The organism is Bradyrhizobium sp. UFLA06-24, assembly GCF_054967145.1.
This window is the reverse complement of sequence record NZ_JADFUE010000001.1, coordinates 1-56,309: the sequence shown is the minus strand read 5'-3', so window position 1 is coordinate 56,309 and position 56,309 is coordinate 1. Positions and strand designations below refer to the sequence as shown.

The 56,309-nt window shown below is 61.8% G+C and carries 56 protein-coding genes, 1 pseudogene and 1 riboswitch; of the genes and pseudogenes, 32 read left to right on the top strand and 25 right to left on the bottom strand.

What is annotated here, in order from left to right:
* Window positions 1-276: 276 nt before the first annotated feature.
* The gene (locus IF809_RS00285; protein WP_462836498.1) at window positions 277-1,179 is read right to left on the bottom strand and encodes an ArdC family protein; all 903 of its coding nucleotides are present in this window, start codon (window positions 1,177-1,179) and stop codon (window positions 277-279) included.
* A 673-nt stretch (window positions 1,180-1,852) separates the two neighbouring features.
* On the opposite strand from IF809_RS00285, the gene IF809_RS00280 reads away from it, so the two are divergent.
* Window positions 1,853-2,032, top strand: a complete 180-nt coding sequence (locus IF809_RS00280; protein WP_462836497.1) for a hypothetical protein — start codon at window positions 1,853-1,855, stop codon at window positions 2,030-2,032.
* Between the two features lie 127 nt (window positions 2,033-2,159).
* On the opposite strand, the gene IF809_RS00275 is transcribed toward IF809_RS00280, so the two are convergent.
* The 3 genes from IF809_RS00275 to ligD all read right to left on the bottom strand — a co-directional run bounded on the left by IF809_RS00275 (window position 2,160) and on the right by ligD (window position 4,000).
* Complete coding sequence (locus IF809_RS00275; protein WP_462836496.1) at window positions 2,160-2,636, bottom strand: hypothetical protein; 477 nt, start codon at window positions 2,634-2,636, stop codon at window positions 2,160-2,162.
* 229 nt (window positions 2,637-2,865) lie between these two features.
* Entirely contained in the window at window positions 2,866-3,054 is a 189-nt protein-coding gene (locus IF809_RS00270) for a hypothetical protein (protein ID WP_462836495.1), read from the bottom strand.
* Window positions 3,055-3,121: 67 nt separating this feature from the next.
* Window positions 3,122-4,000, bottom strand: a complete 879-nt coding sequence (gene ligD, locus IF809_RS00265) for a non-homologous end-joining DNA ligase (RefSeq protein WP_462836494.1) — start codon at window positions 3,998-4,000, stop codon at window positions 3,122-3,124.
* 361 nt (window positions 4,001-4,361) lie between these two features.
* On the opposite strand from ligD, the gene IF809_RS00260 reads away from it, so the two are divergent.
* From IF809_RS00260 to IF809_RS00240, 5 genes are all read left to right on the top strand, one after another.
* On the top strand, window positions 4,362-4,592 hold the full coding sequence (locus IF809_RS00260) for a hypothetical protein (RefSeq protein ID WP_462836493.1): 231 nt from the start codon (window positions 4,362-4,364) through the stop codon (window positions 4,590-4,592).
* A gap of 134 nt (window positions 4,593-4,726) precedes the next feature.
* Entirely contained in the window at window positions 4,727-4,894 is a 168-nt protein-coding gene (locus IF809_RS00255) for a hypothetical protein (RefSeq protein ID WP_462836492.1), read from the top strand.
* A complete protein-coding gene (locus IF809_RS00250) occupies window positions 4,879-5,103 on the top strand; it encodes a hypothetical protein (RefSeq protein ID WP_462836491.1) in 225 nt (74 codons plus the stop codon). The genes IF809_RS00255 and IF809_RS00250 overlap by 16 nt, the downstream gene beginning before the upstream one ends.
* A 351-nt stretch (window positions 5,104-5,454) precedes the next feature.
* The gene (locus tag IF809_RS00245; protein WP_462836490.1) at window positions 5,455-5,715 is read left to right on the top strand and encodes a DNA-binding protein; all 261 of its coding nucleotides are present in this window, start codon (window positions 5,455-5,457) and stop codon (window positions 5,713-5,715) included.
* Between the two features lie 105 nt (window positions 5,716-5,820).
* Window positions 5,821-6,723: a hypothetical protein gene (locus IF809_RS00240; protein WP_462836489.1), complete on the top strand. Its 903-nt coding sequence runs from the start codon at window positions 5,821-5,823 to the stop codon at window positions 6,721-6,723.
* Window positions 6,724-6,874: 151 nt separating this feature from the next.
* Here the strand turns inward: IF809_RS00240 and IF809_RS00235 are convergent, their stop codons facing one another.
* Both IF809_RS00235 and IF809_RS00230 read right to left on the bottom strand, forming a co-directional pair.
* Window positions 6,875-7,096 (bottom strand): DUF6894 family protein, encoded by a 222-nt coding sequence (locus IF809_RS00235; RefSeq protein WP_462836488.1) that lies wholly within the window; start codon window positions 7,094-7,096, stop codon window positions 6,875-6,877.
* Between the two features lie 25 nt (window positions 7,097-7,121).
* Window positions 7,122-7,268 carry a hypothetical protein gene (locus tag IF809_RS00230; RefSeq protein WP_462836487.1) on the bottom strand — a complete coding sequence of 49 codons (147 nt, stop codon included), beginning with the start codon at window positions 7,266-7,268 and terminating at the stop codon, window positions 7,122-7,124.
* 257 nt (window positions 7,269-7,525) lie between these two features.
* Between IF809_RS00230 and IF809_RS00225 the strand changes: the two genes are divergently transcribed.
* From IF809_RS00225 to IF809_RS00215, 3 genes are read left to right on the top strand one after another with little or no spacing between them, the layout of a single operon-like run.
* Complete coding sequence (locus tag IF809_RS00225) at window positions 7,526-8,215, top strand: ImuA family protein (RefSeq protein WP_462836486.1); 690 nt, start codon at window positions 7,526-7,528, stop codon at window positions 8,213-8,215.
* Window positions 8,133-9,641 (top strand): DUF6504 family protein, encoded by a 1,509-nt coding sequence (locus IF809_RS00220; RefSeq protein ID WP_462836485.1) that lies wholly within the window; start codon window positions 8,133-8,135, stop codon window positions 9,639-9,641. The genes IF809_RS00225 and IF809_RS00220 overlap by 83 nt, the downstream gene beginning before the upstream one ends.
* Complete coding sequence (locus IF809_RS00215; RefSeq protein ID WP_462836484.1) at window positions 9,638-12,889, top strand: error-prone DNA polymerase; 3,252 nt, start codon at window positions 9,638-9,640, stop codon at window positions 12,887-12,889. Before IF809_RS00220 ends, IF809_RS00215 begins: the two co-directional genes overlap by 4 nt.
* An 18-nt stretch (window positions 12,890-12,907) precedes the next feature.
* On the opposite strand, the gene IF809_RS00210 is transcribed toward IF809_RS00215, so the two are convergent.
* The 6 genes from IF809_RS00210 to dcm all read right to left on the bottom strand — a co-directional run bounded on the left by IF809_RS00210 (window position 12,908) and on the right by dcm (window position 19,579).
* Window positions 12,908-13,756 carry an HNH endonuclease gene (locus IF809_RS00210; RefSeq protein ID WP_462836483.1) on the bottom strand — a complete coding sequence of 283 codons (849 nt, stop codon included), beginning with the start codon at window positions 13,754-13,756 and terminating at the stop codon, window positions 12,908-12,910.
* The gene (locus IF809_RS00205; RefSeq protein WP_462836482.1) at window positions 13,746-15,362 is read right to left on the bottom strand and encodes an ATP-binding protein; all 1,617 of its coding nucleotides are present in this window, start codon (window positions 15,360-15,362) and stop codon (window positions 13,746-13,748) included. Before IF809_RS00205 ends, IF809_RS00210 begins: the two co-directional genes overlap by 11 nt.
* Before the next feature lies 1 nt (window position 15,363).
* Window positions 15,364-15,789, bottom strand: a complete 426-nt coding sequence (locus IF809_RS00200; RefSeq protein ID WP_462836481.1) for an EcoRII N-terminal effector-binding domain-containing protein — start codon at window positions 15,787-15,789, stop codon at window positions 15,364-15,366.
* Complete coding sequence (locus IF809_RS00195; protein ID WP_462836480.1) at window positions 15,786-17,693, bottom strand: DEAD/DEAH box helicase; 1,908 nt, start codon at window positions 17,691-17,693, stop codon at window positions 15,786-15,788. Before IF809_RS00195 ends, IF809_RS00200 begins: the two co-directional genes overlap by 4 nt.
* A gap of 64 nt (window positions 17,694-17,757) precedes the next feature.
* The gene (locus IF809_RS00190) at window positions 17,758-18,216 is read right to left on the bottom strand and encodes a very short patch repair endonuclease (RefSeq protein ID WP_462836479.1); all 459 of its coding nucleotides are present in this window, start codon (window positions 18,214-18,216) and stop codon (window positions 17,758-17,760) included.
* Window positions 18,209-19,579: a DNA (cytosine-5-)-methyltransferase gene (dcm, locus tag IF809_RS00185; protein WP_462836478.1), complete on the bottom strand. Its 1,371-nt coding sequence runs from the start codon at window positions 19,577-19,579 to the stop codon at window positions 18,209-18,211. Before dcm ends, IF809_RS00190 begins: the two co-directional genes overlap by 8 nt.
* A 127-nt stretch (window positions 19,580-19,706) precedes the next feature.
* On the opposite strand from dcm, the gene IF809_RS00180 reads away from it, so the two are divergent.
* The 3 genes from IF809_RS00180 to IF809_RS00170 all read left to right on the top strand — a co-directional run bounded on the left by IF809_RS00180 (window position 19,707) and on the right by IF809_RS00170 (window position 24,972).
* Window positions 19,707-20,759: an SIR2 family protein gene (locus IF809_RS00180; protein WP_462836477.1), complete on the top strand. Its 1,053-nt coding sequence runs from the start codon at window positions 19,707-19,709 to the stop codon at window positions 20,757-20,759.
* A 67-nt stretch (window positions 20,760-20,826) separates the two neighbouring features.
* On the top strand, window positions 20,827-22,581 hold the full coding sequence (locus IF809_RS00175) for an ATP-binding protein (RefSeq protein ID WP_462836476.1): 1,755 nt from the start codon (window positions 20,827-20,829) through the stop codon (window positions 22,579-22,581).
* Between the two features lie 612 nt (window positions 22,582-23,193).
* Complete coding sequence (locus tag IF809_RS00170) at window positions 23,194-24,972, top strand: acyl-CoA dehydrogenase (RefSeq protein ID WP_462836475.1); 1,779 nt, start codon at window positions 23,194-23,196, stop codon at window positions 24,970-24,972.
* A gap of 154 nt (window positions 24,973-25,126) precedes the next feature.
* On the opposite strand, the gene IF809_RS00165 is transcribed toward IF809_RS00170, so the two are convergent.
* Window positions 25,127-26,377: an MFS transporter gene (locus IF809_RS00165; protein WP_462836474.1), complete on the bottom strand. Its 1,251-nt coding sequence runs from the start codon at window positions 26,375-26,377 to the stop codon at window positions 25,127-25,129.
* Window positions 26,378-26,676: 299 nt separating this feature from the next.
* Between IF809_RS00165 and IF809_RS00160 the strand changes: the two genes are divergently transcribed.
* From IF809_RS00160 to IF809_RS00125, 8 genes are all read left to right on the top strand, one after another.
* Window positions 26,677-27,435 carry an enoyl-CoA hydratase-related protein gene (locus IF809_RS00160; protein WP_462836473.1) on the top strand — a complete coding sequence of 253 codons (759 nt, stop codon included), beginning with the start codon at window positions 26,677-26,679 and terminating at the stop codon, window positions 27,433-27,435.
* 199 nt (window positions 27,436-27,634) lie between these two features.
* Window positions 27,635-29,293 carry a bifunctional metallophosphatase/5'-nucleotidase gene (locus IF809_RS00155; RefSeq protein ID WP_462836472.1) on the top strand — a complete coding sequence of 553 codons (1,659 nt, stop codon included), beginning with the start codon at window positions 27,635-27,637 and terminating at the stop codon, window positions 29,291-29,293.
* 134 nt (window positions 29,294-29,427) lie between these two features.
* Window positions 29,428-30,357, top strand: a complete 930-nt coding sequence (locus IF809_RS00150; protein WP_128967683.1) for a histone deacetylase family protein — start codon at window positions 29,428-29,430, stop codon at window positions 30,355-30,357.
* Between the two features lie 73 nt (window positions 30,358-30,430).
* Entirely contained in the window at window positions 30,431-30,682 is a 252-nt protein-coding gene (locus tag IF809_RS00145) for an exodeoxyribonuclease VII small subunit (protein ID WP_128967684.1), read from the top strand.
* 592 nt (window positions 30,683-31,274) lie between these two features.
* A complete protein-coding gene (gene dxs / locus IF809_RS00140; protein WP_462836471.1) occupies window positions 31,275-33,203 on the top strand; it encodes a 1-deoxy-D-xylulose-5-phosphate synthase in 1,929 nt (642 codons plus the stop codon).
* Window positions 33,204-33,281: 78 nt separating this feature from the next.
* Complete coding sequence (locus IF809_RS00135; protein ID WP_462836470.1) at window positions 33,282-33,836, top strand: nucleoside 2-deoxyribosyltransferase; 555 nt, start codon at window positions 33,282-33,284, stop codon at window positions 33,834-33,836.
* Window positions 33,837-33,862: 26 nt separating this feature from the next.
* Window positions 33,863-34,597 carry a TlyA family RNA methyltransferase gene (locus IF809_RS00130; protein ID WP_128967687.1) on the top strand — a complete coding sequence of 245 codons (735 nt, stop codon included), beginning with the start codon at window positions 33,863-33,865 and terminating at the stop codon, window positions 34,595-34,597.
* Window positions 34,590-35,837 carry a class I SAM-dependent RNA methyltransferase gene (locus IF809_RS00125; protein ID WP_462836469.1) on the top strand — a complete coding sequence of 416 codons (1,248 nt, stop codon included), beginning with the start codon at window positions 34,590-34,592 and terminating at the stop codon, window positions 35,835-35,837. The genes IF809_RS00130 and IF809_RS00125 overlap by 8 nt, the downstream gene beginning before the upstream one ends.
* Window positions 35,838-35,841: 4 nt before the next feature.
* On the opposite strand, the gene IF809_RS00120 is transcribed toward IF809_RS00125, so the two are convergent.
* From IF809_RS00120 to IF809_RS00110, 3 genes are all read right to left on the bottom strand, one after another.
* The gene (locus IF809_RS00120; protein WP_462836468.1) at window positions 35,842-36,432 is read right to left on the bottom strand and encodes an outer membrane beta-barrel protein; all 591 of its coding nucleotides are present in this window, start codon (window positions 36,430-36,432) and stop codon (window positions 35,842-35,844) included.
* Between the two features lie 204 nt (window positions 36,433-36,636).
* Complete coding sequence (locus tag IF809_RS00115; RefSeq protein WP_128967690.1) at window positions 36,637-37,272, bottom strand: hypothetical protein; 636 nt, start codon at window positions 37,270-37,272, stop codon at window positions 36,637-36,639.
* 172 nt (window positions 37,273-37,444) lie between these two features.
* On the bottom strand, window positions 37,445-38,320 hold the full coding sequence (locus IF809_RS00110; RefSeq protein WP_128967691.1) for a DUF1194 domain-containing protein: 876 nt from the start codon (window positions 38,318-38,320) through the stop codon (window positions 37,445-37,447).
* A gap of 253 nt (window positions 38,321-38,573) precedes the next feature.
* Window positions 38,574-38,652, top strand: a riboswitch (Fluoride riboswitch).
* Window positions 38,653-38,739: 87 nt separating this feature from the next.
* Here IF809_RS00110 and IF809_RS00105 point away from each other — a divergent pair.
* Genes IF809_RS00105 through clpS form a run of 5 tightly spaced genes read left to right on the top strand, consistent with a single transcriptional unit; the run spans window position 38,740 to window position 41,479 of the window.
* On the top strand, window positions 38,740-39,948 hold the full coding sequence (locus IF809_RS00105) for an MFS transporter (RefSeq protein WP_462836467.1): 1,209 nt from the start codon (window positions 38,740-38,742) through the stop codon (window positions 39,946-39,948).
* Window positions 39,949-39,964: 16 nt separating this feature from the next.
* Window positions 39,965-40,354 (top strand): fluoride efflux transporter CrcB, encoded by a 390-nt coding sequence (gene crcB, locus IF809_RS00100; RefSeq protein ID WP_128967693.1) that lies wholly within the window; start codon window positions 39,965-39,967, stop codon window positions 40,352-40,354.
* 6 nt (window positions 40,355-40,360) lie between these two features.
* On the top strand, window positions 40,361-40,786 hold the full coding sequence (crcB, locus tag IF809_RS00095) for a fluoride efflux transporter CrcB (protein WP_128967694.1): 426 nt from the start codon (window positions 40,361-40,363) through the stop codon (window positions 40,784-40,786).
* A gap of 2 nt (window positions 40,787-40,788) precedes the next feature.
* Window positions 40,789-41,130: a DUF190 domain-containing protein gene (locus IF809_RS00090; protein WP_128967695.1), complete on the top strand. Its 342-nt coding sequence runs from the start codon at window positions 40,789-40,791 to the stop codon at window positions 41,128-41,130.
* Window positions 41,131-41,173: 43 nt separating this feature from the next.
* Complete coding sequence (gene clpS / locus IF809_RS00085; protein ID WP_128967696.1) at window positions 41,174-41,479, top strand: ATP-dependent Clp protease adapter ClpS; 306 nt, start codon at window positions 41,174-41,176, stop codon at window positions 41,477-41,479.
* Between the two features lie 4 nt (window positions 41,480-41,483).
* Here the strand turns inward: clpS and IF809_RS00080 are convergent, their stop codons facing one another.
* Window positions 41,484-42,437 (bottom strand): LysR family transcriptional regulator, encoded by a 954-nt coding sequence (locus tag IF809_RS00080; protein ID WP_462836466.1) that lies wholly within the window; start codon window positions 42,435-42,437, stop codon window positions 41,484-41,486.
* A gap of 110 nt (window positions 42,438-42,547) precedes the next feature.
* Between IF809_RS00080 and leuC the strand changes: the two genes are divergently transcribed.
* The 3 genes from leuC to IF809_RS00065 are packed head-to-tail and all read left to right on the top strand — an operon-like array spanning window position 42,548 to window position 45,932.
* Window positions 42,548-43,972, top strand: coding sequence for a 3-isopropylmalate dehydratase large subunit (gene leuC / locus IF809_RS00075; RefSeq protein WP_462836465.1), 1,425 nt, complete (start codon window positions 42,548-42,550; stop codon window positions 43,970-43,972).
* Window positions 43,969-44,571: a 3-isopropylmalate dehydratase small subunit gene (leuD, locus tag IF809_RS00070; RefSeq protein ID WP_462836464.1), complete on the top strand. Its 603-nt coding sequence runs from the start codon at window positions 43,969-43,971 to the stop codon at window positions 44,569-44,571. Before leuC ends, leuD begins: the two co-directional genes overlap by 4 nt.
* 47 nt (window positions 44,572-44,618) lie before the next feature.
* The gene (locus IF809_RS00065) at window positions 44,619-45,932 is read left to right on the top strand and encodes a 2-hydroxycarboxylate transporter family protein (protein WP_462836463.1); all 1,314 of its coding nucleotides are present in this window, start codon (window positions 44,619-44,621) and stop codon (window positions 45,930-45,932) included.
* Between the two features lie 41 nt (window positions 45,933-45,973).
* Here IF809_RS00065 and IF809_RS00060 read toward each other — a convergent pair whose 3' ends face one another.
* The 4 genes and pseudogenes from IF809_RS00060 to fabI form a co-directional block, all read right to left on the bottom strand.
* A complete protein-coding gene (locus IF809_RS00060; protein ID WP_462836462.1) occupies window positions 45,974-47,164 on the bottom strand; it encodes an adenylate/guanylate cyclase domain-containing protein in 1,191 nt (396 codons plus the stop codon).
* Between the two features lie 123 nt (window positions 47,165-47,287).
* Window positions 47,288-48,376 carry a chorismate synthase gene (gene aroC / locus IF809_RS00055; RefSeq protein WP_128967701.1) on the bottom strand — a complete coding sequence of 363 codons (1,089 nt, stop codon included), beginning with the start codon at window positions 48,374-48,376 and terminating at the stop codon, window positions 47,288-47,290.
* A gap of 146 nt (window positions 48,377-48,522) precedes the next feature.
* Window positions 48,523-49,122 (bottom strand): annotated as a pseudogene (locus tag IF809_RS00050) (histidine phosphatase family protein).
* A gap of 12 nt (window positions 49,123-49,134) precedes the next feature.
* Window positions 49,135-49,953, bottom strand: a complete 819-nt coding sequence (fabI, locus tag IF809_RS00045; RefSeq protein WP_128967703.1) for an enoyl-ACP reductase FabI — start codon at window positions 49,951-49,953, stop codon at window positions 49,135-49,137.
* Window positions 49,954-50,125: 172 nt separating this feature from the next.
* On the opposite strand from fabI, the gene IF809_RS00040 reads away from it, so the two are divergent.
* Window positions 50,126-50,614, top strand: coding sequence for a sigma-70 family RNA polymerase sigma factor (locus tag IF809_RS00040; RefSeq protein ID WP_128967704.1), 489 nt, complete (start codon window positions 50,126-50,128; stop codon window positions 50,612-50,614).
* A 106-nt stretch (window positions 50,615-50,720) separates the two neighbouring features.
* A complete protein-coding gene (locus IF809_RS00035) occupies window positions 50,721-51,494 on the top strand; it encodes an anti-sigma factor family protein (protein ID WP_453992397.1) in 774 nt (257 codons plus the stop codon).
* A gap of 319 nt (window positions 51,495-51,813) precedes the next feature.
* On the opposite strand, the gene IF809_RS00030 is transcribed toward IF809_RS00035, so the two are convergent.
* Together IF809_RS00030 and IF809_RS00025 are read right to left on the bottom strand one after the other, a co-directional pair.
* Window positions 51,814-52,776, bottom strand: coding sequence for a DnaJ C-terminal domain-containing protein (locus IF809_RS00030; RefSeq protein WP_462836461.1), 963 nt, complete (start codon window positions 52,774-52,776; stop codon window positions 51,814-51,816).
* A 109-nt stretch (window positions 52,777-52,885) separates the two neighbouring features.
* Complete coding sequence (locus IF809_RS00025) at window positions 52,886-53,314, bottom strand: RT0821/Lpp0805 family surface protein (RefSeq protein WP_244659271.1); 429 nt, start codon at window positions 53,312-53,314, stop codon at window positions 52,886-52,888.
* A 92-nt stretch (window positions 53,315-53,406) separates the two neighbouring features.
* Here IF809_RS00025 and pdxH point away from each other — a divergent pair, with 92 nt between their 5' ends.
* The gene (gene pdxH, locus IF809_RS00020) at window positions 53,407-54,048 is read left to right on the top strand and encodes a pyridoxamine 5'-phosphate oxidase (RefSeq protein ID WP_128967708.1); all 642 of its coding nucleotides are present in this window, start codon (window positions 53,407-53,409) and stop codon (window positions 54,046-54,048) included.
* Between the two features lie 38 nt (window positions 54,049-54,086).
* Entirely contained in the window at window positions 54,087-54,839 is a 753-nt protein-coding gene (locus IF809_RS00015) for an SDR family NAD(P)-dependent oxidoreductase (RefSeq protein WP_462836460.1), read from the top strand.
* Between the two features lie 244 nt (window positions 54,840-55,083).
* Here IF809_RS00015 and IF809_RS00010 read toward each other — a convergent pair whose 3' ends face one another.
* Both IF809_RS00010 and IF809_RS00005 read right to left on the bottom strand, forming a co-directional pair.
* On the bottom strand, window positions 55,084-55,317 hold the full coding sequence (locus IF809_RS00010) for a hypothetical protein (RefSeq protein ID WP_128967710.1): 234 nt from the start codon (window positions 55,315-55,317) through the stop codon (window positions 55,084-55,086).
* A 207-nt stretch (window positions 55,318-55,524) separates the two neighbouring features.
* A partial coding sequence (locus IF809_RS00005; RefSeq protein WP_462836459.1) for a magnesium transporter CorA family protein occupies window positions 55,525-56,309 on the bottom strand: 785 nt, incomplete at its 5' end.

The following is a 56,309-nucleotide window of genomic DNA, read 5'->3' as shown; positions in this document are numbered from 1 at the left end:
CGGCAGGCCATTTCGAACCATCTTTGGCCGTCGAAATGCTCGATGGCGCCGCCCCCGCCGTTGGAAAAGCAGGCCCACGCTTCGGCCCGCTCCCGCTCGATACGCTGATGCGCAGATGGCCCGTGCAGAGGCTCGCCGGTAGCCGTGAGAGGTACCCACATTGGACACTCCAGCATTCAGGAAGAAGCAGAACCCACACATTAGGTGGGTTCTCGAAAACCGCCAGTCGTGATGCATGAGAATGTTTGGTATAGCTCTAGCGCATTGTTCGCCACGTTACGCAGCGCGATCTTCATCGTGAGCAGGGGCCTGCAAGCCGTGCAGAAAGTCGGCCGCGCGTTGCGCATGGGCAGCGGCGGTGAATATCGCCCGGCAGTCATTCTCCAGTGCCTCGATCCACGAAGCGATATAGGCGGCGTGGTCGTCGCGGATGGCGGGCGTCAGGTCGAGGTCGGCGCAGAGGAAGGCGGCGCCGAGTTCGGCAACCAATTCCTCGGCGGCGTAACCGGCATCACCGAATCTTTTGCGCCCGAAATCGCGATCAAGGCGCGAGGGATGGCGCGTCCAGTGCGTGCATTCGTGCGCCAGTGTGCTGTAGTAGCTCTCGGCGTCACGGAAGCACTCAAAAGGCGGCATCTGGATGGTATCCGTGCTCGGGCTGTAGCAAGCCATGGCACCGCCATGCCGGATGACCGCGTTCGTTGCAGCAAAGAAGGCGTCCGCATGGCCGATACGCTTGACAGGATCCAGTCGCGGTGCTGCGGGCGCATAAAAATGCGGCGGCAGTCCGTCGATCTGCTCGACCGAGAACACGGTATAGGACCTGAGGAAGGGAATGGCATATTCTTCCTGCTCGCCTGAGGTTTCATTGGTCGCGGTGCGGATGATCCTGTCGGCATAGACGACCGGCGCGCCGTGCTCGCCTTTGCGGACGGAGGCGTTAAGCGCCCTTGCCTGTTTGAAGGTCATCCAGATCGGTGCGCTGTAGCCTTTTTCAACAGCGGCAGACCACAATATCAGAACGTTAATTCCGCTATACGGGATGCCGTTGGCGCGCAGGGGGCGCGTGATCCTGCCGGCGGCATGCTCGGCGCTCCATGGTTGCGCCCAGGGCCTGACGCCAGCCGCGAGGCTTGCAACAATGTTGTCGGTAATTTTTTGATAGAGGTCGGATTTCATGGCTTGTCCTTGAAAGGCCGGTTGCGCATGCAACCGGACTAGGCCCGCGCCAATGAGCGGGGTAAGGCCGTCAAGGGCGCCGCCTGCGGCGCTCGTCTTGCCCTTGACGGACGTGGGGTCGCAGACCCCTTCATTCTTCGAGAGTTGCTCGCGCTTCGTCACGTCCGCCCGGGTCAGCGCTTGCCAGGAAACGCGTGCGCGCAGCGCATCGCCGGATGAAATGGCACCCGGGCCGCGTGAGCATAGCGACGGCGAAGCCGGCACGCGGGACGAGTGCAGCGACGAGACCGGTTAAAAGGGCACCCGTCTGACGCGGCAGTGATAACGACGGCGGCTTGCCGCCGGGCCGCTTCAGCGAGTGCCCCCGGCGAGGAGCACATCAGATCTTGCGCGAGGGATCGTGACCCGCATGGGCCGGGGCGAAGACCCGGCAGGCGCAGCCTGTAGAGCCCGGTCCGCATCAGCGGACGCGCCCGGCCAGACCATTATCATTTCCGTAATCGTGGGCCGCGCCACGGCCCTTCACTGCGGCACCTTCGCACCGGCCTCGGCATGGCCCAAACGCGTTGCGCTCGTCCGCTTCGCTCCCGCCCGAGGTGTGCCCTGCCTCCTCCGTTGCGAGGGCCTCCGTCAGAAGGCCGCGATTGGCGCGGTCCAGACGATGGAGGAAACGATGCTGCTCTGGACGATCACTGAACTGATGCACAGGACGCGCGAAGAGCTCTGCGGGCTCGATGAAAACCTGCGGCATGCTCTTGGCCGGTTCGAACCCGGCACGGCGCAACGACACGAACTGCTCACGTCGCTCGGGAACATCCGCCGGGTCATGTACATGCGTGGTTTGCACTTCTGACAGCGGCAATCAGCACCATCGCGACCGCGCAAAATGTTGCCGCGGCTCGCTGTGTCCTCATGCGCAAAGAAAAAGCCCTGCCGGTTGATGCCGACAGGGCTTCGTCTTCGTCAATCATTCTGATGCACTAACTCTGGAATCCTTCCATGCGGCGGGACCCGTTGCGGCCACGAGCCGGGCGTCGCGCTTTGGGAGACGCCGCCGGCCTTGTCGTAACCTTGGTCTTCAGAAGGTCCTGGATGACCGATTGCGGGTCCGTCAGCAGGAGCTTGCTCTGTTCAGCTCCCATGAGGTCGCGCCATTTGAGCCGGGTTTTGTAAGGCTTCGCAGGATTGAAGTCCTTCGTCGGCTCAAAGGTCTCGACACGGAATACGATGGTCTGATTGACGGCCACCATATCCTCCGTGAAGAGGTGCAGGCTGTGCTCTGTCGCAAAAGCTTCGACCGTCTGCTCGGTCAGAACGACGTCGCGGCTGAGCAGGACCAGCCTTGCCTTGTATTCCTTCTCGGGCTTGAACTCGGGATTGGCGGCCGGATCGAACGCTTCGACGAACGCCACCTGCGCAAGTGGCACGAGCTTTCTTCCGATGGTGAGGACAGTCATGGAGTGTCTCCTTATGTGAGTTGAGGAGACTCTGGTCTACGAAATCCGCAAGAGAAGCGGCATCGGAAGGATTGGTAGTCGGGCCGCAATGAATGGGAATGTTTGGTACCCGGACAACAGTATGCGGGAGTTGTGACGAGCAAAGAACAGGCCTCCTTGAGGAGGAGGCCTGAGTTTCTGGAGAGGACCCATAGGGTATCTCGGCAACCCGTCCTTTTGGTCCGCGTTCCTATCCGTGCTGGCGTAGCTGGCGATCAATTTCGATTGCTTGATCTGCGTTATACGCGCGCTTGAGAAGTGAGTTCCGTTCTTCGCCAGCGGGCTTTTGAGCGGCATCTTCGCGCATATGCTGCGCAAATTGCGAAAGCCTTGTTGCGAGTGAATCCGTCTGCTTGAACCGCCTGCGCTTCTTTCCCATTGCGACGTCCCTCTGCCATTGCGCGACGATTGTACGTTCGCAAGCCGAAGAGCGCAGACACATAGGTTTATTTTTTGCTCAGACCTTTGAACGAGCTCGCGCGCAGGAGTCCTTCAGACGTGATGTCGCGATACTCGATCTCTGCAACAAATGTTGGTTCGACCCATGTCGCCTTGGGCTTTTTGAGCTGCTTGCTCAATCTACTCCTTGGACTGACCACGGTGTCGAGCGCCTGTCGTATCCTTGCAGAGGTCGTGCGGTTCCAGCCGGTGCCCACCTTGCCCATGTAGACAAGCTCCTTGCCTTCTCGCTTGCCGAGGTAAAGTGCGGCAACCCCGGACGGATCCTTGATAAACCCGACGACGGGAAATCTGCCCTTCTGCACCACCTTGATCTTCTGCCAGGCTTCAACCCGGTCGGACCTGTAGGGCGCATCAATGCGCTTCGAGACAATACCCTCATAATTGAGTTTGCTGGCAGCAGCGAACAGGGCCTGGCCGTCGCCTTCGTGATGCTCGCTGTAGAGGATGGGGCTCTCGAGCCGGTGCCGGTCGATCAGGTCTTTCAGCAGCCGCTTGCGCTCGATCTGCGGCTCCTTTCGAAGATCCCTGCCATCAACCCACAGCAGGTCGAAGGCGAAATACAGCAGGCGGTCCTGGTCGCCCCTTCCGAGGTCAGCTTGCAACTCCGAGAAGTTGGTCCGCGCCTCATGGATGACGACCACCTCGCCGTCAACGATCGCCTGGCCGGGAATGTCGAAAGCACCGGCGATGACGGAGAACTTCCGTGTCCAGTTCAGGCCGTTGCGGGTAAAGGCCGTCCGCTCTTCCCCATCGATATGAAGCTGGACGCGGTAGCCATCGTATTTGATTTCGTGAATCCATTGTGCCCCTGAAGGCGCCTTCATCTTCAGGGTCGCCAGTTGAGGGCTGATGAAGCCCGGCATTGGGGTCCTCGCCGGCGTCGCCGCCCGGCCACCCCTGGTACGCTTTGCCACAAACGCAACTCACAAAAAGACCCCGCCGCTGGTGTTGGGGGCCAACGGCGGGACAGGTCTACCTTCTCAACAGTGAAGGAACGCAGGGGAAGGTCCGGAGTTCCATTGCGGCCGGGAGCAGGAGGCTGAGGGCATCTAGCCGGACGATCGTCCCTTAACGTGTGTGAATCCGTAAATGCGGGCCGTGAGCTAGGATCCGGAATGAGTTGGGTACTTGATATGGTTGGGGGATTGCTGCTGGCGCTTTATGCGAGCGAGGCAGCGGCCTTCGTGGACAACCTTTATTGCAAGCTTGTTCGTGGAGTGCGTGATGTTGCTTTCCGAAAGATTCAGTGACCGGACCATTTCCAATATGGACGTGGCACTTGAGCGGGCGTGCAGGCTCATGCCCTCGGCCTTCGAGGGCCATCCCGCCCGAAGATTTGTCGCGGAAAAGATCGTCGAATGCGCCTCGCGGCATACGCAGACGCTCGGCGGGCTCACGGAAGCGGGCAGACGGGCCGTGGCTGAGCTTGCGGCGGAGATCGTTGAGCAGGATTGATGGCCGGCCCTTCCGCGTAAAGACAGCTCCTATCCAGCGACGGCTCCTCTTTAAGGTTGATGAGTGAGGTTAACGTCAGCCGCGCTTTGTCGGCAATGATCTGGTCCGCTATCTGCAATGTGCAGAAGACCGGAATGCTGGACAAAACGCGGGACGTTCCGTTACGAGCTGACGAACATCGGCGCGGGGACGATTACTTTGTGCCGATCGTGTTTTTCAGTGCTGCGGCTACCGCGATGATCGCCTGGATAGCGGCGATAGCCTGGGCAAGCTGGAGTTTGATCACTTGGATTTTCTGGTAGATGAAAAAACACCGCAGGAAGATTTTACGGGTCTGTCCGACCATTTCATCACGCGCATGTATGAGTTCATCCGCGATCAGGTCGCGGCCGATGTGACCTCAGGTACCCGGCTTGTCGGGCTGCCGGCCAGACAGCGCGCTGACAGGCTGTTTGCCGAGATCAATCGTCGTGGTCTTTACTGCAAGCCGATCGATTGGCCGACGGCGTAGCCGGGCTATCGGTGCGCCGGGCATCGTTGCCATCGACATTGACCTGATCAGTGCCAACAGGGCGGGTTGTTTGACCTGCAGCCAAGGTCTGCCGACACACGCGCGTATGTCCCGCCGGAATCGTTGAGAATGTTTTGCGCCGCAGCATTTTGCGTTTGATTCCGACCTACCAAAAAAGGACAATCAGGCTTTCCCGAAGGTGCTGTTGGCCAAGTAACGAGTACCTTTGACGCGACCGACTACCTGTTTTTGGCAACTGCTCCCGCAGCCGCTGAACGAGTTCTCAGGAAATTGCCTGTCGCGACGGCCCCCTTCGTCCTGAGGGTGGGGACATCAGCAATGGGAGGAGACATGCAGACAGAAGCAGTCCCGCAGAAAACCGAGCTTGATCTCGCCAACGACATCCTTGAAGGGGCCGACGCCATCGCCGAGTTTCTCTTTCGCGGAACGAGTGATGATGAGCGCGGTCGCAATCGTCGGAAGGTGTATCACCTGGCTCAGTCGAGCCGGCTTCCGCTCTTCCGGCTTGGATCTTTGCTCTGCGCGCGCAAATCAAAATTGCTCGAATTCATATCGAGCCAGGAAAACCGCGCGCTTGGCCCGAACGATTAGGACATGTCCGCAGGGATGGGTGGCCTCAAGACCAAGCGCATGATTGGTTTTTCGGCTATTGCTAGCCAATGAAATTCAAACCTGCACGGGAGCGACGACTGAAGAATGTCCAGGTCGAAAATCGATCTCAGTGATCCCTTCATATCTGCAATTGCTAGCCAGTATAGTCAGCAAGCTATTGTTGCCCATAATCAGGCTGCAACAAAGGACAATGCGGTACGTCCCGTTTATGCATTGAACGAGCGGTCAGGAGCCGTAGAGCATGTCGGCTCCTGCGTTTTACTCAGGATAGAAAATCAGTTCTTCGGACTGTCGGCGTCACACGTTTTTGACCGGATCGGAAGCCATCCGCTCAACTTCGGACATGGTGACAGGCTTCACTTGTTTGGAGGGGACCGCTTCAGCAGCGCAAGAGGACCTTCAGGCTCTCATCAGGATGATCCGATTGACGCGTCGGTTTTTCACTTCAAATCGGACGTCCCGGAGGAGATCGTTCCGAGCTTCCTGAATTTGCAGGATCTGGACATTGTGCCTGCCGATCGAAAACCTGAGTTCTACGTGGCGATGGGCTACCGCGTCTCAAAATCCAGATCCAATTCGAAGGGACACAGTGCAAGGCTCGATCGCTATCCGACCATGGAGCTTGACCACGATAAGTATGAAACCCTTGAACTTGCGAGGGAGATGCACATCCTGCTCGCGCATGAGGATCAGGCCCTGGTTGGTGGAAACTGGCAGACGACGCCGTCCATACGAGGCTTCAGCGGAGGCGCCATTTTTCGCGTGGCGGGTTCATCGCCGTTTAATCGCGTGACAGAGCCCGGGATGCTGAACATCAGGTTGGCAGCTATCCTTATCGCTCGAGTCGGCAAACGCGAGCCATTCGTTACAGCGGCAATCGGTACGCGCCTTGGCATCTATTTTCAGCTTATCGATCACTACTTACCTGAATTAAAGCTGCGCGACATTCTTGCGTCAGAGCTTGCAAGGCAACTCAACACTGACTGACACTGCTTTGGCGTCGCGCTGTGCATTTCAGCTTGCGGAATTATACGGGCGCGTGGCACTCCGCGAAGCGTAGCGCGCCCTCGGTCCGCGTGTGTCACCGAAGGTACGTACCTTTCTTTCATTTCCGGAATATGATTTTCAGCGGAGCGTTTCATACGGTGGTGGATGCGAGCGGGACCTGAAACAGCTCCTTGTCCCATTCGTCGCGAACGGAGATGAAGTTTTCTTCCCTCACAGCGTCCGGGTTGGCGGTGCCCAGTTGGTGCGCCAGGAAGTTCGCCCGGTCTTTTGCCGCGCTGTCGTCCGCAAGCTCCTGGCCGATCAGGTCGTGGGCTGGGGTCGAACCGAGCAGGTGGAAGCGATACAGCGGCATGTGATTCACAGATGCAGACAGGGCGTCACTCCATCTTCGCCTTGTCTTTTAGATCGCGGATACGCGTTTCGGCTTCTTCTCGGGATTGGACGATCTCAGACCAGTCGTCAGTTCGGGCGAGTGCGCTCAATCGCTTGAGCTCGGCGAGCTGCTCAGCTGTCGGCTTTTCCATGAAAGGGCTCCTTCGAGCACCAACCCTCATTCATTTCCGCCGTTCCTCGCCTGCTGACCTGGCTTTCTGTCAGCGCCTTTCGGTAAGACAATACAGCCAAAGAAAATGTTCCTCTTTCAATGACTTAAAAGATTCATTGACTCCTTGCCCGCGGCTGATGTTCTCTATTTGTTCTACTCTAGCCCGGTCACCTTTTGATGCTATCTGCTTCGAGCCCTTCTTCTGCTGTCGCCGAGCTCCGCCGGAAGCTCGACCGGATGGCCATGGGCGACGCTCTGGAAGAGCGGAAGACGCTTGCCTTTGGCATTGATGCGATTGATCGCTGGCTGCCGGGTGGCGGTCTGGCACTCGGTGCACTCCATGAAATCTGTGAGCAGGGGACCGATGGCGCCCGCGCTTCCCTCTCAGCTTTGTTCGCGGCTGGCGTGCTGGCGCGACTGCCGGGTCCGGTCATCTGGTGTCTGCATAGTCGGGACCTGTTCGCGCCAGCGCTCGCCCGCGTCGGCCTTCATCCGGACCGCGTGATCTACTGCGAGACCTGGAAGGACGCGGAAGTTCTGCCGGCCATGGAAGAGGGCTTACGGCACGGTGGTCTGGCTGGTGTCGTGGGCGAACTCGTCAGGCTTCCCCTCACCCCGTCGCGGCGGTTGCAACTGGCGGCAGAAGCGTCGGGCGTTATTGCTTTTGTGTTGCGCCGCTCGGGTCCGAAAGCTGATGAGCACAATGCGAGCTTCTCGCGCTGGCGTATCAGCGCGGCACCGTCTGGACCAATGATCGATTTTGATATGGGACGCGCGCGCTGGCAGCTGGATCTGCTGCGCTGCCGCGGCGCCGAGGCTAACTCCTGGACGGTGGAGGCCTGCGATGCGTCGGGTCGTATCGCTGTTCCTGCCGAGCTGGGCGACCGATCGCCTGCGCCGCAGGAATGGCGGCTTGCCACCGCCTGAGGTGCCGCTGATCACCGCCAGTCAGCAGGGCAACCAGCGTCTGATTGCGGCAGTGGATCAAGCAGCGCGGCGCCTGAAGCTGCGGCCAGGCATGACGATTGCGCACGCGCAGTCTCTGGTACCCAATCTCGTCATTCAGGATGCGATGCCAATGGAAGATGAGGCGGGTCTTGCGCGGCTTGCGCTCTGGTGCACGCGCTATTCGCCCCTGGTCACGCCTGATCCACCCGATGGCGTGTTTATCGATGTCGCAGGCTCAGCGCACCTCTTTAAGGGGGAAGCCGCGCTTTTGCAGGATCTGAAGGCGCGCATGACGGGCTCGCGCATCGAAGCGCGTGTGGCTGTTGCCGATACGCCAGCCTGCGCATGGGCGGCCGCGCGTTTCTCGAAAGAGGAGATCGTCGCACCTGGCCGGGCGTCGGACGTATTGGGCGCGCTGCCAGTCGAAGCGCTGCGCCTTGACCGCTCGATTGTCGAGAGCCTGCGCGATGTTGGTATCGAGCGGATCGCGCAACTGGCGACCAAGCCGCGCGGCGGGTTGCGCACGCGATTTGGTGCCGAAGTGCTTCTGCGGATGGACCAGGCGCTTGGTGCGTCTGCGGAAGTGCTGACGGCACTGGTGCCACCTGAAGTGCCGCGCAGCAAGATGCGCTTTGCCGAGCCGCTCGGTGACCCGGAAGATTTGCAGCGCGTCATCGCCATTCTGTGCCAGAGCCTGGCTGAAGATCTGGAGCGGCGGGGCGTGGGCGCGCGCCGGCTCGATCTCGTCTTCATGCGGGTGGACAATATTGCGCAGGCAGTCCGCATTGGAACATCACGCCCCAATCGTAATGCGCCGCATTTGGCAAAGCTGCTCGGCGAACGTCTGGTACTCGTCGATCCCGGATTTGGCATCGAAGAGGCCACTCTCACGGCATCATGGATCGAGGCACAGACCGAAAAGCAGATGGTCGGCGCGCATGTCGGAAAGCCAGGCGAAGACATCGATGTGAGCGATCTGGTCGACCGCCTGCGCGTCAAGCTGGGCGCTGAGCGCGTCTTCCGGGTGGTGCCGGTCGAAAGTGACATTCCTGAAAGGTCGCTCAAGCGCGTGCCGGCCATGGCGAAGTCAGGCGGTGCGAACTGGCCGGACGATCTGCCGCGGCCGTCCCGTCTTCTAACGCCGCCCGAAATCATCAATGCGGTGGCGGAAATTCCGGATGCACCACCACGTTTCTTTGTCTGGCGTAAAGTCCGCCATCGGATCACGAAAGCTGACGGGCCCGAGCGCATTCTCGGCGAATGGTGGTTGAGCGATCAGGAGATTGGCCTGCAACGCGATTATTACCGCGTCGAAAATGTACAGGGTGAGCGCTTCTGGCTGTTCCGCGACGCGCCGGCCTCGGAAGGTGGCCGCTGGTGGCTGCACGGGATCGGTGAAGCATGAGCTACATCGAGTTGCAGGCGACCAGCCATTTTTCATTTCTGCGCGGGGCATCGAGCTGCGAAGAATTGTTCGCAGCGGCGGCTGTCCTCGGGATTTCTGCCATTGGTATCGTCGACCGCAATTCGCTTGCCGGCATCGTGCGCGCTTATGAAGCGGCGAAAGTGACGGGTACACGTCTGATCGTCGGCTGCCGGCTCGATCTCGAGGATTTCCCCTCGATCCTTGTCTACCCGACCGATCGAGCGGCTTACGGTCGTCTGTGCCGTCTTCTGACCTTAGGCAAGAGCAGGGCCGGTAAAGGCAGATGCGCCCTCACCTTCAGGGATGTCGAGGAATGGTGCAAGGGGCTGATCGGAATCTTTGTCACCGATAAGCCGCACGACACCTTGCCGGACGAGCTGAAGAACTTTCGCGCCGCATTCGGCGATCGCGCCTATTGCGCCCTCACCCGCCGCTTTCGTCCGCGCGACGCTGCGCACATGGAAGCCATTGCACAGGCTGCGAGCAGGGCCATGGTGCCAACGGTGGCAACCGGCGACGTTCTCTATCACGCACCTGAACGACGGCTTCTTCAGGATATCGTCACCTGCATTCGCCTCAAGACCACCATCGACAGGGCCGGTTTCCTGAAGGAAAAGCACACCGACCGCTTTCTCAAAGCGCCTGATGAGATGAAGCGGCTGTTTCGCCGCTATCCGGACGCCATCCGCCGGACGGAAGAAATTGCGGCACGGTGCACGTTCTCCCTCGATGAGCTGACTTACAGCTACCCGACGGAAGTCCTCGAAGATGGGCTTACGGCTCAGGAACGACTTGAGAAGCTGACATGGGAAGGTGCCGCGCAACGCTATCCGGAGACATTGCCGGATAATGTCGCGATGCAGCTGCGACATGAGCTGAACCTGATCGAGAGGGTGCAGTACGCACCTTACTTTCTCACGGTCGACAGCATCGTTCGCTTTGCCCGCTCAAAGGGCATTCTCTGTCAGGGGCGCGGATCGGCGGCCAACTCAGCTGTGTGTTTCGTGCTCGGCATCACCTCGATCGATCCGGTCCGTCAGGGGCTCCTGTTCGAGCGTTTCGTCTCGGAGGAGCGACGCGAGCCGCCCGATATTGACGTCGATTTCGAGCACGAACGGCGCGAAGAGGTCATTCAGTGGATTTATGAGACCTATGGAAGGACCCGCTCCGCCCTGACCTGCACAGTGACTAGATATCGCGCGCGCGGTGCGGTGCGCGAAGTCGGCAAGGCGCTCGGCGTACCGGAGGACATCACGGCAGCACTTGCAAAGCTGACCTGGGGCTGGAGCGATGAGGGTGTGTCGGACGCCGAACTGAAGGAGCTGAACCTCAACACGACCGACCGGCGCCTGCGCATGACGCTAGGCCTTGCGAAAGAGCTGATGGGGACGCCACGGCATCTCTCGCAACATCCGGGTGGCTTCGTGCTGACGCTGGACCGCCTTGATGAGCTGGTGCCGGTCGAACCGGCCGCCATGGAAAACCGGCAGGTCATCGAGTGGGACAAGGATGACATTGACGCGCTGAAATTCATGAAGGTGGATGTGCTGGGTCTCGGCATGCTGGGCTGCATGCGACGCGCCTTCGATCTGCTAAAGGCGTCCAAGGCCATCGATCTCGATCTGGCGACGATCCCGGCCGAAGATCCCGCTACTTACGCGATGATCCGGAAGGCCGATACCGTGGGCGTCTTTCAGATCGAAAGCCGCGCCCAGATGGCAATGTTGCCGCGCCTGGCGCCGACGCGTTTTTATGATCTCGTGATTGAAGTCGCGATTGTACGGCCTGGTCCCATTCAGGGCGACATGGTGCATCCCTATCTGCGCCGTCGGGAAGGCAAGGAGCCGGTTGTCTTTCCCAGGCCTGAACTCGAAAAAGTCCTTGGCAAGACACTTGGTGTGCCGCTCTTTCAGGAGCAGGCGATGCAGGTGGCGATGGTTGCGGCCGGCTTCTCGGCGAACGAAGCCGATCAGTTGCGCCGTGCCATGGCGACATTCAAATTCACCGGCGGCGTCAACAAATTCCGCGACAAGCTGATCGCCGGCATGATCGATAATGGCTATGACCAGGAGTTCGCTGAACGTACCTTCAAGCAACTGGAAGGCTTCGGCTCTTACGGCTTCCCGGAAAGCCATGCCGCCAGCTTCGCGCTGATCGCCTATGCTTCCTCCTGGATGAAATGCCATCATCCCGATGTGTTCTGCTGCGCGATCCTCAATGCGCAACCAATGGGCTTTTATGATCCGTCCCAACTCGTCCGCGATGCTCGGAATCATGGCGTGGTCATTCGGCCGATCGATGTGAACGCTTCGGAATGGGACTGTACGCTAGAGCCGCTGGACCACGATCGGCGCGCCGTTCGACTTGGCCTACGTATGACACGCGGCCTGGCCGAGACTGACGGCAAGCGGCTGGTCGATGCGCGGCACGATCGTTCCTACGTAAGCATTCTCGAGCTCGCCCGGCGCGCCAGTTTGCATCCCGGATCTTTGGTGCGCTTGGCGAAAGCAGACGCCTTCCAGTCGTTGAAGATCAGCCGCCGCGAAGCCGCATGGGCAATCAAGTCGCTTCGCTCAGACATCTTGCCCCTGTTTGCCGAGGCCGATCGGCGCGAGCAGGGCATCCAGCCCGAGATCAACGAAGCCGCGGTCGAGCTGCCGCCAATGACCAGAGGGCGCGAAGTGGTCGAGGACTACCGCTCGCACGGGTTGACGCTACGCGCCCATCCACTCGCCTTCCTGCGCCAAGAGCTGACCCGGCGCTCAGTCAGTCCTTGTCGAGACCTTCAGCAGGCCAAGGACGGCTCGCGAATTTCCGTCGCCGGCCTTGTGCTGGTCCGGCAGAAGCCGGGATCGGCAAAAGGCGTCATGTTCATTACGCTGGAAGACGAGACGGACATTGCCAATCTTATCGTCTGGCCCTCGGTGTTCGACCGGTTACGCCGCACCATTCTGGGCGCACAAATGATGACCTGTCGGGGTCAAGTCCAGCGCGCGAGCGGCGTCATTCATGTGATCGTGGAAAACCTGATCGATGAGACTGCGCTGCTCAACAGTGTCGGCGGTCACAATGAGGCCTTTACGCTGCCAGCCGGTCGCGGCGACGAAGCACGCCATGCCGGAGGGCCCGACCCGCGAGGCGCCGTGCCGATCAGAAAAGTTCGGGACATTTACATCCCGGACCTGCACATCGATACGCTCAAAGTGAAGGCGCGGAATTTCCGATAGAGATCGGACTGTTCCTGGTTAAATTGAACGATCAACAGATTTGCGAGCTGCCCGAATTTCGTCGATGGTCAGTGGTGGATTCTTCGTGTGTGCAACGGAATGACAGTTGGGACACAATGGTGCGAGATCCAATAAAGGATTGATCACGTAATCGGGCCCAAGCGCATGGACGGGCGTGACGTGGTGCACTTCGATCAGGGTGGCGGCCTGATCTCCATATTCTTCAGACATCAAACGATCGCAGGCCTTGCAGCAATAACCGTGGATAGCAAGCGCCGCGGCGCGATTCCGACGATCACGCTCGTACCTGTTGACGAGGACGGTTGTTTTTGCGCCTTCCGGATAGCCGACAAGCTCTGCACTGGCTTCCTCTTCAGTCGCAAGAGGCATCAGTGCGAACACCGCTGCAGCAAGCCGCCCCGTCCATTTGACGAGCTGCGACATGTCTTCTGTCGCATCCCCTGAATTGATATTGAGCTGTCCACGCGTCAACGTCGCGCTGTAGGTTTTCCAGTGGCCGGGAATGTCACTGGCATGCAGTCGGTACGGGACGCCATCGAGAGTTAAAGTAATCTCTGCCCCGTCAGCAATCGACGCGGCAAGGACCGCTTCGGAAACCTGCCGTGCTTCGGTCGAGGCACTGCGCATCGCGGCAAGCAGATCACCTGCATAGGCACCGGGCTCGAACGCAACCTCAATTGACCGCCAGCCGAGCTTCGCATTCAGCCGGAAAGTCTGGCTGGCCTGATGGCCGGCGGGGACGAGTTCAAGTTCCTCCTGCTGGCCAGGTCGAACACGAGCTCCAACCAGCGCAAGCCCTGTCTCAGCGGTGACGAGCTGAGCGAAGCGTTGAGGATCAGGCAGCATTAACGTTTACGTCCGCTTCTGGCAATGTTTCAACGAGGGTGCGCAGGATCTTCGACAGTTCAAACCGCATATCACGGAAATGCTTTATCGTAGCTTGATCGATCGTTGATAGCTCAGCTACAGCCAGTGCCCAGAACAGGTAGTCAATGCCCTGAACGGTGACGCTCCGGTTAAGGTTCGGTAGATAGACCTTTTCGTAGAACGGATGCGATGTATTGAGCAGAACGGCCTTGTGCTGATCGACAATTGCCGGCTCAAACAGAAGCCCGTCATTCAACGAAGCAACGGGCTTGATAAAAACCTCTCCTGGACGGGCGGCGCTCGAAACTGGCAGCAGCAGCTTTAGCTTGCCTTTGGGGTTCTCGATAATGACTTCGCCTGTGTTCGGATTGACAACACTCACATTGACCGAGGCACCGGCTGCGGCTTCGCGACCCTTGATGTTATTATTTGAATTGTCGTGAGCCCCGCCGGTTGCCTTCTTTGAAATGTCCTTCTGCTTTCCTTCGCGGTACCGGCGATCAGCCTCCCGTCGCGGAGCGGGAAGAAATTCTTCCCTAAGCCATTTCCAGATGTCCTCGTTCAGGATGATCTGGGATTTCTTGATGTCCAGGTGAAACGCCTCATCAAGCTTGTGGTCGAAAGAGAATTCGACCCTTAGAAGAGTGAAGTGCGGCTCCTTCTGGAACATATCCAGCCAGTCGGCTTCATGGATCAGCCGGTTTTCGCGATAGATGTAGATGCCCTGCATTTCGGCAGACAGCCGCGCGGCCGCTGCAGCTTTCTGATCTGCGAATTCTTCGCGGCGCGGCATGACGTAGGCCTTCACCGTGAAAACGGCCTTTTTGCCGGTCTCCGTTTCAACTGGGACGTCCTTTTGAGCCAGAAGTTCCGACAGCCCGGAAAGGAAGGGGTCCCATGGTGGAACGACTACCCCATTGAGCTTCATCGTGACTTTAGGCGCCCGGCTGTCGTTCGGATCGAGGAAGCGCTGATAAACCATCGAGAGATGGTCGCGCAGATCATCGACCTTCTTGTCTAGGGCACGGCGCGCGGCCTTGCCGTCCGGCTTGCTGTAGTCCTTCATCAGGCGGTCGACCCGAGACCACGAGACGACAGTGCCCGAATGATTGTGAGCCGTTTCCTCAAGGTGATCGAGAGCATCGACCTCTGGGGTGTCAGTAATCAGGACCTCCCATTTTCCGACCTTGCCGACATGGTCCAGGTCCCAGGTAATCATGGTCGCAGGTGCAGTCGCTGAATTGCGGGAGGTTACCGAAAGGCGACGGGCGAAAGCGGTCGAGGCCGTCTTTAGTCCCAGACCATACTTGCCGAGGCTCGCAGCGCTGGGTCTTACGCGAGCGCCGTACCGCATTGCGTTCTCGAGGCCGGCCTGGTCCATGCCGTCGCCGTTATCGGCGATCGACACATGGATATTCCCTCGCACGTCCGCCTCAACTTTTATGTCGACGGCCGTTGCATTTGCGGCGATTGAGTTGTCGACGATATCTGCGATTGCAGTGTTGAACTCGTAGCCCGTGTCGCGAAGGCCCTCGATCATGCGCTGCGGATCCGGGATCAGTTCCTGCGCAATCTGATTCACCATATCACTTCCCCCCATCGAGCTGAATTACACGCCAGCCTGAGCCTAGTTTCAGGACTCCGTCTGCACTTAAAGCGGGTTGATTCTTTCGGCGATAACCGACGTGATACCTGCCGGCGTCGTCGCGCTTCAGAATGACTTCGTCACCGACATCGAGACCTGCATCACGAATATATCGCGTCATGCGGGTGAGCCGGTATTCATTCCTCGTCCCGGAAAATAGGGCATTATTGTAATAGATAAAAGCGAATTCCCATTTGACAGCGGCATCATCAGTAAAGATGAGATGCGCCCGGGGATTGTAGTCCCGCGCATCGAGCTTCGGAAAGAAGCCAAGAATACGCGGGTCCTTCGGAATGAGTATGCCGGCCTGATGACCGCCCGTCGCGCCGATATCGTTGGCACTCAGGAGTTTTGAAATGGTTTTCATGATCCCTGCTGCTGAACAGGCGAACGCTCTAACGCGCTTATAATATCGGCATAGTCCTCGTCTTTTCCGGAAACACCTACTACGGCGGCATCCGACAGCTCCCGTTTTCTCATTGAGCGTTCATTGACGACTTCCTCAACTGTTCCTGCGCAGTACAGCCGATGAACGGTGACGGGCAATGTCTGCCCCCGCCGGTGGGCACGGGCAGAGGCCTGATCTTCCAGCGCGGGATTCCATTCCAGATTGTAGTGAATCACATGATTGGCGGCCGTAATATTCAGACCGGCACCACCCGCCTTGGGGTTGAGAATAAGAACTGCGGGTCCCCGGACGGCGGAGAAGCGATCGATCAGGGGCTGTCTGTCGTCGATAGGCAGGCGGCCATCGAGGCATCCCGAGAAGACACCCCACTGTCGGTCGACAAACCGGGCAATCATGTCGGCCATCTCTGTGTAGGAAGTAAAGATGATTGCCTTCTGGCCTGAAGCAAAGATTTCTTCGAGAATGTCCTGAAGGCGATTCAGTTTGGAAAAATCGCCGGCGATGAAGCTGTCGGTACTGATTGAAGGGTGAGCACAGAACATGCGAAGCTTCGTAAGCGATACAAGGGTTGCGGCCTGACCGTGCTCCTTGAAAATGTCGTCACGCATCCGTTCATACGCCTGCGCTTCTTCAGGTGTGAGTTCGACCGCCTGAGGAATATCGATGCGCTCCGGCAGGTCATCTGCCACATCGCGCACGCGCCTGCGTAGCATAACGGGAGAGATAAGCGCTTCAAGTCGCGCCGCAGCTTCTACGGATTCCTCGAAAGTACGCTGAAACTCCGCAACCCCACCCAGATGGCCTGGTATTGCGAAATCCATCAGGGACCAGAGGTCCGAAAGCCGGTTTTCGAGTGGCGTTCCCGTCACCGCTATGCCGGTCTTCCTGTGCAATGCCTTCACGGCTCTTGTCCGTATCGCATCCGGATTACGGATGTACTGGGCCTCATCGAGGATGACAACCGGCCATTCGATCATCCCGAACATGCCGCCGTCACGGACAACGGTGTCGTAGGAGGTGACGATAATGTCATAGGCGGTCAACGCCTGCGCCCGACCTGTACGTGCACTGCCATGGTGTTTCAGCACGCGAAGGTGAGGAGCAAATTTGGCGAACTCACGCTTCCAGTTTTCAAGCAGGGAGCCGGGCGCGACAATGAGGGCTGATGTGGCTGATGGCTGGTGCGGACCGGCGTCGCTAATCAGACTGATCACCTGCAGGGTTTTGCCGAGACCCATTTCGTCGGCGAGTATTCCGCCCAGTTGCTGGCCGTAGAGAAACTTCAGCCAGCGCCAGCCATCATCCTGATAGGGATAGAGGCTGGCGTTGACACCCCGTGGCGCGAGGTCCTTTTGTGGTGCAAACAGAAGTGGCGGCAGCCTGGCGTCGGAAGTTCGGTCCTCGACTGGTGCGCCTGTCTGAGCAGCCCTGCGGAGATTCAGGAACGCACGCATTGACGTAACGGCGCCGGCTTTCGCACCGCATTGTTCGAGTACGTCACGGATTGCCGCCAGACTTTCGAGATCCAGAGGGTACCAGGTATTCTCAATCACGAGATGTTCGCTCGCGGGCATGCTCTCACAATCGAGCACGTCCTTTCCGCGCACCTTTCCAATGATGTGAACACCCACCCCGTGACCGGAATCCGGCTCGGCATCGATGACCAGTCGAAAAACAATCGGGTACGCACTGAAACGGAGATGTTCGATAGTGCCGGATTTCCCGGGCGCCAGATCGGGCCAGACTCTCTCGCCATCCTCGACGGATCGAAGCACCTCAAGCGCGGTCGGCAGAAAGGTTTCGGAACCTCTGCGGACGTAAAGGGTCGAGTCCTGCAATATCCATTCGGCCGAAATAGTCATTATGCGGCAATACTTTAAACGCGAAGAAACTTCCAGAACAACTTTTGGCTGAGGCCGTCGTCAGTTAGCCCGCCGGGGGCGGCAACTCGATATAGTCTGAGCCTGAAGCCAACCATCCCGCAAGACGTTCAATGACTTCCTCAAGCGACAGCTTTGACCTGCCTCGCAGTGCACACTCCCAGACGATCGCGCGCCGCCAGCCATCCGCTTTCAGGGCCCTTTCCGAGCGTGCGTCGACTTCCCGATTGCGGGCGATCTTTGCCTTCCAGAAGTCTTCGCGGGTCGCCGGCCATTTGAACAGATGGCAATTGTGCCCGTGCCAGAAGCAGCCATGAGCAAACAGGACCGCGCGGCGTCCGGGAAATACCATGTCCGGCCGGCCCGGTAGTGAACGGTCGTGCAGTCTGTACCTGAAGCCGGCGCGATGCAGTCCCCGACGCAGCAGCATTTCCGGTTTGGTGTTTTTGCTCCGGATGCCGGACATCATCCGGCTGCGCACGTCGGGAGGTACTACATCAACCATGTGCTTCCGCGATTTCCACCGGGCGATCCGGCCTGGTGACGATGACGGTATCTTTCTGCTGTTTCCCCTTTGATTTGCCACGGGCCAAGGCAGCTTCAATGTGAGGACGCAGGGCGTCGGCAAGGAAGCGCACGACGGGAACAACAACGGCATTGCCGAACTGCTTGTAGGCCTGGGTATCCGAAACGTGGATGCGGAATTCCTGCTCCTTGGTATCGAAGCCCATCAGGCGAGCGCATTCGCGCGGCGTGAGGCGACGCGGCCGCTTGCCCTTCTGGGCAATGAGGATTTCCGAGCCGTCCTTGTAATAGCGGGCTGAAAGCGTGCGCGCGACGTCATCCGGGCCGAACAGGCTGTAACCGAAGCCGTTTCCGGCAGCATTGTGTTTGGCCTTATATTCCTTGAGATATTGCCAAAGCCGGGGTGTTAACGTGTATTTGTCCGGGACCTCACTATCGAGAATCGTACGAAGTTTGGGACCCTTGTCCCGGTCCGGAATTTCCAGTGCCCTGAGGTCGAAATCCGTCGGCTCGCGGAATCCGACGATGAAGATGCGTTCCCGCTTCTGCGGCACCCAGGGCTGCGAGCTGATCACGCGATGCTGGACGTGATAGCCCAGCTCGTTCTGAAGTGCATGCATGATGGTGGCAAAGGTTTTACCGCCGTCATGGCGCTCGAGATTCTTGACGTTCTCAAGGACGAAAGCTGCCGGGCGGTGATGAGCGATGATCTGCGCGGTATCAAAAAACAGCGTGCCCTGCGTATCGCAGAGAAATCCGTGCGGACGGCCGAGCGCGTTCTTCTTTGAAACGCCGGCGATCGAGAAGGGCTGGCACGGAAAGCCGGCCAGCAGAACATCATGCTCAGGGATCAGGTCGGGGTTATCGGCATAAGGGCGAATGTCGCCGGCGATCTCGTGGTTGTCGGGATAGTTGAGCCTGTAGGTTTCCTGCGCCCTCGGCTCCCATTCGGAGGTGAAGACGCACCGTCCACCAGCAGGCTCGAAACCCTTGCGAAGTCCGCCGATGCCGGCAAACAGATCGATGAAGCGAAACAGCGGCGGCGCATTGTTCTGCGAGACCGCCCTCTCCTCGGCAGCCTTGCGCAGTATGTCACGCGCAAGCTTCGAGGGTTTGGTTTCACCGCGTTCGTACCGGTAGACCGTACGCCTGTCGACCTTGAGAAGCTCTTCGGCCTCGGGAAGCGAAAGGCCTGCCTGCTCGCGGAGTTTCGAGAACTCCGTTTTCGTCTGGGTACGCCGTAGTGCCATGAGTGATGCGAATCGCCGGTGGGTCAATTTTTGACAGCCTGACACCATGCATTCCAAATCGCAAGAAAAATGTTCATATTTTGTTCTACGCACCCGACCTTTCCAAAGGATTGTTTGGAATCGCGTGTGCTGCTTCGTACTTGTCGCCTACACATCATTCAATCTAAGGTAAGTTCGTGTTTTTTTGCTGAAAAGGGCTTCCGCAGAAGAAGCCAGAGCAATGTTGGTGTTCATGGCACAGATTATTGAAGTCAGCGCCGACGACGCGTCGGCGACCAAATTTCTCGAATCCTACATTCAATCAGGAAACCTGAACTTTTTGATTGGCTCAGGCGCTTCATCTCCAGCAATAAATGTTGCCGGCACGATTGAGACCGAGATCAATGCTTTAATAGTGGCAGGGAACGAAACACAGGCCGATGCCAAGTGCATCGAATTCATCGAGGAAATCAATAAGGCCCAATCTGCTTTGGCCTCAGCAACCGATCCAGTCACAAAAAAGGTCGCCGAGAATTACGTTGACTTCATCAGCTGCATCGACCGGATATTGTTCGCCAGGAAAAACATACTAATTCCGCGGCAAGCGAATCTTTTCACCACAAACTACGACATGTTCATCGAATACGCTGCGAGTCAGCTGCCGGGCGTCATTCTGAATGATGGCTTTGATAGATCACCCGGACTCGGCACTGACTTCGTCTTTGCACCGGAGCGGTATTTTGACCGGACGTATCGATCGGGCAGCGTGCACACCCATCAGATCGAAATTCCGACAATCAATCTGATCAAGCTTCATGGCTCGCTATCGTGGCGCCGCACGAAAGACGTGCTGCTGTTCAACCCGGCTCCAGTAAAGGCACTCACGGCCGCCGAAAAGACGAACCCCGCAAAAGGAAAAGAATTTCTCGCAAAGCACTTCCTGATTCTGCCAAACCTACGCAAATTCCACGAAACGCTAATTGAGCGCATTTACTATGATCTCCTGCGCCTGTTTTCGAAGGCCATGGACAACCAGAATGTTGTCGTCTTTGCGTTCGGCTTCTCATTTGCCGACGAGCACATCCTGGATCTCACGAAGCGATCACTGCGAAACCCGACGGCGCAGCTCATTATATTTTCTTACGATAAGGCTTCTGCCGCTGGATACACGGCCAAATTCGCAAAACAGAGAAACGTGACGATCCTTGCTCCGGAATCCGGAGCCAAGATTGATTTGAGTCGTCTGAACAAGATTCTCCTTTCAACAATTTCCGGTCAAGCAGATGCGACCTGATCGCCTGGAAACAGAGGCTGTCCTTCGTGTTGGTGATGTCTGCGCAGTGACTGGTCGGCGCATATTCGTGTCTGTGGACACGGAGAAAAATCTTTCCGAGCTTTTTTTCGACGGTGATGTCCTTAGAAACATCGCCGTCGGCAGTTATATTGACATCAGGAAAGGATTTTTGAGCCTCATTGGGAAGGTCGAGGGCGAAAATGCCCAAGGCGACTTCGCACGGCCAGCAGATCTGCTGCGCGTGAAAGAAAGGCGTGTTCTCACCGTTGCGCTAGTTGGATTTCTTGATAGCAAGGGCGAATTCTTCGGGGGAACTAAAGAGCTGCCACTGGTCGGAAACGAGGCATTCCTTCTCACCAAGGAGAAGGTTCACCAGGTTCATCGCCTCGTCAGTCCGTCGGGACTTGGCCTCGACGTCGCCGTTTCCGAATACGAGGGGTATGACATCGCGTTACCCGTCGACGGTCTCATGAACAGCCACATCGCGATTTTCGGCAACACCGGAAGTGGAAAATCCAACACACTGGCAATCGTGTATCAGGATTTCATTCACAAAATGCGCGCGCGAAACGTCGCTGCTTTCGAGCAGAACTGCCGCATCATTCTGTTCGACTTCAATAATGAATACACGGGACCGACCTGCCTAACCACCCACAAACAGGTTTTTAGGCTCTCGACACGAAATGACACCGGGGACAGAATTCCACTGGGAACCGGCGGCCTAAGCGAAATTGAGATTGTCAGCATCCTTTCTGATGCGACAGAGAAAACACAAAAGCCGTTTCTGAAAAGAGCCCTTAGCCTGCAGCACAGGGCAATGGCAGCGGGCGACGCTACAGCCTACACAAAGGCGATACTGAAGAAGCAGGTTACCCAGGTCCTGCAAATGTCAGACAAGATTCGGTTCGACCTGCTTCTGGATTACTTCAGAGAAATCCTTCCAGAAGAAGATTTCGCGGGCGACCCTGTCGAGCTAGCAGCAGATCTGGACTGGCACAACACTATGGCGGCATGCAGATGGAACGGGCATTGGCTCGCGCAAAACCCCGAATACATTCCTGACACAACCATCTATCAGCACATTGAGAGCTTCGAGCTCGAAAACGACGCGGTCGCAGATCTAATAAGGTTTACTTACATCCAGCTGATTAACGACGTGCTGTCGAACCGCGCGCAGAACGAACATATCGCACCTGCGATCAGCAAGCTGAAAAGCAAACAGGCGGACATCAGAAAAGTTTTCGATACAGGTGATGCAGGGGACCTGTTTGCATCGAATGTAGTTGTGATCGCGTTAGGAGATGTCAACCTTGAGATGAGGAAGACAATTCCGTTATTGCTGGCCAAGACGATTTATGAAAATCACAAACGGGTTGGTGGCGCACGAACGTTGAACATTATCATCGACGAAGCTCACAATATTCTGTCCCGCGAGTCATTCAGGGAATCCGAGAGCTGGAAAGATTACCGACTTGAGACGTTCGAGGAGATTATAAAGGAAGGCCGGAAGTTCGGTGTATTTGTGACGATCGCAAGCCAACGTCCCAATGACATTTCACACACGATCACTTCGCAAGCGCACAATTACTTCATTCACAGACTGATCAACGAGAAAGACCTGCAGTCGATCGCCAGTGCGGTGTCGTATATCGATAAGATTACAGAGGAATCGATTCCGACCTTGCCTACCGGCACCTGCATATTCAGCGGCATCGCTGGCCAAATGCCTTTGAAGCTTGCCATACGCCCGCTGGAAGAAGCGCTACGGCCGAGGAGCGCAACAGTGCAGTTTAGGGACATAGTCGCTTCAGTGGCGACTTAGCTCGAAGATTGTTGGATACGGCTGCTCATGCGACGAATTTGTCGGTCGGATTTCTTTGACCCTAGCACGGCGCGCGCCAAAACAGAGGCACTCTGTAACTAAGGTCCCGGTGTCGAGAAGCCTTGGCAGCCAAAACGTCATGCTGCGTCCATGCTGCGCGGAGCTGCCGCGATAGCTTGGTAGCCCTTGAAATTAAACAGGAATTTTTGCGAACCGCGTTGAGCTGGAATTGGCAGGAAGAATTTGCAAATTACGGCCGTGTTCGTTGAGGTTTCGTAGAGTTTGGTAGCGCGAAACTGCGCACAAGGGGGCATTTCGAGTGGAATCAAAATCCGCTGCCTTACCGCTTGGCTACGCCCCATCAGGTGAGCGAGGAAACGGCGAAAGCACTCGCATCCGCAGATTCTCCTCGGTCGCAGCCGGTCTATAGGGAGCGGCGCGGCATTTCAACCGCCCGGAGGGGCAAAATACCACGGGCCGGAATGCGGCCGGCGCGCCACACCTTATTATTATAGGCCCTCCCCAACGCCCGATGCGGTCCCGTATCGCGGCCATTGAGACCTGCGGCGTTTCATGGGAATACGGCGCCAAACCTGTCCTCGGGAGTGAGCCATGACCTACCGCGCGCCGATTTCTGACATGCTGCTGTCGCTCAACCATGGCGCTGGGCTGAAGGCCGCCGTGGACGCCGGCCATTACGGCGATTTCGACGCCGATATTACCGCAGCCGTGCTGGAAGAAGCCGCCAAATTCGCGACCGAGGTGCTGGCGCCGTTGAACAAGGTCGGCGACGAGCACGGCATCAAGCTTGACCAGGGTAAGGTCACGACCGCGCCGGGCTGGCCCGATGCCTACAAGCGCTGGACCGAGGGCGGCTGGAACGCGGTCTCGGGCCCCGAGGATTTCGGCGGCCAAGGCCTGCCGCTCGCGATCAACGCCGCCTGCACCGAGATCTGGAGCGCCGCCAACGTCGCCTTCGGTCTCTGCCCGCTGCTGACGGCGTCCGCGATCGAAGCGCTCGATGCGCATGGCAGCGACGAGCTGAAGAAGATCTATCTCGAAAAACTCGTCTCCGGCGAATGGACCGGCACGATGCAACTCACCGAGGCGCAGGCCGGCTCCGATGTCGGCGCGCTGCGCACCCGGGCCGAAAAGCAGGCCGACGGCACCTATCGCATCAAGGGGACGAAGATCTTCATCACCTACGGCGAGCACGACATGACCGACAACATCGTGCATTTCGTGCTGGCGCGCCTGCCGGACGCCCCCGCCGGCACCAAGGGGATCTCGCTCTTTCTCGTGCCGAAGTTCATGGTCAATGCCGACGGCTCGCTCGGGGCGCGCAACGACATCTTTGCTTCAGGCGTCGAGCACAAGCTCGGCATGCACGCCTCCCCGACCTGCACCATGACCATGGGCGATCATGGCGGCGCCATCGGATTCCTGATCGGCGAAGAGAACCAGGGCATGCGCTGCATGTTCACGATGATGAACCAGGCGCGGCTCGGCGTCGGCCTCGAGGGCGTCGGGGTCGCCGATCGCGCTTATCAGCAGGCATTGTCCTACGCGCAGGAGCGCAAGCAGGGCCGCGCAATCGGCAAGAAGGGCGACGAGTCCGATGCGATCTTCGTCCATCCCGACGTCAAGCGCATGCTGATGCGGATGCGGGCGCAGACCGCGGCCGCGCGCACCATCTGCTATGCCACCGCCGTCGCGCTCGACGTCTCCATGCGCGCCAAGGACCCGCAGGTGCGCGCCGACGCGGCTGCACGCGCGGCGCTGCTGACGCCGATGGCAAAGGGCTATTCGACCGATATCGGCAACGAAGTCGCCTATCTTGGCGTGCAGGTGCATGGCGGCATGGGCTTCATCGAGGAGACCGGCGCCGCGCAGCATTATCGCGATGCGCGGATCACGGCGATCTACGAGGGCACCAACGGCATCCAGGCGATCGACCTCGTCACGCGCAAGCTGGCCGCCAATGGCGGCGCGTCGGTGTGGGCGCTGCTCGATGACCTTTCCGCCACCGTCAGCCAAGTCGAGGCCTCCAACGATCCCGCCTTCGGCACTACGGGCGTGAAGTTGCGCGAGGCACTGGAGGCGTTGACACGCACCAGCAAATGGCTGCTCGAGCGCGTCACGTCCGCGCCGAACGAGGCGCTGGCCGGCGCGACGCCGTATCTGCAGCAGTTCGGCTCGACGCTCGGCGGCTGCATGCTGGCCTCGGAGGCGCTCGCGGCCAAGGCCGGCGGCATCACGGACGCCGCGCGCTACGTCTCGCTGGCGCGCTTCTTCGCCGAGAACATCGCCGTGCAGGCTGGCGGCCTCGAGCGCACCGTGACCGAGAGTGCCGAGTCGGTGGCGGCGGCGGATGCAGTGCTGTTGGGGTAAGCTGAGACGGCCTCCCGATCCGTCATCGTGAGGTGCGAGTGGCGCGATGCGGAGCATCGCGGCGGGAGCTCGAAGGATGTACGGCCGAGATGGAGCCGGGCCGTCGCCCTTCGAGGCTTGCCCAGCGGCGCTGATGCGCCACTGGGCGCACACCTCAGGGTGACGGTGCTAGATTTCGCTTGGTTTCGGCCTTTCTCCCGGGCCGCCACAGCACGAGCCCGGCCGCGAGGACATCGAGCGCCGCGCACATCGCAAACGCCATCGTGTAGTCGCCGCTCGCGCTGCGCACGAGGCCGACGATGCCGGGGCCGAACGCGCTGACGATGCCGCCGATCGACGTCCCCAGCCCCATGGCGGCGGCGAAGGCCGTGCTGCCGATCTCACGCTGAATGATCAGTGGCGGGAACGTGATCATGTTGCCGATCGAGAAGCCGTAGAGGGCACAGCACCCGAGCAGCACAGCCGGGCTCGTGCTTTGCAGCAGAACCAGCAGCGCCGCTGCCTGACTGATCATCGACACCGCGCAGGCAAGCCGCGGATCGAGCCGGTCGACGAACAGGCCGAGCGTCAGCCGGCCGACCACGGCCATCGCAGCCATGATCGTCACGGCGAGGCCCGCATTGGCGCGGCCGATCAGCGGCTCGAGAAACGTCACCTGATGGATGATGAATCCCATCTGCGCCAGCAGCGCGAACGCGATCGGCAGCACCATGGTCCAGAACGATGCGTTGGCGAGCAGTTCCTTCCGCGAATGACGCGCCGGCTTGCCGCGGCGGGGCGAACCTTCAGCTGAATTGAGCGCCGATTCGACCGGCCAGCCGGTAAAGACGACAACCACCGGCAACACCAGCACCACCATCACGATGGTGGCCGCCAGCATGGCCGAGCGGAAGCCGATACTGCCGCTCAGGGCCAGCAGAACCGGAACAAGGATGATGCCGCCGCACGTGGCGCCGTTGAAGGCAAGGCTGAGCGCGAGGCCGCGGCGCCGCTCGAACCAGGAATTCAGCACGGTCGCGATCACCACCGAGCCCATGCCGGTCCAGCCGACCGACATCAGCGCATAGGCAAGATAGAGCTGCCAGGGTGCCTGCATCAGTCCGAGCAGCGCTGTCGAGGCGCCAAGCGCGATCAGTCCGCACAGGATCAGCGCGCGCAGCCCGATGCGGGCGAGCAGATCGTCGGTGAAGATGACGAGGATGGAGGTCAGCAGAAACGAGAAGGTGCTGGCCGCCGAGACCAGCGTGCCAGGCCAGCCATGGGCGCGCTGAAGCTCGGCGAGATAGACGCCTTGGCCGTAGAGGCCGAAGCCGAACATGAAGAAGGCCATCAGGAAGCAGGCCAGAACTACGCGCCAGCCGCGATAACCCAGCGAGAATTCGTCAAGGCTTGTTGCGACAACCATCGATCGAGCATGGCCTGATCAAACAAAGAGGGCCGATCGTGCCGCACAACTACCAGTTTTTCAATTGAAACATTGTAGCCCATTGTTGCAACGCGCAAGAGCGCCGCGGGGATTTTGATGCACTTCACCCCACGGTTCCTCCTGACGAACGCAACCATCGGGCGGCTGTCATGCAATCACTCGTTGGCATGGCGGCTGAAATGATTGATCCATAGCATTGGCACCCCTGCCGGATCATGTAGGCTGAGCCTCGCAAGACTCGCCGATGGCAGGCGCCGCGGCGGCCGCAGGGAGTGCTCATGCCGAACGGCAACATCATCGTCACGGACGAGCGCGGCACGCGCGTCATCACCCTGCGCCGGCCGGGCAAGAAGAACGCGATCACCCAGAACATGTATCGCGAGATGAGCCGCGCGATCGACACCGCTCAGAACAATCCCGACATCCGCTGCATGATCGTCACCGGCGGCTCCGGCGTGTTCACCGCGGGCGATGACATCGAGGAGTTCATAAAAGCCGACGCCTCGCGTCCCGAGACGTTATCGGACGGTGCCAAGTTCCTGTATTCGCTGGCGCTCAACGTCAAGCCGATCATCGCAGCCGTCGACGGCGCATCGATCGGTATCGGCACGGTCATGCTGTTTCACTGCGATTACGTGCTCGCCTCCAACGCCGCGACCTTCTCGGCGCCCTACATCAATCTCGGGCTTGTTCCGGTCGGCGCCGCCAGCCTCCTGGTGCCGAGCACGATGGGCTACCAGCGCGCCTTCGCCATGCTGGTGATGGGACGCAGCTTCACCGCCGCCGAGGCCCATACCGCCGGCTTCGTCAACACGGTCGTGTCGCCGGGACATACCGAGGTGGAAGCCCGCAAGGTGGCGCGCGAGATCTGCCGGCTGCCGGCCGAGGCCGTCGCGACCTCGCGCAAGCTGCTGCGCGCTCCGCCGGAAGAGCTCACCCGCCGCATCGACCAGGAAAGCCATCTGTTCGGCGAACGGCTGAAGTCCGACGAGGCGATCGCGGCGTTCAATGCGTTTGCGAGCAGGAAGAAGCGGTAGGCACGGCCGGCGTCTACCCAATTGGTCGTCATTCCGGGGCGCGACGAAGTCGCGAGCTATGGTGCGCAATTGCGCACCTGAGAATCCATTCATCCACCATCACTGCCGCCCGATCGATTCCGGGCTCGCGCTGCGCGCGCCCCGGAATGACCGGAAGAACTTTCGTGAAATCTTCGCGCGGAACGACTAGTCTGATTTCATGCGATATCAATCCATCCTTGCCGCCCTTTCGCTCGTATTCGCCACCCTGCCCGCCGCGGCCCAGATCGCCGCTCCCGTCGAGCTGCGCGTTCTCGCGATCAACGACTTCCACGGCAATCTGCGCCCGCCGCCGGGTGGCATCCGCATCAATGATCCCGAGGACAGAGCCAAGAAGGTGGCGGTGGCTGCCGGCGGCGCCGAGTACATGGCAACGCTGGTGAAGCAATTGAGCGAGGGGCACAAGAACACCATCTTCGTCGCTGCAGGCGATCTGATCGGAGCGAGCCCGTTCCTCTCGGCGATGTTCCATGACGAGCCGTCGATCGAGTCGCTCTCGATGATGGGCCTTGCGATCACGTCGGTCGGCAATCACGAATTCGACGAGGGCAAGACCGAGCTGCTCAGGATGCAGAACGGCGGCTGCCATCCGGAGGACGGCTGTCAGGGGCCACATCCCTTCACCGGTGCCAAATTCCACTATCTCGCGGCGTCCACCGTCGAGAGCGCGACAGGCAAGAGTATATTGCCGCCCTATGAGATCAGGGAGTTCGAGGGCATCCCGGTCGCCTTCATCGGGCTGACCTTGAAGGAAACCGCCGGCATCGTTTCTCCGTCAGGCATTGCCGGTCTCGAATTCCGCGACGAGGCCGAGACCGTGAACGCGCTCGTGCCGCAACTGAAGGCGCGGGGCGTCGAGGCCATCGTGGTGCTGATCCATCAGGGCGGCGAGCCCTCGGGCGACTATAATGAATGCCCTGAGATCACGGGGCCGATCGTCGATATCGTGAAGAAGTTCGACCGCGCCGTCGACGTCGTCGTCAGCGGCCACACCCATCGTGCCTATGTCTGCGACATCGACGGCCGGCTCGTCACCAGCGGCGACAAATACGGCACGCTGGTCACCGCAATCGACCTCAAGCTCGATGCTGCGACCCGCGACGTCGTCAGCGCCAAGGCAGAGAACGTCATCGTCGCCAACGCCTCGCTCGCCAAGGATTCCGAACAGACCGCGCTGATCGACGCCTATGACAAGCTCTCCGCACCGATCGCCAATCGCCCGGCCGGATCGGTGACGCAGACGCTGTCGCGCATTCCGAACGGAGCCGGCGAAAGCGCGCTCGGCGACGTCATCGCCGATGCGCAGCTTTCCGCCACGAAGGATGCCAAGAATGGCAGCGCTGTCATCGCGCTGACCAACCCCGGCGGCATCCGCACCGACATTATCCCCAGGGAAAACGGCGTGGTGTCCTTTGGCGACCTGTTCGCCAGCCAGCCGTTCCGCAACCGCCTCGTGACCATGACCCTGACCGGCAGCCAGCTCAAGGAGATGCTGGAGCAGCAATGGCTCGATCCGAAGCGGCCTCGGATCCTTCAGGTGTCGAACGGCTTCAGCTACAGCTGGGATGCCTCCAAGCCGTTCGGGGAACGCGTGATGGCCGATAAGATGACGCTCAATGGCAGGCCGCTCGAGCCGGCCACCGGCTACCGCGTCACCGTCAACGATTACCTCGCCGTCGGCGGCGACGGCTTTACCGTCGCCAAGCAGGGCACTTCGCCGCAATATGGCGGCTACGACGCCGATGCGCTGTTTGCCTTTTTCAGGGCGCATGGTCCGATCGGTCCGCTGCCGCCGACCCGGATCCTGCGCGTGAATTGATCCGGATCAAACGGTCCGGCTCGGGACCACCCTTTGCCATTCCCGTCCAAACGCATAGATTGTGTTTTGCATTGCGTTTTGGCGCCGGATGCGCCAAGCGACGTCGAGAGTTCGTTCCCCGTGAGGCCGACCTGATGAGCACGCTTCTTCTCTCCCACAAGGCCTGCCTCGACCACGTCACGCCACCGGGGCATCCCGAAAGGCCGGATCGCCTGCGCGCGGTCGAGGAAGCGCTGTCGCATGAGCGCTTCCAGTTCCTGGCCCGTGACGTGGCGCCGGAGGGCGATCTCGATCTCGTCACACTGTGCCACAACGAACACTACGTCACCGAACTGCGCCATATCGCGCCGACCAGCGGTCAAGTCTATGTCGACGGCGACACCTCGATGTCCCCAGGCACGTGGGAAGCGGTGATGCGCGGCGTCGGCGGCGCGGTGGCGGCAACCGAAGCCGTGATGAAGGGCGAGCACCGCAACGCCTTCGTCGCCGTGCGCCCGCCCGGCCATCACGCCGAGATCGGCAAGCCGATGGGGTTCTGCTTCTTCGACAACGTCGCGATCGCCGCGCGGCACGCGCAGCGCAAATACGGTATCAAGCGCGCCGCCATCGTCGATTTCGACGTGCATCACGGCAACGGCACGCAGGACATCTTCTGGTCGGATCCATCAGTGATGTACTGCTCGACCCATCAGATGCCGCTGTTTCCGGGCACCGGCGCCAAGGGCGAGCGCGGCGACCACGACACCATCGTCAACGCGCCGCTGGCCTCGGAAGACGGCGGCCCCGAATTCCGCAGCGCGTTCGAGGACCTGATCCTGCCGCGCCTGACGCAATTCAGTCCTGAGCTCCTGATCATTTCGGCCGGCTTCGATGCGCATTACCGCGATCCGCTCGCCTCCTTGAACTTGCGCGCGGAGGATTATGCCTGGGTGACGCGCAAACTGATGGACCTCGCGGACAAGTCCGCCGGCGGGCGCGTTGTTTCTGTGCTCGAAGGCGGCTACGACCTGCAAGGACTAAAAGAATCTGTTACGGCGCATGTCGGCGCCCTGATGGGCGCTTGACGGACCCGCCACATTAAGCCCGCAAAACTCTGCTGTTTTGCATCAGAAGCGAATCGGGCAATCGGAAACTTATATGGCCGAAAATACCCAAGTCGACGTCGGCAGGCTCACCTTCGAGCGCGCGATCGAGGAACTCGAAACGATCGTGAAGCGGCTCGAGGACGGCAAGGTGCCGCTCGAGGAATCCGTCACGATCTACGAGCGCGGCGAAGCCCTGAAACGGCGTTGCGAGGAGCTGTTGCGCCAGGCCGAGGCACGCGTCGACAAGATCACCACCGATGCCGGCGGCCAAGCCACCGGGACTGCGCCGCTCGACGTCCAATAAGGGAACCTCGCCCAGAAGCGGCCAGTTTCGAGCAGCGTGGCTTGCTTTTTCAAGATCGCCGCCAGCCGCCTTCCCCCTCTCGGAGCCTCGGTGGTGGGGCACCAGAATTGAAGAATTGTCTCGTCGGCGCCTTCCAGCTCCGCGAATCCCGCCAAAATATCTGTCTTTTCGCCCGGAATCCTGCCAAGGAACCGGGCAGAATTGGAACTACCGCCCCGGGGCCGCGATTAACTACATTGGCCCGCCGGTTGCATCTGCATACCCCTAATCAGCCCGGCGGGTTGGCTTTGGCCTCAGCTTTGGTGTAAAGCTGCGCGGAGTGTGGCTTTTTGTTAGCCTTGCCGTGGGGACCGATTACCGACGACAAGCGCCTCAAATCGCTAGTGAAATTGGCTTGGACGGACGAAGCCGATCTACGTGACAGGGATCACAGAGACTGAACCGGAGCGCACTTAAGCTCACCTAAGCTTGAAGACGGGGCATTGCCCCATGCAGGTGGCTCCGACGGTTTAAGGACTCGCGCTGCGCCGATATTGTGCAAACCCATCGCGCACCGGAATGACTTTCCGGCGCTGACAAATTGGAAATCGCCGTGAACGCATATAGCAAGACGCCGCTTCTCGACACCATCCGGACGCCGGAAGACCTGCGCAAGCTCAAGGTCGAGCAGGTTCGCCAGGTCGCTGACGAGCTGCGTCAGGAGACCATCGATGCCGTCTCGGTCACCGGTGGTCACTTCGGTGCAGGTCTCGGCGTGGTCGAGCTCACCACCGCGATCCATTACGTCTTCGATACGCCGCGCGACCGGCTGATCTGGGACGTCGGCCATCAGGCCTATCCCCACAAGATCCTCACCGGACGCCGCGACCGCATCCGCACGCTGCGCACCGGCGGCGGCCTGTCCGGGTTCACCAAGCGCAGCGAGAGCGACTACGATCCGTTCGGCGCGGCACACTCGTCGACCTCGATCTCGGCCGGCCTCGGCATGGCCGTGGCCCGCGATCTTTCCGGCGGCAAGAACAACGTGATCGCGGTCATCGGCGATGGCTCGATGTCGGCAGGCATGGCCTATGAGGCGATGAACAATGCCGGCGCGATGAACTCCCGCCTGATCGTCATCCTCAACGACAACGACATGTCGATCGCTCCACCGGTCGGCGCCATGAGCGCCTACCTGTCGCGGCTGTACTCCGGCAAGACCTACCGCACGCTGCGCGAGGCGGCCAAGCAGATCAACAAGCGCCTGCCCAAGATCATCGCCAACCGCGCCAACCGCGTCGAGGAATATTCCCGCGGCTTCATGATGGACGGCGGCACGCTGTTCGAGGAGCTCGGCTTCTACTATGTCGGCCCGATCGACGGTCACAACCTCGACCATCTGCTGCCCGTGCTGAAGAACGTGCGCGACATGGAGACCGGCCCGATCCTGGTCCACGTCGTGACGCAGAAGGGCAAGGGCTACGGCCCGGCGGAAGCCTCGGCCGACAAGTACCATGCCGTCGTCAAATTCGACGTCGCCACGGGCACGCAGGCCAAGGCCAAGCCGAATGCGCCGGCCTACCAGAACGTGTTCGGTCAGAGCCTCGTCAAGGAAGCACAGAAGGACGACAAGATCGTCGCCATCACCGCGGCAATGCCGTCGGGCACCGGCGTCGACATCTTCAACAAGGCTTTCCCGGAACGCACGTTCGACGTCGGCATCGCCGAGCAGCATGCGGTGACCTTTGCCGCCGGCCTTGCGACCGAAGGCTACAAGCCGTTCTGCGCGATCTACTCGACCTTCCTGCAGCGCGGCTACGACCAGATCGTGCACGACGTCGCGATCCAGAGCCTGCCCGTCCGCTTCGCCATCGACCGCGCGGGCCTGGTCGGCGCCGACGGCGCCACGCATGCCGGCTCGTTCGACAATGCCTATCTCGGCTGTCTGCCGAACATGGTGATCATGGCGGCGGCCGACGAGGCCGAGCTCGTGCACATGGTGGCGACCCAGGTCGCGATCAACGATCGTCCGAGCTCGGTGCGTTATCCGCGCGGCGAAGGCCGGGGCGTCGAGATGCCCGAGGTCGGCATTCCGCTCGAGATCGGCAAAGGCCGCATGATCCGCCAGGGCAACAAGATCGCCCTGCTCTCGTTCGGCACCCGTCTGGCCGAGTGCGAGAAGGCGGCCGACGAGCTCGCCGCCCATGGCCTGTCCACCTCGATTGCGGATGCGCGCTTCATGAAGCCGCTCGACACCGAACTGGTGCTCAAGCTCGCCCGCGACCACGACGTGCTGATCACCATCGAGGAAGGTTCGATCGGCGGCTTCGGCTCGCATGTCGCCCAGTACCTGGTCGACCAGGGCGTGCTCGACACCGGCATGGTCAAATTCCGTTCCATGGTGCTGCCTGACGTGTTCCAGGACCACGACACGCCCGCTGCGATGTACGCCCGCGCCGGTCTCGACGCCAAGGGCATCGTCGCCAAGGTGTTCGAAGCGCTCGGCAAGGACGTGAAGGCCGAGACGGTCAAGCTGGCCTGAGCCATCGGCACACGCGCTGAACCCACCTCTCCCGATGGGAGAGGTGTTACACCGCGCTTGGCATCGGCAGACCACCCCATGAAGATCTATCTGGCAGGCCCCGACGTATTCCTGCCGGACGCGATCGAGATCGGCCGGCAGAAGGCCGCGATCTGTGCCGCACATGGCCTGACCGGCCTCTATCCGCTCGACAACATTGTCGACCTCACAGCGCCTGACGCTTCGCGGCAGATCTTTTGCGGCAACGAGGCGATGATGGACGAGGCTGACGCCATCATCGCCAATCTCACCCCGTTCCGCGGCGCCGGCGCCGATCCCGGCACCGTTTACGAACTCGGCTACATGGCCGGCCGCCGCAAGTTCTGCCTGGCCTATTGCAACGATGGCGCCGCCTATGCCGATCGCGTCGGCCGCTTCATGGCCGTTACCTCCGAGGATGGGCGGTTGGTCGATGCGCTGGGGCTGACGATCGAGGATTTTGGTCTTGTCGACAACCTCATGATGATCCATGCGCTGGAGCTGCACGGCTGTCCTCTGGTCATGCCGGCAGAGCAGCCGGTTGACCTCTGGCATGATCTCGCCGCGTTCGAGACTTGCGTCCGGATGGCAGCCGCGCGATTGATCGCTACATAACACTTCAGTCGCCTTTCGGAGATCCGATGTCCCCTGCCCGCAAGCGCGCGGATGTTCTGCTTGTAGAGCGTGGCCTGTTCGAGAGCCGGGCGCGGGCGCGCGCTGCGATCGAGGCCGGGCTCGTCACGGCCGGCGACAAGCGGGTCGCAAAGCCGTCGGAGACGATCGCCGAGGACGCGGTGATCCAGGCCCAGTCGGCGCATCCCTACGTCTCGCGCGGCGGGGTCAAGCTCGCCGGCGCGCTCGAGCGCTATCCCCTCGATGTCGAGGACCATGTCTGCCTCGACGTCGGCGCCTCCACCGGCGGTTTCACCGAGGTGCTGCTGGCAAATGGCGCGAGCCTGGTGTTCGCGATCGACGTCGGTACCAGCCAGCTGCATCCCTCACTGCGCGGTCATCCCAAGATCGTGTCGATGGAGGAGACCGACATCCGCAGCTATGAGGGCAAGCGGCTGCCGGCGCGACCTGATGTGGTGGTCATCGACGTCAGCTTCATCTCGCTCAAGTCGGTGCTTCCCGTGGCGCTGTCGCTGGCGGCGGCGCCGATGAGCCTGCTGGCGCTGATCAAGCCGCAATTCGAAGCCGATCGGAAGCACAACAAGAAGGGCATCATCCGCGATGCCGCCGTGCACCAGGAGATCTGCGACGACATCGCAGCCTTCGCGGCATCACTCGGCTGCACCGAGATCGAGGTGTTTCCATCCTCGATCGCAGGGGGCGACGGCAATATCGAATTCTTCCTGGGCGCGCGCCGTGGTTGAGCGCCTCACGATCGATCACGTCGGCCATCGCGGCGATGGCGTCTCGCTCACCACGGGCGATGCAGTCTACGTGCCCTACACGCTTCGAGGCGAGACTGTGGAGGTGGATCATGTCGTTGGCGATCATCCCGACCGCCGCAAGCTGCTGGCGGTCGATGTCGCAAGCCCCGAACGCGTCGAGCCATTCTGTCCGCATTTCGGCGTCTGCGGAGGCTGCGCGATCCAGCACTGGGCGGCGGAGCCGTATCAGGCCTGGAAACGCAACATCGTGGTCGAGACCCTGGCGCAGGCCGGCATCGATTGCGAGGTGGCGCCGCTGGTCGATGCCCATGGCGCCGGCCGCCGTCGCATCACTCTGCATGGCAGGTTCGGCACGCATGACGTGCTGAAGGTCGGCTTCTCGGCAACAAGCTCGCACGATGTCATTCCGATCGATCGCTGCCCGATCCTCGATCCTGCGCTCGAGGGTGCGCTCGATGCCGCGTGGGCTTTGGCCGAACCGTTGACCTCCAGGATGCCGGTGACCAAGCCGCTCGACATCCAGGTCACCGCCACTGCCAACGGCCTCGATGTCGACGTGCGTGGCTCCGGCCCGCTGCCGACCCCGCTGGTCACGGCATTGTCGCGCGTTGCCGAGCAGCATCGCCTGGCGCGACTGACAAGACATGGCGAACTGGTGCTGCAACGCCTGCCGCCGACGGTAAAGATGGGCCGCGCCGAGGTGACGCTGCCGCCGGGCTCGTTCCTGCAAGCCACCGTCGCGGGCGAGGAGACGCTGGCCGCGCTCGTTTCAGAACGGATCGGAAAAGCCAGGGAGGTGCTGGATCTCTTCTGTGGCGTCGGTCCGTTTGCGCTCAGGCTCGCGGAGAAGGCGCGCGTCACCGCTTACGACAACGATGCCGGCGCCATTGCCGCGCTCGCAAAGGCTGCGCGCACACCGGGGCTGAAGCCGATCAAGGCCGAGCCGCGCGACCTGTTCCGCCGTCCGCTGGTGCCCCCTGAGCTGCGCGACTTCGACGCAGCGGTGTTCGATCCGCCGCGCCAGGGCGCGCAGGCGCAGGCGCTGAAACTCGCTGCGGGCAAGGTGCCGGTCGTGGTCGCAGTGTCGTGCAATGTCGCCACTTTCGCTCGCGACGCGCGGCTGCTGATCGACGCCGGTTACAAGATCGACGCGGTGGTTCCGGTCGACCAGTTCCGTCACACGCCGCATGTTGAATTGGTGGCGCGGTTTACGCGATGAAGTTTCAGCGCCGCAGCTGACCAATCGCCGGCGACTCGCCCGGCAGCATGTTCGATCGGATATCGCTGTCCATACGGCCGCCGTCCTGCTGGGTGAAGCCGGCTCCGAACGACAGGCTGAGGTTGGAGGTCGGCTTGAATTCGACGCCCGCGAATGCACCGTAACCGGGCGCGGCAGCGGAGGTCAGCGGCGCAACCGAGCTGCCGATGCCGTTACCGTATTTCAGCGTGTCGAAGCCGGCAAAGAACGTCACAGGCGAGCCGCCCGCCGTCTTCATGTTGTAGCCGAACTGGGTGCTGTCGTAGGACAGCGCGCTGAAATTGTTCGCCGGCCCGGTCTGGCTAAAACCGCTCAGACCGAGATTGCCGCTCCGGCTTCCCACAAAGAATCCCGGCCTGAAATCATAGCCGGCGTTGGCATCCCCGGCATTGAAGCTTGGAAAGTTGCCGTAGCTGTCGGCGCTGCCGTCAAAGCCGAAAGCCCCGCCCGGGATCCAATACCGCAAGGGGGCGACTTGCGCACTGGCCGGTGCTCCACTGAAGCAGAGCAACACGAAGAGGGTTGCGAGACCGCAGGAAGGTAGAAGGCTGGGCATTCAGATGACCGTCAGAAAAGTAAATGGATTATACGCCCGGCGTCGTGCGAATACCAGCGACGGCAGGCCGGTGATCGCAGTATCGGGTTCCACGATGACCTGCTGCTCGCGGCCAGCAGCGCCCTTTGTGCCCGCTGAGACCTGTCGAGAGATCGATCGACAATCGCGGGCTGACGCGGTCGAGCGGGAAGCAGCCGTGACCGGCTACGCGGTCCGGTCCACCGAGGACGAGGAATCCGCCGGCGGATATTTCGTCACAGGCACCGTGAAGGATTTGGTGCCGACCTGGTAGATGATCTTGCCGTTCTGCCCGTCGTCCGTCGCAATCTGCGATTGCCCGAACATGATGACGTTCTTGTAGACGATCCCGGTGCCCTGGCGGGTGATGCCGTCGGTCGTGACCACGACCTGCGCTTCATTGCCGTTGACGGAGACCACCTTGAAGCTTGCGCTCTTGCCGTTGTCGGCGGAATAGCCGCCCCAGCTTCCCACCAATCGACTATCGGAGGCCGGCGGCGCCTGCTTTTGAAGCGTCGCAGTCTGCTTGCCGGCACCGCCCACCGAGAACACCAACGCCAGGTTCTTGCCGTCCTTGGTGCCGACCGAGACCCCGCCAAAGCTGATGACCCCGCCCTGGACCTCGCCAATGCCGCGCTCGGTGTGGCCGTTATGAGTGTACTCGACCTGCGCGCGTTGACCGCGGATATTCACCACCTTGAATTCGACGGCTTGGTTGTTGCCCACCCAACTGCCTTTCCAGTCACCGACAAGGGCGCTCTGGTGATATAATCGCTCGTTGGCCGGCGAGATCTGGTTGGTGCTGGATGGAAGGATGGCCATTGGGTTGCTCGTGAACGGGTGCGACAAACCCGCTTTCGTTTGCTACCAGCCATCCCGAGACGCGGGCCGGAAACAAAGAGAAACAATCGGATTAGGGCCATGCATCGGTTAACGAGCGGTTAATTTCGTCCATCGACGGAATGAGGCGAAAAGTCTCAACCGGACCGGCGACTCACCGACCCCAGCGGTCCGACCAGATCTTCTCGCCGATCGTGCAGCTCACGCGCGGCTCCTTGTCCTTGTCGGCAACGTGCACCACCGGACGATCCGGCGTGCGGCCGGCGACCTCCATCAGCAGCTTGGTGCGAATTGCCTCCTTGAACTTCTCGCGCCCCTTGATCGCAATCACGAAGGAGCCGGGACCGCCGATGACGCAATCCTCGTAATAATAATCGAGATTGTCGATATCCATGGTCGAATAGGATGGCTCCTTGACCATGATCGGCAGGCCGTTGATGACGATGCCCTTCTCGAGCGCAGCATCCCGCGCAAGCGTCACCGGGCCGCCATTGTTGTTCGGACCGTCACCGGAAATGTCGATGACGCGACGAAGCCCGTGATAGGGATCCTCGTCGAACAGCGGCATCGCAAATCCGATCGCGCCCGATATCGAGGTGCGCGAGGCGCGTCGGATCGGCGTCTTCATGATCTCGGCCGCAACCGCATCCGCCGTCTCCGGCCCGTCGATGAGGCGCCAGGGGATGATGATCTTCTGGTCGTTTGACGCAGCCCATTCGAAATAGGTTACCGCGATCCTGCCAGCGGGGCCGGCCTTCAGCGCTTGCAAGAACTCCTTGGATTGGATCGCTTGCGCATAACCCTCGCGCTGGATCGCGAGTTCGTCCATGTCCATGGAGTAGGAGACGTCGACCGCGAGGATCAGCTCGACGTCGACCGACTGCGCATCTCCGTCAGCCGCCTGTCGCTGCCGCGACGATTCGAATTTCGACGGTCCGGATTTGGGACCTGGTGCCGCGATGCTCGCGACGTCCCCTCCGGCAAGTACGCCGGACACCAGCACAGCCCCGATCGAGAAAAGCAAGCGCATCGCGGCCTCCCGTCGTATGACGCGATGGTGACACGCAAACGTCCTGCCGCAAAGTGCGAAGATCGCTTGCGCTTCACATTCAGGTTAGAGATTTGCAGGCTAGAGATTGGCAAGCTAGAGATTGGCAACTTGGAGTCTTGGTGCGCCAGCGCGAAATCGCCGCCATGTCGCCACGCTTGCGCCGCCGCACCTTCGCGCCAAGGGACCGCGTGCTGCCCCCACTTGTTCCCTGTGATTTCCATGCTAGGCTGACGACACAGATGGGGATGGAGTCCCCCGACAACCGCCCGGCGGTCGAACAACCGTAATGGGCTGATGACTCCTGCTCGAGGTGAGGCAATGTGCCCTTGCCTTTGGTGGGAGCATGGAGAAGCCCGCCGATGGCGGGTTTTTTGTTGACCGAGACATAAGGGCAGGACGTGACGACGACGACACCTCATGCGCGGACCAAGCTACCCAGGGGAATCTGGGTGCTCGGCTTCGTCTCGATGCTGATGGACGTCTCCTCCGAGATGATCCACGCGCTGCTGCCAGTCTATCTCGTCACCGTGCTCGGCGCCTCCACGCTCACGGTCGGCTTCATCGAGGGCATCGCGGAGGCGACCGCCGCGATCACGAAAATCTTCTCGGGAGCCCTGTCGGATTGGCTCGGCCGCCGGAAGCTGCTTGCCGCGCTCGGCTATGGGCTGGCCGCGGTGACCAAGCCGTTGTTTCCGCTCGCGCCGAGCGTCGGCTGGCTGGTCGCGGCCCGCTTCATCGATCGCGTCGGCAAGGGCATTCGCGGCGCTCCCCGCGACGCGCTGATCGCCGACATCGCGCCCGCCGGCCTGCGCGGCGCGAGCTTCGGCCTGCGGCAATCGCTCGACACCGTCGGCGCCTTTGTCGGGCCACTTTCCGCGATCGGGTTGATGTGGTGGACATCGGATCATTTTGCCGCCGTGTTCTGGGTGGCGGTCGTGCCGGCGTTCTTGTCCTTTGGACTGATTGCGTTCGCAGTCGAGGAGCCGGAACCGGATGCGAGCCGCGAGCCTGTGAAGAACCCGCTCAACGCCGCCGCAATGCGGCAGCTCGGACCGATCTATTGGCGCATCGTCGCGGTCGGCGTCGTCTTCACGCTCGCCCGATTCAGCGAAGCCTTTCTGATCCTGCGCGCCCAGAACATCGGGCTCAATGCAATGTGGGTTCCGGCGGTGCTGGTGCTGATGAACATCGTCTACGCGCTTTCGGCCTATCCGGCCGGCGCGCTGTCGGATCGGATCAACCGGACCGCCCTGCTCGCGCTCGGCCTCGTCGTTCTGGCCTGCGCCGACCTCGCACTCGCGCTGCTGCCTGATCTGACCGGCCTCGCGCTCGGCGTCGTGCTGTGGGGGCTGCATATGGGACTGACCCAAGGCTTGCTCGCGGCCCTCGTCGCCGATACGGCACCCCCAGCGCTGCGCGGCACCGCGTTCGGCTATTTCAATCTGTTCACGGGCCTTGCGATGCTGGCCGCGAGCGTCATCGCCGGTGCGCTGTGGGACGCCTATGGTCCGGTCGGTACGTTCCTTGCCGGACTCGGCTTCACGCTGGCTGCGCTCGTGGGACTGCTCGCAATTGGCAACGGTCTGACGGTGGAGGACAAGGGGTGACGGGGAGCTGTTCATCGTGTTGAGCGGAGTCATCGCAATCATGGTCGGCGGCGCGCTGGGCGGCTGCACCCGCTATCTCGTCTCCGGCGCGATCGCGCGGCGGCTGGGCGAGACCTTTCCCTGGGGCACCATGACCATCAACGTCAGCGGCGCCTTCCTGATCGGCATCCTCGGCGCGCTGGCGACCCATCCCGGCTCGGCGTTCGCCTCGCCCAATCCGTGGCTGTTCGCGGTAACAGGCTTTCTCGGCTGCTACACCACGGTGTCCTCGTTCAGCCTGCAAACGCTGACTCTGGCGCGCAACGGCGAGCCGATGCAGGCCATCGGCAATGTCGTGGCCTCGGTCGCCTTGTGCCTCGCGGCCGTCAGCTGCGGCTTTCTGCTTGCGGACAATCTGGGAGGCTAGCGTCAGATGAAGCTCTCCTCCGCGGACCGCTGGCGCACGGCGATGCTCTATGCCTGGGTTTCCGCCGGCAGCATCGTCGGCGGGCTGACGCGTTATCTGGTGGGGCTTGCGCTCGATACCGGTCCCGGCTTTCCCTTCGCGACCCTGTTCATCAACGCGACAGGCTCACTCATCATCGGCTTCTACGCCACGTTGACCGGCCCCGATGGCCGCATGCTGGCGCGACCGGAGCACCGGCAATTCGTCATGACCGGCTTCTGCGGCGGTTACACCACTTTCTCGACCTTCAGCCTCGAGACCTTCCGCCTGTTTCACGGCGGCATGAAATTCACTGCGCTCGCCTATATCGCCGCGTCCGTCGTCTGCTGGCTGGCGTCGGTATGGGCAGGGCATATGATCGCGAGCCACTACAACCGCTTGACCAGGAGTTGACCATGCAAATCCCCAATCAGGCTGTTTCGCTCCGGATCTTCATCGGCGAGAGCGACCATTGCGACGGCAAGCCGCTCTATGAAGCCATCGTGATGGCAGCGCGCGAGCGACATCTCGCCGGCGCCACCGTGCTGCGCGGCCCGATGGGGTTCGGCAAGTCGAGCCGGCTGCACACCTCGAAGATCCTGCGGCTCTCGGAAGACCTGCCGCTGCTCATCGAGATCGTCGACAGCGAAGACAACATCAACGCATTCCTGCCCATCCTGGATGGCATGATGTCGAGCGGTCTGATCACCTTGGAGAAGGTGCAGGTCCTGCAATATGGTGCCAAGGCCGCGAGCTGATCGCTGCGGCTGGAACCCGAGCCCGCCGTGTCCAGGAGGCGGAATGAACGACACCGTCACGACGCCGAAAACCAGGACGAAGACCAAGGTCGAGCGGCCGAAGCTGCACAAGGTCATCCTGATCAACGACGACTACACGCCGCGTGAGTTCGTCACGATGATCCTGAAGGCCGAATTCCGCATGACCGAGGATCAGGCCTACAAGGTGATGATCACGGCGCACAAGCTGGGCGCTTGCGTAGTCGCGGTGTTCACCAAGGATGTCGCGGAGACCAAGGCCACCCGCGCCACCGATGCCGGCCGTGCCAAGGGCTATCCGCTGCTGTTCACAACCGAGCCGGAGGAATAGGCCGTCAGCTGCGGCGCGCCCGAGCCGTCTTGCGCGAGGTACTCGCGGACGGGCGCTCCTGAACATGGGTCCAGAACGCTTCCGCCGCCGGTGTCAGCCGCGATCTCGGACGGAACACGTGGATCTCGATCGGAATCTCCCACTCCTGTCCGCCGGCCTTCACGAGCTCGCCCGACGCGAGCTGGTCAGCGATCAGGCTTTGCGGAAGCCAGGCCATGCCGCGGCCGGCCTGAACCATGGTGACGAGCAGTTTTGCCAGATGCGACGTGAACGTCGGTTTCAGATGCGCCCCGAGCGACGAGGCCGAGCGCACCGCGTCGAGAATTTTTCCCATTCCCGATTCCTGACGGTAGCTCAGGACCTGCACCGGTGCGGCCTCCGTTCCCGGCAGCTTGAAGCGCGGGGCCTTGCCTGATCGCGACGCCGGCACCGATGCCGGAATCAAGCAATCATCGCCCACATGGACGGATCGGAACTGAGCCGTCGTCAATGCGCTGACCACGGCCGGGTGATGGTGGCAAAGCAGGAAATGTACCTCGCCGGCGAGCAGCATGCGCTCGCAGGCCTCCATATGGTTGGCGACCAGCTGGACGTTCGGCACGAACGCCAGCGTCGCCTCCACCTGCCGCAACCAATCCGGAAAGAACGTCAGCGACAGCGCGTTGGTCGAGGCGAATTTCAGCACATCCGAGGCGCCGCGCGCCAGCTCCTGCGCCTCGAGGCGGCCGGCGGACAAGCGGCGGATGATGTCCTCGGCGGTCAGGCGGAACGCATCACCCGCAGCCGTGAGGCTCACCGCGTGCGTCGTGCGCTCGAACAGGGGGGCACCGGCCCACACTTCCAGCGCCTTGATCCTGCGGCTCAGAGCGGGCTGCGATGAATTCCGCTGCTCGGCCGCGCGCGAAAAGCTGCGGGTCGACGCCACCGCAATGAAATCGTGCAGCCAGTTGATCTCCATGAATCGACCTGATTATGCAAATTCTGCATAATCATATCATGAGGTGACATTGGATTTCCACTGACCCGGCCTGCACCCTCGAAGAAGTCAATTTCTCGCTGGGAGGCCGAATGTCCGGGCGCACGCTTTACGACAAGCTGATCGATGCGCATGTGGTTCGCCGCCTCGACGATGACGGCCTCGTGCTGCTCTATGTCGATCGCACCGTCCTCAACGAATATACCAGCCCGCAGGCCTTTGCCGGTCTGCGCGCAGCGGGACGGAAAGTCTGGAACCCTTCCGCCGCGTTGATGGTGGTCGACCACGTCAACCCGACCGCCGCCCGCCGCACGCGGCAGATGCCGGACGCGGATGCCGCGCGGCAGGTGGATTATTTCGCCGACAATGCGCGCGATTTCGGCATCGAATATTTCGACATCCTCGATCCGCGCCAGGGCATCGAGCATGTCGTCGCGCCCGAACAGGGCCTAGTGATGCCAGGCATGGTGATAGCCGCCGGCGACAGCCACACCACCGCCTATGGCGCCTTCGGCGCGCTCGGCTACGGCATCGGTACCTCCGACATCGAGCATTATCTGGCGACCTCGACGGTGCGTTACCGCCGCCTCAAGACAATGCGCATCAATGTGATCGGACGTCCGCCACTCGGGGTCACGCCAAAGGACCTCGTCATGGAGATCATCCGGCGCATCGGTGCCGATGGCGCCGCCGGCTATGCCGTGGAGTTCGCCGGCCCTGCCGTGACCGCGATGAGCGTCGAGGGACGCATTGTGATGTCGATCATGATCGTCGAGGCCGGCGCGCGGGGCGTCGTCATCGCGCCCGACCAGAAGGTGCTCGTCTATCTCGAGGGGAGACCGCGCGCACCGAAAGGCGAAACGTGGGAGCGCGCCGCCAATGCCTGGCAGCAGCTTCGCTCCGATTCCGACGCCCGCTTCGACCGGGAGATAACGCTCGAGGCCGGCGAGGTCGCACCGCTGGTGACGTGGGGCACGAGCCCGGACCAGGCGATCGCCGTGACCGACCGCGTCCCCGATCCCGACAGCCACGTCGCAGGAGAGCGCAAGGCGGCAGCCGCGCGCGCGCTCGCCTATATGGGCCTGACGCCGGGAACACCGATCCAGTCGGTACCGATCGACTTCGCTTTCATCGGCTCCTGCACCAATTCACGCATCGAGGATCTGCGCGATGCGGCAAAGATCTTCCGGGGGCGTCATGTCGCATCGGGCGTTCGCGCCATCGTCGTCCCCGGCTCGACGCAGGTCCGCGCTCAGGCCGAGGCGGAAGGGATCGCGCAAATCCTGATCGATGCAGGTGTGGAGTGGCGACAGTCCGGCTGCTCGATGTGCCTTGCCATGAACGACGACATCCTTGCACCGGGACAGCGCTCGGCCTCCTCGACCAATCGCAATTTCGAAGGTCGCCAGGGCCCCGGTGCCCGGACGCATCTGATGAGCCCCGCGATGGTCGCGGCCGCCGCGGTTACGGGCCGCATCACCGACGTGCGCAGCCTGATCGGGGGAGATTTGCCATGACGCCTTTCCGTTGCGTCTCGGGAGCCGCCGCGCCGATGACGACGCCGAATATCGACACCGACGTGATCATGCCAAAGATGTTCCTGAAGGGCGTCGATCGCAGCGGCCTCGGCGACGGCGCCTTCCACCTGCTCCGCTTCATCGAGAACAAGCCCAATCCCGGCTTCGTGCTGAACCGGGATGGCTATCGCGACACTTGCTTCCTCGTGGTCGGCCCAAATTTCGGCTGCGGATCGAGCCGCGAGCATGCCGTGTGGGGCCTTCAACAGCTCGGCATTCGCGCCCTGATCGGCACCAGCTTCGCCGGGATCTTCAACGACAATTGCGCCAATAACGGCTTGCTGACGATCAGCCTCGATGCAGCCACGGTCGGCACGCTCGCCGAGATCGTCGCGGATCCCGGGAGCAACAGGCTCACGGTCGATCTCGAGCAGCAGATCATCCGCGTCGATGGTGGCGGCAATATCCCCTTCGCGATCGAACCAGCCCGGAAGCAGGCCTTTCTCACGGGACGCGATGCGATCAGCTCGACGCTCGCCTTTGCCGATGACATCCGCACCTTCGAGGTGCGGCACCGGGCGGACAATCCCTGGTTCTGAGTCCGCGCACGCAATCAAGAAAACGAAACGACACAAGGGAGGCAATCTTGACCGACACCGCCATCAAGGTCGAGGACGCGGCGGAACCATCCGCGCTCGCCGCGCTGAAAATCGGCCCGCTGCCGATCACCGTCTATGTTCCCGCAGCCCTGGTCTGCGCCGCCGCGGTCTACTCGGGAAAGCTGCCGAATGACGTGATCGGCGGGCTCTCGGTGCTGATGCTGCTCGGCTTCCTCTTGGGCAAGCTCGGCCAGACCATCCCGCTTCTGAAGCGGATCGGCGGCACGGCCATCATGTGCCTGTTCGTGCCGGCGGCGCTGGTCGCCTACGGCCTGATGCCGGAGACGGAGCTCAAGGCAATGGCGACGACGTTCCGCACCGCTAACTTCCAGTACTTCTTCATTGCCTGCCTCGTCGCCGGCTCGATTCTCGGCATGCCGCATCGCGTGCTGGTGCAGGGATTCCTCCGCATGTTCGTGCCGCTGCTGGTCGGCACGCTCAGCGCCATCGCGATCGGCGTCACGGTCGGACTGCTGTTCGGCCACAGCCCGAAGGAGACGTTCTTCTTCGTAATCATCCCGATCATCGGCGGCGGTCTCGCCGAGGGCGTGCTGCCACTGTCGATCGCCTATGCGGAGATGCTGCACCGGCCGCAAGGAGAGCTGGTGGCGCAGATGGTCCCGGCGGCGCTGCTCGGCAACGTCGTCGCCATCGTCGCGGCGGGCTTGCTCGCGCGCCTCGCGGAGAAGCGGCGCGATCTCAACGGCCGGGGCATGCTGGTCAAGACAGGCGACGACGACATTCTCGGTCCCGCGCGTTCGGACCATCCGATCGATCTCGGCCTCCTGGGCGCGGGCATCGTGCTGTCCTGCGTGCTGTTCGTGCTCGGCATGGTGCTCGCGCCCTATACCGGCATTCCCGGCCCGATCCTGATGATCATCGCGGCCGTCGCGCTCAAGCTGACAAAATTGCTGCCGGCTGAGATGGAGCTCGGCGCCTACCAGATCAACAAATTCATGTCGACCAATCTCACCTTCGCGATCCTGGTGGCGATGGGAGCGTTGCTGGTGTCGTGGCAACAGCTCGTGGCATCCTTCAATCCCGGCTACATCGCGATCTGCACGACGACGGTGCTGGCAATGGTCACCTCCGGCTTCTTCGTCGGAAAGTGGCTGAACATGTATCCGGTCGAGGCCGCGATCGTCACCGCCTGCCATTCGGGACTGGGCGGCACCGGCGACGTCGCCATTCTCGGCGCTGCGGACCGCATGGGTCTGATGGCCTTCGCCCAGATTGCAACCCGCGTCGGCGGCGCCATCATGATCGTGATCGCAACGTTGGCGATGAAGGTCGTGTATTGAAATGCATCACGCGGTGGCAGGCAATCGCGCTTGCCGCCACGTCACGCCATCACCACCGGCGTCTCCTCCGCGAGCCCATACACGCGCTGCGCCTTGGAGAATCCCGCGATCGGAAAGTCGCCAAGATTTCGCCAGTCGTGCTGGCAGGCCTTGGCAAAGCCCTCCGACACCACGACGGTCCGCCCCAGGCGGCCGGCGATCTTTTCCATCCGTGCCGCAAGGTTGACGGCAGGACCAATGCAGGTGAAGTCGAGGCGATTGCCGCCGCCGATGTTGCCGTAGAGAATGTTGCCGACATGCAGCGCGACGCCGAAGCGGAAGCGCTCGACGACGTCGCCGACCGGAAAGGCCAGCGCCGCGACGCTGGCGCGGGCTTCGCGGGCGGCCTCCAGCGCGCGCGTGCAAACATGCGCGGCATCGCCGATATATTCGTCGATCGGGAACACCGCGAGCAGTCCGTCTCCCATGAATTTCAGGACCTCGCCGCCATGGCCGCGGATCGCCGTGACCTGACAGTCGAAATAGCGGTTGAGGATCTCGACCACGGTCTCGGCCGGTAACCGGTCCGACAACGCGGTGTAGCCGCGCAGATCCGACAACCAAATCGCAGCCTGCATGGTGTCGTTGTGGCCGCGGCGGATCTGGCCGCCGAGAATGCGGGCGCCGGCGCGATTGCCGACATAGGTGTCGAGCAGCATCTCGGCGGTGCGGCGCAGGCTGACGATCTCGCTGACGCGGGCGAGCGGCGCCATGATCATCCTGACAGCCGCGATCTCGTCATCGGTGAAGCCGCCGGGGCGCCGCGTGACCCAGCTCGTCGCGTGGACCGAGCCATCGAGAAACGGCATCGGCACCGCGATGTAGTCGGTCATGCCTTCGGCGCGCATGTCGTCCAGAAAGGGAAACCGCTCGCTATCGGGGTCGTCCATGCGGCCACGCACTTCGATCCCCTGCTCGAACACGATGCGAAGCGGGCTCTTGGCGAACTCCGGAGTCTGCAGAATCTCGAAATCGACGGTGCCCATTTCGACCTTCTGGCCTTCGCGCCAGATGAAGTTGCGGCCGAAAATTTCCGGATGCAGCGTGCGGATGAAGATACCGAACCGCGCCAGCGGCAGGCCGGCATCGACCAGCTGCTCGCAGACGGCGGCGATCATGTCGGCCGAAGTCCCCGAGGTCTTCGCCCCCTCGATCAGCCAGTTCAAGACACGCTGGAGCCCGGATCTGTCCATGGCCGCATTTGCGGACGAAGCTGTCGCAACGTCAAGCTGCGCGCTGGGCTAGTACCGCAATATGCCGCGTCGTCGGCAGTGCTCCACCTCTCCCGACGGGGAGAGGTGAAGAGATTGCCGCGTCTAGCGCCCCACCTGCCCGCGGTCGCGCAGGAAGTGATCGGCCAGCACACAGGCCATCATGGCTTCGCCGACCGGGACGGCGCGGATGCCGACGCAGGGGTCGTGGCGGCCCTTGGTGAATATCTCGGTATTGGTGCCCTTGCGATCGACGGTCAGGCGCGGCTGAAGGATCGATGAGGTCGGCTTCACCGCGAAACGCACCACGATCGGCTGTCCCGTGGAGATGCCGCCCAAAATGCCGCCGGCATGGTTGGACAGGAAGCGCGTGCCGTCATTGCCGGTGCGCATCTCGTCGGCATTTTCTTCACCCGTGAGCTCGGCTGCGCCAAAGCCGGCGCCGATCTCGACGCCCTTTACGGCGTTGATGGTCATCATCGCGCCGGCGAGATCGGAATCGAGCTTGGCGTAGATCGGGGCACCAAGACCTGCCGGCACGCCCTCGGCAACGATCTCGAGCACCGCACCGATCGACGAGCCGCTCTTGCGGATGCCGTCGAGATAGGTCTCGAAGAACGCGGCCTTGTCCTTGTCAGGACAGAAGAACGGATTTTTGGCAATCTCGTCCCAGTCCCACTTTTCGCGGTCGATCTTGTACGGCCCGATCTGCACCAGCGCGCCGCGCACCCTCACATCCGGCAGCACCTTGCGCGCGATCGCACCGGCGGCGACGCGCATCGCGGTCTCGCGCGCCGAGGAACGGCCACCGCCGCGATAGTCGCGCAGGCCATACTTGGCTTCGTAGGTGAAGTCCGCATGACCGGGGCGAAACTTATCCTTAATCTCCGAATAGTCCTTCGAGCGCTGGTCGGTGTTCTCGATCAGAAGGCCGATCGGCGTGCCCGTCGTCACCTGCACGCCGGTCTCCGGGTGCGCCATCACGCCGGACAGGATCTTGACCTGGTCCGGCTCCTGACGCTGGGTGGTGAAGCGCGACTGGCCCGGCTTGCGGCGATCGAGGTCCCGCTGGATGTCAGCCTCGGTGAGCGGGATCATCGGCGGGCAGCCGTCGACCACGCAGCCGATCGCCACGCCATGGCTTTCGCCGAAGGTGGTGACGCGGAACATGTGGCCGAAGGTGTTGAAGGACATACCGGATCGCCGCCTACGTTGGATGGCAACGTTTTTGTTGCAACTCAACGTGACGTAACGCGATCTGAGTGGGTGGTCAAATGCCTGCCAAGTCCGTCATGGCCGGGCTTGTCCCGGCCATGACGGCGGAGGGTGTAGCGCCGCCTTTAACTATACTTGTCCAGCCGGCCGTCGCGGAACACGTAGACGGCGCCCTGCTCGATATAGAGCTCGGCAGCGCTCACCGGCGTCTCAAGGCCGAGTGAAACCATCAGGGCCCGGCAGGTGCCGCCATGGGCGACCGCGACCGTGTCGCTCTTGAGCTCATCGTACTAGGCACGCACGCGAACCTGGACGTCGGCATAGGTCTCGCCGCCCGCGGGTCCCACGGTCCATTTGTCGGCGAGGCGCCTGGCATAGATCTCCGGATCTTTCGCCTGGCTCTCGGCCAACGTGAGCCCTTCCCAGGCGCCATAGCCGATCTCGCGCAGACGATCGTCCAGTGCGTAATCCGTCACGGGCAATTCGAGCTTGCCGCGCGCCAGTTCCATGGTCTGGCGCGCACGGCCGAGCGGGCTCGATACATAGGGCAGCGCCGCCTTGTCGCGGCCGTCGCGCCTGAGAAGCTCGGCCAGAACGAGGCCGGCCTGCTCGGCCTGACCGCGGCCGCGTGCATTCAGCGGAATGTCCTTGGTGCCCTGAAGCCGTCCGAGTGCATTCCACTCGGTCTCGCCGTGGCGAAGATAATAGATCGTGGGCACGGACATTGCGGGTGGTGATCAGTCCCTGCCGAGCGAGACATCCGGCGCGTCGGGGCGCTTCATGCCGAGCACGTGGTAGCCGGCATCGACGTGATGCACTTCGCCGGTGACGCCGCGCGCCAGGTCGGACAGGAAATACAGTGCGCTGTCGCCGACTTCCTCGATCGTCACGTTGCGCCGCAGCGGCGCGTTGAGCTCGTTGTATTTGAGCAGGAGCCGTGAATCGGCGATGCCGGCGAAGGCCAGCGTCTTGATCGGCCCCGCCGAGATCGCGTTGACGCGGATCGCCTTCTCGCCGAGATCGGCGGCCAGATAGCGCACGCTCGCCTCCAGCGCCGCCTTGGCGACACCCATGACGTTGTAGTTCGGCATCCACTTCTCGGAGCCGTAATAGCTCAGCGTCACGATCGAGCCGCCGTCGGTCATCAGCTTCTCGGCACGCTGCGCGATCGCAGTGAGCGAGTAGCAGGAGATCAGCATCGACTTGGAGAAATTGTCCGCGGTGGTGTCGACGTAGCGGCCCTCGAGCTCATCCTTGTCGGCGAACGCGATCGCGTGCACGACGAAATCGATCTTGCCCCACTTCTGCTTCAGCACATCGAACACCGCATCGATGGTCGCGGCATCGGTGACATCGCAATGGCCGAGCATGAGCGCGCCGAGCTCGGCAGCGAGGGGCTCGACCCGCTTCTTCAGCGCATCGCCCTGATACGTGAGTGCGATCTCGGCGCCGGCCGCCTGGCATGCCTTGGCGATGCCCCAGGCGATCGAGCGGTTGTTGGCAACGCCAAGGATCACCCCGCGCTTGCCTTGCATCAGACCTGAATTCTGCGCCATTTCTTCACGTCCCGTCGATCTGGATCTAAGGTCTGGAGGTACACCAGCCCTCCCCGGCGGTACAGTCCTAATACGCGGCGTTAACGCTGTTTCCGGGGCCGGAATAGCCGTTCCGTTCGGGTGTTATGATTGATGAGGCGCTTGCGCCGAACGGCAGGACATCAAACACGGCATGAGTGCGTTTCGCCAGAGTGTAGAAGCCATGATCCCGGCGTTGCGCCGCTACGCCCGCGCGCTGACGCGCGATGCGGATGCGGCCGACGATCTGGTGCAGGACACGCTGGTGCGCGCGTTGCGCTCGGAGCGATTGTTTCTCGGAGGCGACGTCAGGAGCTGGCTCTATACGATCCTGACCAACCTCAACAAGAACCGGCGGCGCTCGCTGGCAAGGCGGCCGCAATTCATGCAGCTGACCGAGAACAACCCCGATGCCAGCGGGACGGAGGCCGAGGGGCGCGACATCGAGAAGGCGCTCTCGACGCTGGTCGAGGAGCAACGCTCGGTGCTGCTGCTGGTGATGCTGGAGGGCATGAGCTACCGCGAGGTCGCCGACATCCAGGGCGTGCCGATCGGCACCGTGATGTCCCGCCTGGCGCGCGCCCGCGCACACGTTAAGGCGTCGCTGGAGGGTGGGCGCCCGGCGCTCAGGCGGGTGAAATGATGGCAGGATCGATGCATCGCGTGTGCCGCGTCCCCTGCATGGAGCGAGCAGCAGCGCTGTTGAACCACGTGAGATATTTTGGGCCGCAGAGCCAGAGACGACCGATATGAACGACCGCAATATTCCAATCACCGAAGACGAGTTGCACGCCTTTGTCGATGGCGAGCTGCCGCCCGAGCGCCGCCCCGATGTCGAGGCCTGGCTTGCCGCGCACCCCGAGGATGCCGAGCGGGTGCAGTCGTGGCGTACCATGGCCGAGATGCTGCATGCCCGCTACGACAGCGTCGCGCAAGAGCCGGTGCCTGACAGGCTCGAGCTCGAGCGGCTGGAGCGTCGCCCGCGGCAATGGCTCTACGGGGCGGTTGCGGCCACGCTGGTCGCCTTCGTCGCCGGCGGCACCGCCGGTTGGGTCGCGCATGGCGCCGCCAACGCGCCCTCGACCTTCCAGAGCTTTACGGAGGACGCACTCGACGCCCACCGCCTCTATGTCGTCGAGGTCCGCCACCCCGTCGAGGTTCCGGGCAACGAGCGCGATCATCTCCAGGCGTGGCTGACCCGGCGCTGCGGCTGGACCGTGTTCGCGCCGAACCTGGAGGCGAGCGGGCTGAAGCTGGTCGGCGGCCGGCTGCTGCCGGGGCCGAGCGGACCTGCTTCGTTCCTGATGTATGAGGGCGCCTCGGGCGAGCGTTACACGATCTATACCGCCAAGACCGAGACCGGCGAGACGCAGATGCGCTACGCCAGGACGGACAAGGACGGGGCGCTGTTCTGGGCCGAGCGCGGCGTCGGCTATGTGGTCAGCGGCGGCGGCGCCGACCGCGATCGCCTGACCAGGGTGGCGCAGGCGGTCTACGACCAAGCCGAGAAACACGGCGGCTAAGCAACCGCGCAAGCCGCGGTGCCTCGATTCCGTCATCGAAAATTTGGATTCAGGACATCGGCGCGTCTCATTATCGCACCGGGTGTTCACGCGATTATGAGTAGCGTTCGATCCGCCGATCGACGCGGGCGGCCTCGATTGGGGTTTTTGGTACCGCGCTGGTCCCCCTCTCGAGGCCGCACCTTTTTATCGGCTGTCCCGCCGGACAGTCGATACGTCAGGCGCATGAAGCGCTACCACGCCTCAGGCATATGATGGGCATCATCCGTTGGGAGATGCGCTAGGCCTTTAGGAGAACCCCTTCAATTCCGATCTCGCCCTAACCGAGCCCGCTACGTGGATTGTAGGGGTGCTGGTCCCGCCACTTCTCCATCAATGCTTCAAGCTCGGCGTCGTTCCCGTCCGGTAGCATAATCCTGATGGTGACGAAGAGATCCCCGGTTCCGCCCGATTTCAGCAGGCCCTTGCCTTTGAGGCGGAAGGTGCGGCCACTTGAGGTGTTTTTCGGGACCGAAAGTTCCACGGCATTGCCGAGCGTGGGCACGCGAACCTTGCCGCCTAAAACCGCTTCATAAAGCGTGACCGGCAGGTCGATCCTGAGGTCGGCGCCCTCGATCTTGAAGAACGGATGCGGCGCGATGTTGATCGTGATCAGGAGATCGCCGGGCGGGTGACCTTGGGCCGTCTCGCCCTGCCCCCGCAGCCGGATCTGCTGACCTTCGACGACGCCGGCCGGAATCTTGACGTTGAGCTCCTTGCCATTCGGCAGCCGGACGCGCTTCTCGCCACCTTTGACGGACTCTTCCAGCGAGACGGACATGGCGACGTTGACGTCGAGATCGAGCCCGATCCCGCCGGTGTCGAATTCGAACTGGGCACCGCCGCCGGCACCGGGCCGCGCGCCGCGCATGCCGCCACCGAACATGCTGTTGAGGATGTCCTCGAACGCACCTCCACCCGGTCCGCCCGCACCGCCGCTCCGGAACGTATAGCTCTCGAAACCGCCGGGGCCGGCGCGGCCGCGCGGGCCGCCGCCGCCAGGGAAGCCCTGGAAGCGCGGCTTGCCTTCGGCGTCGATCTCGCCGCGATCGAACTGCTTGCGCTTGTCCTCGTCGCCGATGATCTCGTTGGCCGAATTGATCTCGGAGAAGCGCTCGGCGGCCTTGGGATCACCCTTGTTGCTGTCGGGGTGATGTTTCTTGGCCAGCTTGCGATAGGCGCTCTTGATCGCGGCAGCGGTAGCGCTCCGCGGCACCCCCAAGACCTCATAGGGGTCGCGCATCCGTCACGTCTCCTCTTGAGAAATCGAAATGTTCAAAGGGCTCCCCGCCCCACCTGAGCCTCATGTGGGGGCGAGTGGCATTTTTGCAACTAGTCAGACCCGCCGAATCCTAGCGACGCCACGGCTTTAGCGTATGAATCTCCCAACGGCCACGGCTGCTTTGGCAGCCGGCGCCCTGAAGCCAGCTTTCGGTGGTACCGTTGACGTAGCTGGCCAGGAAGTCGCGGCACTTGCGGCCATCCTCGGCGGCGTAGGATTGCGCGATCGGCGTCACCGAGCCGCGCGCGCCGGTTTCCGGATTCTCCCAGTGCTGGCTGGCGTCCTTGTCGCCCATGCTCAGCACGTCGGAGGCGGCGTTGCGGGCGAAGGCGAGATCGGTCTCGGTCGGCGAGGCATCCTTCGCCGGCCGCGCGATCGAGCCGGTGAGGTCATTGTCGTCGGCCTTGGCGTACGCGCCGGCGTCAGTGCGGGACACGCTGCAACCGCCGGCGCCGAGCCCGATCAGAATCATCGTCACCACGAGGCCCGACATCCGCATCGCCGATAGGCCAACGCGTTCCCATGCCCTATATAGGGCGAGAGCAGACAACAGCGCGCTTTGGGCCGCGGGACGCAATTCGGGCTCCAGACATGACCGATACGACCTCGATGAAACACCAGACACCCTTAACATCCGGTGATTTTACCGCCGCCGACGAGCCGTTCGCGCTGTTCGAGGCCTGGTTGAACGAGGCGATCAAGAGCGAGCCGAACGATCCGAACGCCATGGCGCTCGCAACCGTCGATCCGGACGGCCTGCCCGACGTGCGCATGGTGCTGATGAAAGGCTTCGATACGGAGGGGTTTGTGTTTTACAGCCATATCGCCAGCCAGAAAGGCCGCGAACTCGCCGCAAATCCTAAGGCCGCGTTACTTTTTCACTGGAAGTCGTTGCGCCGTCAGGTCCGTATCCGTGGCCACGTGACACCCGTGACCGACGCTGAAGCCGATGCGTATTTCGCGACGCGACCGAAGCAGGCACAGATCGGCGCCTGGGCGAGCAAGCAGTCGCAGCCGCTCGAGAGCCGCTTTGCCTTCGAGCAGGCGATCGCCAAGGTCGCGGCCAGGCACGTCATCGGCGAGGTGCCGCGGCCGCCCGGCTGGAGCGGCTGGCGCATCACGCCTGCGCGAATCGAGTTCTGGCACGACCGCCCCTTCCGCCTGCACGATCGCATCGAATTTCGTCGTGACGCGGCGGGCCAGCCATGGTCCAAGACGCGGATGTATCCTTGAGCCTTGTCTCGATCGTTAGGCCGACCTGAAAGATGTCCATGCCGCATTCGTCCAATGCGCCGCGCCGCACGCTGCTCCTCACCGGAGCGAGCCGCGGCATCGGCCACGCCACCGTGATCCGCTTCTCGTCGGCGGGCTGGCGCGTCATCACCTGCTCGCGGCATCCCTTTCCCGAGGATTGCCCGTGGGACGCAGGCCCGGAGGATCACATCCAGGTCGATCTCGGCAATCCCGAGGACACCGCGCGCGCGATCACCGAGATCCGCAATCGGCTTGAAGGCGGCACGCTGCATGCGCTGGTCAACAATGCCGCGATCTCTCCGAAGGGACCGGGCGGCGCCCGGCTCGGCTCGGTCGACACGGATCTCGACACCTGGACGCACGTCTTCCACGTCAACTTCTTCGCGCCGATCATGATGGCGCGCGGCCTGATCGAGGAATTGAAGGCCGCCAAGGGCTCGGTCGTGAACGTCACCTCAATCGCGGGCTCGCGCGTGCATCCCTTTGCCGGTGCGGCCTACGCCACATCGAAAGCGGCGCTCGCCGCACTGACGCGCGAGATGGCCGCCGATTTCGGCCGCGTCGGCGTCCGCGTCAACGCGATCGCACCGGGCGAGATCGACACCTCGATCCTGTCGCCGGGCACCGAGAAGATCGTCGAGCAGCAGATTCCGATGCATCGGCTCGGCACGCCCGACGAAGTCGCCAAGATCATCTACGTGCTGTGCACGGATACGTCGTCCTACGTCAACGGCGCCGAGATCCACATCAACGGCGGCCAGCACGTCTGATCCGATGTTCGCGTCGCCCGGACGCTGCCTCCGGGCTACGAGGGCGGCGTGTGAGGCAGCAGTATGGGTTCTCCAAATTCGTGCCGAGGTGTTTTGCCTGTCAGGCACTCTCAACCGGATACAGCCGGCGGGTCCGCGCGAACCGTCGCCCAAGCAGCGACTGTGTTTGAAAGAATACCGGGGAAGCAAGGCGATCCAGACAACGCCGCCGCAAGACTGGATCGCCCGCCCTTCCTTCCGCGCCTCAATCCAGGCGAATCCGACGCGATCGGTCGCGCAGTCTCGACGTCGCAGCATTTGGAGCGGCAGCGTCGAATGCAGTCGAACAGTCGTCGTCGTTCTCGCCGTCGAGCAGCGGAGCACCACAGTGCCGGCACATGCGCGCCGACAACGACGGCGCCTTGCCGCTCGTCGCGATCTGACGATAGCTGGTCAGGTCGATGACGTTGCGGGGCGTCGTTATGTGTTTCTCAACCATGGTTGTTCCTCGCGGCTAACGCACAACTTATCGCAGACAAGTTTCGCGCAAACGTTCAGCGCACCGCTCAAATTTTACCGGAGGAATTGGGGCACGGCACACGCATCACAGCGCAGCCGCAATGGCGATCTATTCTGCGACACCATCAGCCCTGTCTTTGCGACCGGCGTAAGGTCTCGGTCACTATCTCGAAGGCGCGGGGCCGGCTCACAGCCACTTCTTCCACTTGAAGATCCAATACGGGACCACGGCGGCGATCACCATCAGCACTAGCGCAAACGGATAGCCGTGCGTCCATTCGAGTTCCGGCATCACCTTGAAATTCATGCCGTAGATCGAGGCGATCAGCGTCGGCGGCATCAGGACAACGGCCATGACCGAAAACAGCTTGATGATGTTGTTCTGCTCGAGATTGACGACGCCGAGCATGGCGTCGAGGACGAAGGTGATCTTGCTGGACAGATAAGAGGCGTGGTCCGTCAGCGAGGCAACGTCACGCTGCATGGTCTTGAGCTGCTCGCGCATGTCCTTGGACCATTTCACGCCCTCGACCACCGCCGAGAGGAACGTGACGACGCGGCCGATCGACACCAGGCTTTCGCGGACCTTGGAGGTCAAATCGCCCTTCCGGCCGATCGAGATCAGGATCTGCGAATATTGCTTGGCGTGGCCATGGCGCTCGCTCTCGGGCTCGAAGATGTCGTGGCTGACCTGGTCGATTTCCATGCCGCAGCGTTCCAGAATGTCGGCGCAGCGGTCGATCACGGCGTCCAGCAATTCCATCAGCACCATCTCGCCGGTGATGGCGGGGGTGCAGGAGCGGGCCAACTTGGCCTCGACCAAGGCGAACGGCTTGGGCTGGTCGTAGCGCACCGTCACCAGGCGGTGGTCGCCGAGGATGAAGGTCACCGCCGTGGTCCGGGGCATGTCGGTATCGGAGTGGCACATCAGGGTCGCGGTCATGTAGCGCGCGCCGTTCTCGATATAGAGAC

Bases quoted from the DNA above. Each gene is read 5' to 3' on its own strand.
- IF809_RS00285 (WP_462836498.1), bottom strand. From the start codon at position 1,179: ATGAAATCCGACCTCTATCAAAAAATTACCGACAACATTGTTGCAAGC.
- IF809_RS00280 (WP_462836497.1), top strand. From the start codon at position 1,853: ATGCTGCTCTGGACGATCACTGAACTGATGCACAGGACGCGCGAAGAG.
- IF809_RS00275 (WP_462836496.1), bottom strand. From the start codon at position 2,636: ATGACTGTCCTCACCATCGGAAGAAAGCTCGTGCCACTTGCGCAGGTG.
- IF809_RS00270 (WP_462836495.1), bottom strand. From the start codon at position 3,054: ATGGGAAAGAAGCGCAGGCGGTTCAAGCAGACGGATTCACTCGCAACA.
- ligD (WP_462836494.1), bottom strand. From the start codon at position 4,000: ATGCCGGGCTTCATCAGCCCTCAACTGGCGACCCTGAAGATGAAGGCG.
- IF809_RS00260 (WP_462836493.1), top strand. From the start codon at position 4,362: ATGTTGCTTTCCGAAAGATTCAGTGACCGGACCATTTCCAATATGGAC.
- IF809_RS00255 (WP_462836492.1), top strand. From the start codon at position 4,727: ATGCTGGACAAAACGCGGGACGTTCCGTTACGAGCTGACGAACATCGG.
- IF809_RS00245 (WP_462836490.1), top strand. From the start codon at position 5,455: ATGCAGACAGAAGCAGTCCCGCAGAAAACCGAGCTTGATCTCGCCAAC.
- IF809_RS00240 (WP_462836489.1), top strand. From the start codon at position 5,821: ATGTCCAGGTCGAAAATCGATCTCAGTGATCCCTTCATATCTGCAATT.
- IF809_RS00235 (WP_462836488.1), bottom strand. From the start codon at position 7,096: ATGCCGCTGTATCGCTTCCACCTGCTCGGTTCGACCCCAGCCCACGAC.
- IF809_RS00230 (WP_462836487.1), bottom strand. From the start codon at position 7,268: ATGGAAAAGCCGACAGCTGAGCAGCTCGCCGAGCTCAAGCGATTGAGC.
- IF809_RS00225 (WP_462836486.1), top strand. From the start codon at position 7,526: ATGGCCATGGGCGACGCTCTGGAAGAGCGGAAGACGCTTGCCTTTGGC.
- IF809_RS00220 (WP_462836485.1), top strand. From the start codon at position 8,133: ATGCGTCGGGTCGTATCGCTGTTCCTGCCGAGCTGGGCGACCGATCGC.
- IF809_RS00215 (WP_462836484.1), top strand. From the start codon at position 9,638: ATGAGCTACATCGAGTTGCAGGCGACCAGCCATTTTTCATTTCTGCGC.
- IF809_RS00210 (WP_462836483.1), bottom strand. From the start codon at position 13,756: ATGCTGCCTGATCCTCAACGCTTCGCTCAGCTCGTCACCGCTGAGACA.
- IF809_RS00205 (WP_462836482.1), bottom strand. From the start codon at position 15,362: ATGGTGAATCAGATTGCGCAGGAACTGATCCCGGATCCGCAGCGCATG.
- IF809_RS00200 (WP_462836481.1), bottom strand. From the start codon at position 15,789: ATGAAAACCATTTCAAAACTCCTGAGTGCCAACGATATCGGCGCGACG.
- IF809_RS00195 (WP_462836480.1), bottom strand. From the start codon at position 17,693: ATGACTATTTCGGCCGAATGGATATTGCAGGACTCGACCCTTTACGTC.
- IF809_RS00190 (WP_462836479.1), bottom strand. From the start codon at position 18,216: ATGGTTGATGTAGTACCTCCCGACGTGCGCAGCCGGATGATGTCCGGC.
- IF809_RS00180 (WP_462836477.1), top strand. From the start codon at position 19,707: ATGTTGGTGTTCATGGCACAGATTATTGAAGTCAGCGCCGACGACGCG.
- IF809_RS00170 (WP_462836475.1), top strand. From the start codon at position 23,194: ATGACCTACCGCGCGCCGATTTCTGACATGCTGCTGTCGCTCAACCAT.
- IF809_RS00165 (WP_462836474.1), bottom strand. From the start codon at position 26,377: ATGGTTGTCGCAACAAGCCTTGACGAATTCTCGCTGGGTTATCGCGGC.
- IF809_RS00160 (WP_462836473.1), top strand. From the start codon at position 26,677: ATGCCGAACGGCAACATCATCGTCACGGACGAGCGCGGCACGCGCGTC.
- IF809_RS00155 (WP_462836472.1), top strand. From the start codon at position 27,635: ATGCGATATCAATCCATCCTTGCCGCCCTTTCGCTCGTATTCGCCACC.
- IF809_RS00150 (WP_128967683.1), top strand. From the start codon at position 29,428: ATGAGCACGCTTCTTCTCTCCCACAAGGCCTGCCTCGACCACGTCACG.
- IF809_RS00145 (WP_128967684.1), top strand. From the start codon at position 30,431: ATGGCCGAAAATACCCAAGTCGACGTCGGCAGGCTCACCTTCGAGCGC.
- IF809_RS00135 (WP_462836470.1), top strand. From the start codon at position 33,282: ATGAAGATCTATCTGGCAGGCCCCGACGTATTCCTGCCGGACGCGATC.
- IF809_RS00130 (WP_128967687.1), top strand. From the start codon at position 33,863: ATGTCCCCTGCCCGCAAGCGCGCGGATGTTCTGCTTGTAGAGCGTGGC.
- IF809_RS00120 (WP_462836468.1), bottom strand. From the start codon at position 36,432: ATGCCCAGCCTTCTACCTTCCTGCGGTCTCGCAACCCTCTTCGTGTTG.
- IF809_RS00115 (WP_128967690.1), bottom strand. From the start codon at position 37,272: ATGGCCATCCTTCCATCCAGCACCAACCAGATCTCGCCGGCCAACGAG.
- IF809_RS00110 (WP_128967691.1), bottom strand. From the start codon at position 38,320: ATGCGCTTGCTTTTCTCGATCGGGGCTGTGCTGGTGTCCGGCGTACTT.
- crcB (WP_128967694.1), top strand. From the start codon at position 40,361: ATGAAGCTCTCCTCCGCGGACCGCTGGCGCACGGCGATGCTCTATGCC.
- IF809_RS00090 (WP_128967695.1), top strand. From the start codon at position 40,789: ATGCAAATCCCCAATCAGGCTGTTTCGCTCCGGATCTTCATCGGCGAG.
- clpS (WP_128967696.1), top strand. From the start codon at position 41,174: ATGAACGACACCGTCACGACGCCGAAAACCAGGACGAAGACCAAGGTC.
- IF809_RS00080 (WP_462836466.1), bottom strand. From the start codon at position 42,437: ATGGAGATCAACTGGCTGCACGATTTCATTGCGGTGGCGTCGACCCGC.
- leuC (WP_462836465.1), top strand. From the start codon at position 42,548: ATGTCCGGGCGCACGCTTTACGACAAGCTGATCGATGCGCATGTGGTT.
- leuD (WP_462836464.1), top strand. From the start codon at position 43,969: ATGACGCCTTTCCGTTGCGTCTCGGGAGCCGCCGCGCCGATGACGACG.
- IF809_RS00060 (WP_462836462.1), bottom strand. From the start codon at position 47,164: ATGGACAGATCCGGGCTCCAGCGTGTCTTGAACTGGCTGATCGAGGGG.
- aroC (WP_128967701.1), bottom strand. From the start codon at position 48,376: ATGTCCTTCAACACCTTCGGCCACATGTTCCGCGTCACCACCTTCGGC.
- fabI (WP_128967703.1), bottom strand. From the start codon at position 49,953: ATGGCGCAGAATTCAGGTCTGATGCAAGGCAAGCGCGGGGTGATCCTT.
- IF809_RS00040 (WP_128967704.1), top strand. From the start codon at position 50,126: ATGAGTGCGTTTCGCCAGAGTGTAGAAGCCATGATCCCGGCGTTGCGC.
- IF809_RS00035 (WP_453992397.1), top strand. From the start codon at position 50,721: ATGAACGACCGCAATATTCCAATCACCGAAGACGAGTTGCACGCCTTT.
- IF809_RS00030 (WP_462836461.1), bottom strand. From the start codon at position 52,776: ATGCGCGACCCCTATGAGGTCTTGGGGGTGCCGCGGAGCGCTACCGCT.
- IF809_RS00025 (WP_244659271.1), bottom strand. From the start codon at position 53,314: ATGCGGATGTCGGGCCTCGTGGTGACGATGATTCTGATCGGGCTCGGC.
- pdxH (WP_128967708.1), top strand. From the start codon at position 53,407: ATGACCGATACGACCTCGATGAAACACCAGACACCCTTAACATCCGGT.
- IF809_RS00015 (WP_462836460.1), top strand. From the start codon at position 54,087: ATGCCGCATTCGTCCAATGCGCCGCGCCGCACGCTGCTCCTCACCGGA.
- IF809_RS00010 (WP_128967710.1), bottom strand. From the start codon at position 55,317: ATGGTTGAGAAACACATAACGACGCCCCGCAACGTCATCGACCTGACC.